Below are 57671 nucleotides of genomic sequence, written 5' to 3' on the forward strand. Positions count from 1 at the left end.
AAATTGGTTAACGCGAGAGCAGGCAAAGGATCTGCTGCGTGTGCCAGATCGCAGCAAGTTGAAAGGGAAGCGGGACTACGCGATCCTTGCTCTGCTGGTCGGTTGTGCTCTACGCCGACGTGAACTTGCTGCTCTTGACATCGCTGACGTGCAGCAGCGAGACGGGCGATGGGTCATTTCGGATCTGCGCGGTAAGGGTAATCGCATCCGAACAGTTGCGGTTCCGCTCTGGGTAAAAGCCGCCATCGATGCCTGGCTGGCAGAAGGCGAACTGCTTGAGGGACGAATCTTTCGTTCTGTAGCGAAGAGCGGCACGATCTCGTTCGCCTGAGCGGTGGTGATTTCGGCATCGAGACTGGCAAGACGGCGCCGGGCTGGCCTTTCATGCTGATGGCTTGCGGACAACACACCGGGGTTCACGGGAGACAAGCCTCATCCCCTGTTCCACTTTTGCGCATGAGCGGCCGAAGCCCGGCCAGCCCGTGCAGGACGGCACCTCCGAAACCTTCTACAGCGCCTTTGAAAATATTGACATCACAGTGGGCAGTGGCAATCCGGCCGCTGCCGGGATCCGCTTCCCTTACCCAGCAACCGGAAGTAGCGTTCCAGCACCGACGCTTCCTTTGCGAAGAAGGCCGGGTGAGTCAACTGCGATGTCTCGTAACTCAGTCCCGTGTAGTCCACGGGGATCCTCGCACCAGCCGCAGAAGCAACCGTGAGCGACACTGCGGCGGCCTCGGGAGCCATCGCGCGCATCATGCGTGAGTCGAGCAGCGTCACACCGCCGAGTGCTGCCATGCCCAGCAATACGCCCCGGCGGCTCACTGTTTCGGTGCTTCCATACTCATAGTCCAGCTGCTGGGGACGTTCCTTCGGCTCGGTCTTCGTGTTCACGTGGTCTCCTGCCCCTGTCTAGGGCGCGAAACCACTCTAGCCATGGAAACTGTCCGGGTCTCCAATCTAACGGCACCATACAGTCCAAGTGGTTTCTTAGCAGTGACTTGCGTGGACGTATCATACTGCCTTGAATCATGGAATTCCTGACGGAACGCAGGACGAAACGAGCGATACTAGTACGTGATGGTTCAGAAGCAGCCAATTCCAGCGGCGCAGATCAGCGAAGAAGATCGCCGTACGATCGACCGGTAATTAGAGAGACTCCTTGCTCACCCGCTGTTCCGGATGAGCAAACGCCTGGCTGCGTTTCTGACCTACGTGGTCCATGAATAGCTGACCCACTCCGACCTCCAGCCACCGAAGGAACGGACGCTCGGCATTGAAGTCTTTGGCCGGAAGCCTGACTGCGATACAAACGCCGATCCGATCGTGCGTGTGACCGCGACAGAACTCCGCAAGAAACTTGCGCAGTATTACTACGCGGACGGGCACGATGACGCCATTCGCATCGAGCTACCGCCCGGCAGCTACCTGCCAAAGTTTCACCGCTCCACCGACGTTCCGCCCATCGCAGAGCCGTCCGCTATTGTGTCCCCAGCATCGTTCCCGGAGAATTCGGACAGGCCATTGGCGGCGTTACCGGTGACAGAGAATTCGCCTCGCGCCGCAGCGACGCAACACGCAGCCACGTCTGCCGGAACGTGGCGACTCTCCGCGGTCGTACTTGCGGGTCTACTGGTCGCCGCTCTGCTCGGTTACCTTCCGCTCCTTGCGAAGCTCCGGCCTACACCGATTGCTCGCTTCTGGACATCCTTTGCCGGCCCCAACTCGCAGGTACGCATCGTGATGCCGGTGATCGGCACGGACTGGGTCTCGAGCGCGAAGCGCCCCAGCGACGTCTCGGTTTCACCGAATCTCTCCCTGGAAGACACGAATATCGCGGCGCGCGTTGCAGGCCAGCTTGAAAAGAGCGGTCTGCGCTATCTGATATCGCCCGCTCCGGAGGTCAACTTCGCCGAACTCCGTACTGGACCTGCGGTCCTGATCGGTGCGCTCGACAATGTCTGGACGTTGCAGCTGAGCAAGGATCTGCCCTTCGTCTTTCAGGAGAGCGCCGGCGGTCGCGTCGGAAGCATCCTCGAAAGCAAACCCGAAGGCAGAGCAAAGCCGCGTATCTGGTCGGTCGACATCACGACGCCCATCAACGAATCGGGCAGGACTACGGCATCGTAGCCCGCTACAGGAGCCCGCTGACAGGACAGCCCGTGATGGTCATCGCCGGTATCTCATCGCAGGGAACTCAAGCCGCAGGCGAAGTGGTCACAGTGGCTTCGTCTTTGGAGGCTGCTCTTCGCAGGGTCACGAACAGCGATAACTTTGAGGTCGTGATTCAAACCACGGCCGTAGAAGGACGAGCGGGCCCTCCCACAGTAATCGCAAGCAAGACATGGTGATCGAGCCAGTCGTCGCATCAGCGCAATGGCCCCTGTAAGTCGATTTTCTTCGCTGCTGAGACGCAAATCGGCTATACAGGAAAATCTATGAGGCGGTTGGCGCCCGCTTCGGATCATTACGCGCCCTAGTTACCAAAAGTGCTTGTTGAAAGAATCGAACAGGGCAATACTTCTCTTGCTGATTTTGTGCTGAGTTGGTCGTTTGCCAAAGTTAAAGTTTGCGGACTTTGGGACATCTATTAATGCTGTATGGCAGCCAATTTGAGGCGAAGGGAGGGGTGGACGGTGCAATCACATCGTGAGAGCCTCGCTGACCACTCTATGTGCCCTATCATCCTTGGATCAAGTGTCCGAGATACCCAGCCGGGCTGATTACCGTCACATCCTGACGAATATCTTCCGGAAAATCCCGCACATTACCAGTCACAAGCCATGCTCCAGAGATGTGGGCCAGGGTAAGGAATTGAATGTCGGCAGGATCCGGGCCTTGCCGCCAGCTGATACGTGGATCGGGAAGCTGAAGACTCTCTTCAATCAGGAACTCCAGCCAGAGCGGAGGGAAGCCATACCGAGCGAACTTGGGGCGTCTCGCAACTTCGCGATATTCCTCGATGATGCTTGGGCATGTAACGGTCTGTACTTGGCCCTCGAAGACCCAATCCATCAGGAGCCGCGCCGGCACGCCGTCAGGCTTGATTCCTGCAGACACGATCACGTTTGTATCGAAGACAGCCAGTCTCATCGGTCTTTATCGCTTACGCGTGGAACGCACCTGGCTGACTTCTTTTTCGATCTCTTCTTCGGGGAGGGGCGGTGCTGCGTTCGCGAGCTTCCAACTGTTTCGAAGACTCGCCTTGGCAATCGCGCGACGCAACTCACGATCTTCCGCGGCGACGTCGCCCATCACTGGTACTAGGAAGAACGTGGGACCGTCCTGACCAGAGAGCAGAATCGTCTCGCCAACGGGAACGGCTTGGAGTGCTTTCGTTCCCCTCGTTCGGAACTCTCGAAGTGAAATTTGACGCATCGGAATCCTCTGGATGTAGTGTAGCCAATACGGCTACGCATCTCAAGCACCGAAGCCGGTTCAACCTTTGACCAACCTGCTGGACTTGCCGTTCGTGCCGCGTGGGTACGAGGTCCAGCGTGGGGCCATTAGTGGGCCAATCTGGGGCCATTAAGGATTGCAGAACGTTGCATAAGCACGGTTACGTTCCAACCGATACCGCCTAAGTCGTTGAAAATGTGTAGCCCCGAAAACTCCTAAGGCGAAGGTCCTAGGTAGGGGTCCTCACACCTCACCTGATGGGAGGAGACTAAGCTCCGGCATCGCAGCTTCCGCAGCGCTCAGATCAGGGCTCATTGCAACTTGCCCTAGAAAGCTTCCCGTACTCGGGATGAGCTTGGGGACAGGTCGCTTCGAGAAAGAGGGACTGATCCGCCACAGTCAGTCCCAACGCCCACGTGAAAGTTGATGCCATTTTGATGCCAATCACCGGCCGGAATGCCGGTTTTTCCCGCCCCATTCGGCTTATAAGTCCTTTAGAATGTGCATCCGGCTACTTCTTGCACACCTTCACACGGTGGAAGTCGTAGGTTCGAATCCTGCTGTGCCCACCAATCCTTCCAACAAGTCAGCGTTGCCCCGGCGGACGGGCTTTGTTGCGTCCCTTGTTGGATCGCGCCGCGATGCTGTCTTGCCGTGGCGGTTTCCTGGCTGCGTGTCTCCGGAGACCTTAGGCCAGACGATTCAGCGTTCAGGGCGAGCTGCGATATCGGGCGCTTACTGTGTGGTCAACAAGCGCGGCAGTTTTTGCGATGTTTCGCGCTGCGATCCCATGGGCAGCGGTGTAGTGACCGCTTCGGGACAGGCGCTGTCCTATTTGGGACAGCATGCAACAACAGTGTTTACGCCATAAAACAAGCGCCATTTTGGCCCATCGGCAGGATTTTCATCAGCATGATGCTGGACTGCGATTGCGGTTTGAGCGCGGGTTGACGATCTGTCAGCAGGGATCGTGATGTTACCTATGGGACAGTTGTTCTGGCAAGGCCTGCAGAAACCTTGAATTTCAGGGGTGCCACTTTGGTAATTCGATTGCCTTGAGTGGAATGCATGAAGGTCCCACTCCAACGAATCACAAGCCTGCTGCAGCCGGATCGTTCCGACCTTTGGATCGTTGCGGCTTACTCCCTTGCCATTGGTCTGCTTACCCTGGCGCTGCCGGTCGCGTCTCAATCATTGATTAACACGGTCGCCTTCGGGACCGTGCTGCAACCGATCATTGTGCTGTCGCTGCTGCTCTTCGCGGCGCTGATGGCTGCGTCCGCTCTCCAGATCCTGCGTCATTGGCTGGTAGAAGTTCTTCAGCGGCGGATCTTTGTTCGTGTAACCGGCGATGCTGGTGACCGGCTGATCCATGCGCGCAGTTCTTTCTTCGACAACGTTCATGGACCGGAGCTGGTCAACCGGTTTCTTGATGTCGCCATTGTCCAGAAGAGTGTTGCTGTCCTGCTGATCGACGGTTTGACGATCCTGATGCAGACGGTTGCGGGGCTTCTGCTGCTGGCCGTGTATCACCCGTTGCTGCTGCTGTTCGACGCGGTGCTGTTTGCGATGATTCTGTTCATCCTGTTCGGCCTTGGACGCGGTGCTATCCGTACCAGCATTGCCGAGTCGCAGGCGAAATATGAAGTGCTCGCGTGGCTCGAAGAGCTTGCGCGTCATCCGAGTACCTTTCGTTCGTCGCAGGGCATGGACTTTGGCTGGACGCGAACAAATGCGCGCGCTGCCTATTACGTAGAGGAGCGCAAGTCTCACTTCCGCGTCGAGATGCGGCAGATCGTTGGATCACTCGCGCTGCAGGCGTTTGCGCTGTCGGCACTGCTGGGTTTTGGCGGCTACCTGGTGACGGTGGGGCAGCTTACGCTGGGCCAGTTGGTCGCGGGTGAGCTGGTGGTCGGCATGGTGGTTTATGGCTTCACGAAGCTGAATAAGTCACTCGAAAGTTTCTATGACCTTTCAGCCGCAGTGGACGAGCTTGGATACCTGGAAGATCTTCCCGTTGAGAGAGAGCTTGGCAGCCACGTGCTTGAGGCGAAGCCTGCAGCATCGGTGCAGCTTTCCGGCGTGGAGTACTGCTATGAGGCCGGCACGAATCTTTTGCGCGGACTCAATCTTTATGTGGGAGCCGGCGAGAAGGTGGCGGTGCAGGGTGCGCTTGGCTCTGGTAAGTCCACGTTGCTGGATTTGATTTCGTCCCTGCGGACACCGACTGCGGGACACATCGAGATCGATGGGCAGGACTATCGCGAGTTGCGGTTGGACAGCTTGCGAACACAGGTTGTCCTTGTTCGCCGGGCGGAGATCTTCGCGGGGACGCTGCTCGAGAACCTAACACTTGGCGCCGCGGTTGATAACAGGCAGATCCGCAACGTGTTGGAGCAGGTGGGTCTGCAGGCGGCGGTAATGGAGCTGCCGGATTCGACAGCGACTCGGCTAACGACCGGCGGTGCACCGCTAACCAGGACGCAGGCATTACGCCTGGTGGTGGCACGCGCGCTGCTGATGAAGCCCTCAGTCTTGCTGGTGGACGGCATTGTGGATGGCATGGAGGGGCTGCAGGCAAACGATCCGCTGGTGGTCACGCTGCTGGCGCCGGAGGCTCCCTGGACGCTGGTCCTGACCTCTGACAGGCCCGAGGTTTTGCAGCGCTGCGGACGAGTGTATCGCCTGTCGGGCGGCTCCCTTTACGAGATGAAACCCCAGCCTGGAAGTCAGGAGAATGCACAGTGACGACAGCGGTTAAAGAAGTATCTACAACGCGTAAGTTGTCGGCGATGGAGGCCTTGCGTACTCCGAATGCACTGCGAATGCTGGCGTTTGCGCTGGGTGGGATATTGCTGCTGGTGATTGCAGCCTTGTTTTCGCCCTGGCAGCAGAACATTGATGGTGCTGGTCGTGTGAGTGCGCTGACGCCGATCGAGCGGCAGCAATCCATCGATGCGACCGTCGATGGCCGCGTCGTGAAGTGGCACGTCATCGAAGGAACACATGTGACGAAGGGCAGCCCCGTGGTGGACATTGCGGATCTTGATCCGACGATGCCGGAGCGCTTGAAGCTTGAGAGGAGTGCTACCGCGGATCGCATCCGTGCCGCGACAGAACGTGATGCACAACTGGGCGGCCGAATCTCTGAGGTGGTCGCGCAGTTGGGGAATGATCTTGCTGCCGGTGATTTCCGCATTCAGCAGGCGTCGGATCGTGTGCAGGGTGCGGAGAGGGCGGTGGACTCCGCGCAGGCGAAGGAGATTGCAGCGAAGAAGAATGTCGATCGTGTGCGCGCGCTGTTTCCAAGCGGCGTGGTTTCGAAGCGCCAGGTCGAGGTTGCGGAAGCGGAATACAACGCAGCAGTTGCGGATCTTTCACGAAGCAGAGCTTCGTTGAATGAGAGCCGGAACAGCCAGCGAACGAGCGAGGCAGAGCGAGCACGTACGGCGAACGCCGGCCGTGCACTGATTCGGGATGCACGTGCGACGCAGCAGTCTGCGCGCGCGGAGATTGCAAGTGCGCAGGCAGCGCTGCAGCCTGTCGAGGTTCGTTTGAATCGGCAGTCGACACAGACGATCAAGGCGCCTGCGGATGGCACGATCTTCCGGCTGATGGCGCAGCCTGACAGCGCCGTGCTCAAGGCTGGCGAAGAGATTGCATCCTTCGTTCCCGACAATACGCTGCCGGTTGTGGAGCTGCTTGTGTCTGGCCGCGACATGCCTCTTATCAGCGTTGGACGGAAGGTACGTCTGCAGTTTGAAGGCTGGCCAGCCATTCAGTTTGCAGGTTGGCCATCGGTTGCTGTCGGTACGTTTGGCGGGCGAGTGCGGCTGGTGGATCCAACGGATAACGGCAGCGGCAAGTTTCGGTTGCTGGTAGAGCCGGATCCAGACGATGCTCCGTGGCCGAGTCTGCGTTACCTGCGGCAGGGCGTGCGAGTGCATGGATGGGTCTTGTTGAACCGTGTCACGCTGGGCTTTGAACTGTGGCGTTTGTTCAATGGTTTCGCGCCAGTCGTTGAGCCGGAGAAGGGCACGAAGGTAGCGGGGAAGAAGGCATGAAGAGTCGAGAAATCAAGTTTTACAAAGCTCTCCTAGTTTGCCTGTTGTTCTTTTCGGTGCATGGGATGGGGGCGCAAGTCTTGCAGCAGACGGATATCGAAGAGTCTGTTCGCAAGTCCTATCCACCGCTGCTGGCGGCTTTCCAGGAGATTAATCAGGCAAACGCAGATGCTCTTGCAGCGAAGGGTAAGTTCGATACGAAGCTGAAGGGGAAGGCCGAGAATAACTCTCTTGGTTATTACGAAAACCGTGTTGCAGACGTTAGCGTTGAGCAGCCGCTGCGGTGGGGAGGCGCCGATCTGTTTGGTGGCTGGCGCATCGGTCAGGGTACGTTCCCGGTGTACGAGGGTAAGTACGAGACTCGATCCGGCGGCGAGTATCGTGTAGGCGCACGCCTTCCACTGTTGCAGGACAGGAGCATTGATTCGCGACGTGCTGACTTGCAGAAGACTGCAATCGGTCAGCAGGCCGCGGGACTGTCGGTAGAACAGCAGAGACTTGCTATTATGAACAGCGCAATTCAGCGCTACTGGCTGTGGGTCGCAGCTGGCAACCGTCTCGCGATTGCGCGGGGCGTACTGCAAACTGCACAGAGCCGCCAGGCTTTGCTGGATCTCGGTGCTGATTCGGGTCAACTGCCTGCCATCGATGCTGTAGATAATCGGCGCGCTGTGCTGCAGCGTCAAGGTCAGGTCGTGGAAGCTACTCGAGCTTTGCAGGGTGCTGCGCTCGACTTGTCTCTTCTTTATCGCGATGCAGCGGGAGATCCGATCGTCCCTACGGAAAGCCAACTTCCTCCGGAGGTGACCCACAATCCAAGCCCCGATCCTATGGATGTGAATTCATCCGTTTCGTTGGCGTGGGAGAAGAGGCCAGATGCTCGTCGCGTCGCGACACAGCGGGCCTCTGCAGAGGTCGACTTAAAGGTGGCACGCAATCAGAAACTGCCTGACCTGGACCTGACTACAAGCTTCACCTCAGAACGAGGGACAAGCTCAACTGTCAGGCGAGGACCCCAGGAGTTTCGGGCTGGTGTTGTCTTTGAATTGCCACTACAGCGTCGCCAGGCAGAAGGGCGCATTCAGGCCGCACAGGCGAGGATTGTGCAATTCACAAAGCGCGAGCAATTTGCGAAGGACACCATCCGCGAAGAGGTGCAGGATGCGATCTCTGCATTGACCACTGCTTCGCAGCGCCTGCGAGTCGCGCAGGAAGAACTGAGTGTCACAAGGCAGCTGGAACAGGCCGAGCGCACAAAGTTCGAACTGGGCGAGGGCACGTTGTTCCTGCTGAACCTGCGGGAACAGGCGACCCTGGAATCGGCCGTGCGCAATGTTACTGCTCTCGCGGATCACCAGCGCGCTGTGGCTGCTTACCGTTACTCGATGGCTGATCTCTGATCGTCGAACGCTGCCAAGTCCACATGTTTAGGATCGCTATCTTCTAACCCATACGAAGAAGGATGAGTCATGAATCGTTTTGATAACAAGGTAATCATCATCACCAATGCGGATACGGGTATCGGTGCCGCTACGGCCAAGCGATTCATCTTAGAAGGTGCAAGTGTCGTGCTGAATGCGTGCCACAAAGAGTCGCTGAGGGAGATGACGAACGGTATCAGTGGGAGGCGCATACTTCTGCACGAAGGGAACGTCTCCGAGAGGGCGTACATCGAGCGGCTCGTTGAAGAGACGGTATCGCAATTTGGGCGGCTGGATGTCCTGATCAATAACATCCAGTCCGCTTCATCAAAACAAAATCACGGTGACACAACCGAGCGACTCCTCAAGATGACGGAGCAGCTGCACAAAGTGACGCCGAGCGATGTGGATTGCGTCTTTCAGGCGGTGCGTTCTGCATTACCTCACCTTTTGCACACCCGAGGAGCGGTGGTGAATGTGCTCTTCCCGCCTGAAGTTGGCATAGAGCAAGGTGGCAGTAGCTACAACAGTGCGAGGGGTGCTGTTAGCAGACTCACGCGCACCGTTGCCGGCGATCTCGCAGGCGAAGGCGTGCGAGTAAACGTTGTTAGCCCCCGGCTCACGTCGATGGTGCTTGCGGGCGACTTCGAGAACAGCGATTCGTTCTATCCGAAGTCAGGCGAGGTGGTATCTATCGGGCGAGGTGCGTCCGCAGAGGAAGTCGCTGGCGTGATTGCTTTTCTCGCGAGTGAAGATGCGTCTTTTGTGAATGGTATTGACCTGCCGGTTGACGGCGGATTTACCGCTGTTCACCGAGCCGCCACGGCGTAGCCGAAGTATCACTTGCATCGCGTTTCATGGCAGGAGCCTACCGTGGAGGTGGCTCCTGCGGTTTTTTGTGGCTGGTGCGCCCGTCAAAATGTGCCACGGCACGCCTTTTTAAAGTTCCTGTACAAGAGTCTTCCTGTGGCCCCTCCATGAGACCGCTCACCTGGAACGATGCTGCCCGAATTTGTAAAGTGCAGTGTTATCAACCAGCTTCCTCTCTGTGTGTAGCGCTCCCTTCTGTGCCGATCTTTTGCGTCTTCTTACTGCAGACACCCTATGTCTTGGGCAAGGCTCCATATTTCTGCCGCCTATGTCGATAGACAACCGATCGCACCGGCCTTTATCCTTCTCTACGCGTTCCCCCACCGGGATGTCCCGGTTTCAATTCCCCCAAACGCGGCATGTTGCTCATACGTCCTTGCGCCACGAAGCGCATGGATACGCGACTCCGCACTGAAGTTAATTCAAGAGGCCCCCCAAGATGATTTTTTCAAGAGCGCGCAGACCTGCGTTGATCTGCGCTCTAAGCACTACATTTCTCGTACCAGCCGCACACACACAGGGCGGTAATGCCGTGCTCAGCGGCACTGTGACTGATTCCACGGGCGCGGCGGTGCCGGGCGCACACGTTACTGCGACCAACATCGACACCAATCTTGTCCTGAAGTCTGATAGCAATGCATCAGGCTTGTATCGCTTTCCCACTTTGCCTCCCGGCAAATACACCATCACCACCGAGATGAAGGGCTTTCAGAAGGTTGAGCAGACCGGAGTCGTTCTTACGGTCTCGCAGCAGGCGACGCTTGACCTGAAGCTGCAGGTGGGAAGCGAAGGCGAAACAGTAAGTGTGAGCGCCGGTGCGGCTCTGCTGAACACGACGAATGCTGAGGTCAGCAACACTGTTGGCGAGCAGGCCATTCGCGAACTGCCATTGAATGGCCGCGACCCATCAAGCCTGGTGCTCCTGTCGCCGGGTGTGATCAATGTTCTGAACACGGGCGCAGGCACACTGCAGGGTGAGACCACGTTCCCGAATGAGTCTGGTGCCTCTGCCGGCGGCGGTCGACAGGGAAGCACGCTCTACCTTCTGGACGGCGTTCCGAACATGGACACGTACATGGCGCTCGCTGCACCCTCGCCGAATGCGGATGCGACGAGTGAGTTCCGAGTGATATCGAATAACTTCGACGCACACTACGGCTTCTCGCCGGGCGCAGTTGTGAGCATCGACACCAAAGGTGGCACCAATGCGCTGCACGGTGGTGCGTTTGGATTCCTGCGTAACAGCGCGCTTAACTCGGCTGATTATTTCTCGAAGCAGGTTGACCCGTTGAAGCGGACGCAGTTTGGTGGATTCCTTGGCGGACCAGTCAAGCGGAATCGCCTGTTCTTCTTCGGCAATTACCAGGGCACCCGGCAGTCGAGCACGTCGACGGCAAACAGCACGAATACGCCGACGGCCGCCATGCTGAACGGCGACTTCTCGGCCTATCCGAAGGCGCTGACAGGCGGCTTCGTCAACAATCGCATCAACCCGGCGCTGTTCAACGCTGCATCCGTGCGTATTGCAAGGACGGCGCTGCCGCTGGGTCAGGACCCTGCGAGCGGACTGGTTTACTACACCACGCCGAAGTCGATTGAGAAATACGACGAAGGCACCGGCCGCATCGACTTCACGCCGACTGACAAGCAGCGCATTACGCTGCGTAGCTTTATCCAGTATTACAACCGCGCAGAGTCATCAACGCCGGGCAATATCCTGGCTATCACACCCGGCAAGCAGGGTAAGTTCTTCAACGAAGTGTTGAATCATACCTGGACGATTACGCCCAGCTTTGTGAATGCATTGTCCCTCTTCTGGAACCAGATGCATGTCTACAACGCCGGCACGCAGCGTGACAGTGCAGGCAATGCATTCTGCCTTTCGAAGTTCATCAATGTCAGCGATCCAACGGGAACCTGCTACTCCGAGGGGCTTAGCGCGGACGGTGGATTTAGCACGCCTTACTCCGAATATACGGGCGAGATGCGTCGTTCGTGGGGTTTCTCGGACTCGATCACGAAGATCGCTGGAAATCACACGCTGTCGGCTGGTGTGGATCTTTGGCATCAGCGTGCGCGTGAAGAGACGTTCTATCCTGCGGCTCCGATCGTGAACTTCAACGGCTACTCGACTGGCCTGGGACTTGCGGACTTCCTGCTGGGTCGCGTGAACACTTACACGCAGGGTGCAGGCGAGATCGCGGATGTTACCGGTAACCTGTTCGGTGTGTTTGCACAGGATCAGTACAAGGTGCGGCCGAACCTTACCTTGACGCTCGGCGTCCGCTGGGATCCGAATCTGGCACCGGCTTCGCGTGACGGCCGCGGCGTTGTTTACTCGCCGGGGCAGAAGAGCACGAAGTTCCCCAATGCTCCGGTTGGTTTGCTCTTCCCGGGCGATGCGAATACGCCGAATAGCCTGGCACAGAATACGTACGGCTACTTCGAACCACGAGTTGCCGTTGCGTATCAGGCGTCACCACGTACGGCCTTCCGCGCAGGCTTCGGCATGTTCACAGCGCCGCTGCCGTATTCCGCTTATAACCATGTGGCAAACGTGACGCCCTTCGCGCCGACGTTTGTGCTCAATGGCAGCGCTACGAACCCGATCGACTTCTCCAATCCCTGGGCAGGTTTCGCCTCTACCGGCGGCGTCAGCCCCTTTCCTCCTTTCTCCTATGGTGCTTCGGCTCCGGCAGCAAATACTGCTTTCCCGGCGCAGACAACTGTTCCTGCAGCTTTCCGTCCTGGCTTCAAGCTCGGCATGACACAGAGCTGGAACGCTTCGGTTGAGCAACAGGTCACGAACGACATCGTCTTCCACCTGGCGTATGTCGGTAGCCAGAGCTATCACCAGACACTGATCATTGATGCGAACCCGGGACAGGTTACCGGTCCAGCTCGCGGCACCCGCGCTCAAAACAACTTTGGTCAGATCCTCACCATCAACAGCAACGGCGTCAGCAGTTACCACTCGCTGCAGGCGCAGTTTGAAAAGCGCTTTTCGCATGGTTTCCAGGTACAGAGCAGCTTCACGTGGTCCAAGAACATCGACATTGCCGCATCGGGTAATGCTTCGTTCACGGGCAACGGCGTCGGCAATCCGTATGACCTGCGCTTTAACCGTGGTCTGTCCGATCTGAACTATCCTCTTGTCTCGGTGACGAACGCGGTTTACACCACTCCCGCTCTGAAGAGCTGGAATGGTTTTGCGCGCAGCATCCTTGGTGAGTGGGAGATCTCAGCCATCTACACGCTGCAGTCGGGACGTCCGTTCAGCATCGTGGGCGGTAACGGCAACAACAACTCTGGAGCGCTGGTCTACGGCGATCGGGCTGACTTCACGGGTGCTGCTGTGCGAGCAGGCCAGGGAAGCAAGCAACAACGTCTGACCCAGTACTTCAACACCGCAGCCTTCCGTACGAATGCGGTTGGTACTTTCGGTAATACGGGTCGCAATCTGTTGCAGGGACCCGCTATCAATTACAGCGATGCGGCGGTCATGAAGAATTGGACCGCAGCGGAGCGCTACAAGCTGCAGTTCCGCTGGGAGCTGTTTAACGCCTTCAACCATACGAACTTCGCAGTGCCGCAGAACAACCCATCAAGCGGCAACTTCGGTGCGATCACCGCGACTGGCCCTGTACGGCCGCGTGTGATGCAGGCTGGTCTGAAGCTGACGTTCTAAGTCACATGTTGGAATGAGACCGCTGCCATCCCTTCGTGGATGGCAGCGTTTCTTTTTGCCGCAGGGGTTCGGCCGCATACGAGAGCCTGAGCCGGGCATGGTCATAGATCGACGCGGGCCAAAACGCTTCCCGGGGAGCGGAGTGTTGCTCAGGCTGCGGTGACGTAGTTCTCCCGGATGGCGTATCGCACGAGATCGGCGATCGTCGCGATGCGCAGCTTGCGATAGATGTTCAGCCTGTGGGTTTCCACGGTGCGCGTACTTATGTCCAGGGTCACGGCCGCTTCTTTGCTGCTGAGGCCTTTTGCGAGCAGGGTCAGGATCTCTCGTTCGCGTTGCGTCAGGGGATCTGCCGTTGGAATCTGTGCAGGACGCAGGTACCCTTTGCGCATCATCTCAAGTGCCGCGGTGTGGAAATAGAGTTGGCCATCCATGACGCTTCGCAGTGCCTGTCCCAGATAGATATCGGCTTCGCCCTTCAGGACATAGCCGTGCGCTCCACATTCGACGATCTGGCGGAGCGTGCCCTCTGAGTCATGCATCGTAAGGATGATGATCCGGGTTGACGGCGCTGTCGTTGCGACGGCCCGCGCAACTTCCGGACCAGTCATGACCGGCATGCTGAGATCGAGGATGGCTACGTCCGGTTGCAATGCGTTGATGTGGTTTACTGCCTCATCACCTTGTGAGGCCTCAGCGAGGATGGTGCAATCCTGATAGCCAGATATCAGATCACGGATACCCCGGCGCATCAGGGCATGGTCGTCTGCCACTACGAGGCGCATCGTGTCTCCTGTGTAAACGGCACAGTCGCTCGTAGCTGCATACCGGCGGCCGTGGTGGTGACGCGCAGCGTACCCCCGAACTCTGCCAGTCTTTCGCGCATGCTGTTGATGCCTACGCCGCTCGACAGTAGAGACGATGCGGAGGTTTGCAACGCTTCCACGTGATTTACAAGGGTTAGCTTGAGCACGCTGCCCTCCATCCGAAGGCCGAGTGCAATCGCCGATCCCCTTGCATGCCGCAGGACATTCGCGAGACCCTCTTGGATCAGGCGATACAGAGCGGACTCTAAGTCGATGGGGAGCCGATGCAGGAACGGCTCTAACTCCAGGCAGACTTTCATGCCGCTGCGCCGTTCGAAGCCTTCTGTCAGCCATAGGATTGCACTGTGAAGGTCCGCCTCGCCGAGCTGTGGCGGGTGCATGAGGAACGATGCAGAGCGGATCTGGCTGATGCACGAATCGGCGATGTCGCTTGTCTCGCCCAGAAGCTTTTCTATCTTGGGATCCAGCATCGTCTGCGCCGATAGCTTGCGGAGATTCCAGGTCAGAAGAGTCAGTTCCTGCGACAGGGAGTCGTGAAGGTCTCGCGCGAAGCGGCGTCGCTCTTCATCCCGAATCGTGTTCAACCGTGTCGTCATCTGCTCCATGGCTGCGGTGAGTTCCATGCGCTCGGTGACATCCTGGTAGAGTCCGTAGACTCCCACTACCTGCTCATCCACGATGAGCGGCACTCCATGGAGATCGACGTCGATGATGAGGCCATCTTTCCTTCGACGCTTCGTCAGAGTGTGTACCTTTTCCCCGGCAAGAACACGCTCTGTCAGCTGCGCAGCCTCCAGCATGAAGTCAGGCCCGGCGATCATGGAATCGATGGCCCAAGTCCTGAGTTCCGCCGCGTCGAACTGGAAGAGTCTTTCGAAGGCTCCGTTGCAGAGCTGGAATTTGTGCCGGCTGTCCAACACGATGATTGCGATGGGATTGTGTTCGATCAATGCGTGGAGATAAGTCGTTGAGACGCGATCGCCCAGGGCCAGAGCTGCGCCCTGTCTACAAAGGGAAGAAGTCATATCGCCTCCACTGGCGTGGTAGTCGTAGTTAGACAACTTAGCTTACTTAAAGGTTGAGGTTTGAGTTTAAGGCCAGACGTAAAAACTCTCAAGCAGAAACGGCAGACACCCTGGTGTCTGCCGCCTATTGGAAGTCCGCACGGGCTACTTGGCTGTGAAGATCTTCTTGGGGCACATGGCATGCACGCCGACATTGCCGTCGACGAGCTGCGTGATGTCCAGGTCCACCGCCACGCTCGAGAGCATGTAGGCATCGTCACGCGTCATGTGCTTGGTTTCGACGAGGAAGTCGATCATGTCACGCAGGGCGTGCTCGGTCGCCTCTTTCAGATCCGGGCTAAAACCCATGGAGATGTAGTAGTCCGGCGTCTCTGCACGCGGCCAGGACAGCGCCTGTTTCTTATGCACGATGAATTTGAACGTGCCGGTCAGGTACGTTTCCAGCGCCGTGATGTCTACCTCGCCGTTGCCTTGTCCGGCGTGTCCGTCTCCTGCTTCAAAGAGTGCGCCCTTCGCAGCTACGGGAATGTAGAGCGTGGTTCCGGCGACGAGTTCTTTGTTGTCCATGTTGCCTGCATGCGCGAATGGTGGCGCTGAATCGATCTTGCCGCCGGCGGGGGCGACTCCCATGCTGCCGAAGAATGGGTGCAACGGGATGTCGATACCTGGCGCGAAATGACCGATCATCTTTGCTCGGTCCAAGGGGACGATGCGGCTGCGGCTGTAGGGAAACTCCATCGGCAAAAAGCCGCGATGCAGGCCGAAACCGTTGCAGGCAAAGTTGGCATCGATATCAATCTTGAGGATCTGGACTTCCAGAACGTCGCCGGGTTCGGCCTCTTCAATCGCGACGGGGCCCGTCAAGATGTGGCCGCCTGGGCCCTTGTCCTTTACCTCGTTGTAGATTGCGTCGGTGTAGGCCGGGATGTCTTCTGGCTTGACGCCGCCTTTGATCATGCGTTCCCGCGGGCCGCAGGTGGACAACGTCTGCATCATGACGGTGTCGCCCGACTTAACGGTCAAGGCCGGCTTGGCCATGCCGGAGTAATACCCCCATGCCACCGTGTTGGGTGTTGCAAGCAAAGTATGTTGCTGCTGAGCGCCGGAGAAGAGGGCGCTGCCGATCATGACACCGGACACGAGAAGTGCGCGAAACATGGGAGTCCTTTCCTGAGCAACGAGGAGGTTGTGGTTGTGTTGCGATTATGCGGTATTCCCCTATCGTTGTGCCGCGCCATTACTACGCAGTCGAGCTACGTAGAACTACGTAGGTAATGGTTTAGAAGACCTGAGGCAGGCGAACCGCTTACACTCGGTGTCTCGGCATTCGGGTCTCGTTTGACCAAGCGTAGCCCCGCCGTGTCTGCGATACGGCACAGGAGATTGCACGTTGAAGACTCTTTTGAAATCTCTCGCAGGCATGTCGCTTGCTCTCGGCTGTCTTACGACTTCCGCGCAGCGGACGCCCGCGCCCGCGGCGGCGAACGCGCGCTATCTTTACGGCCGTAATCAGCCGGTGAAGGTCTTACGGCACGTTCGCATCATGGACGGTACCGGCGGCCCGGTGCTGCAGGATCAGACGATTGTCATCGACAACGGCACGATCCGCAGCATTGGCGCGGATGCCGCGGCGCCCGCTGGTGCTGAGGTGTTTGACCTTGCCGGGTATACCGTCCTGCCGGGATTGGTGGGGATGCACGATCACATCTACTACCTGCAACGGCCGAACAGCGACGCAGAGGGATCGGAGGCGCCAACGCTGCTGCCTCAGATGACCTTCCGGCGCCGCGCATGTACCTGGCGAATGGTGTGACAACGATCCGTACCGCGGGATCAGTAGAACCCTATGCCGACATTCACCTGCGGAATCTGATCGACACCGGAGCGCTTATTGGTCCGCATGTGGAACCTACGGCGCCCTACCTGCAGGGAGTCAGTAGCATCTTCATGCAGATGCACGTGCTCAGCGGGCCGGAGGATGCGAGGAACTTCGTCAACCAATGGGCTGACGCGGGTGCTACGAACTTCAAGGCTTACATGCACATTACCCGCGCGGAACTTGGGTCGGCCATCCAGGCTGCGCACGCAAGACTCCTGAAGGTGACAGGCCATCTGTGTTCGGTGACCTCCCGAGGCAGCGGAACTGGGGATCGATAACCTGGAGCACGGCTTCTTTGTGAACACGCAGTTAGATCCGGAAAAGAAGGTCGACGAGTGTTCGCGGGAGACTGGTGGTGCAACGCTGGCGAAGATGACACCGGACAGCGCGGAAGCTGCCGCGTTGATCAAGCTGCTGGTGGCAAAGCATGTGGCACTGACCAGCACGCTGCCTGTGTTTGAGGCGAGTTTGGCAGGGAAACCGGCGTTGCGTGCGAAAGCGCTGGCCACCATGCTGCCAGAGGCGCGGGAAGCCTATCTTTTCGCTCGCAATCGTCGCAACACGGCCCCGGATTCTGCAGCATTACAGCGCCTGGCGCAGAATTATCGGAATGCTACGGCGCTCGAGAAGAAGTTCGTCGAAGCGGGCGGTTTCCTGATGGCGGGCCTTGACCCGACAGGGAACGGAGCGACGCTGCCGGGCTTTGGTGATCAGCATGAGGTAGAGCTGCTTGTGACCGACGACGGTTTCACGCCGTTGGAGGCTGTGAAGATTGCGACTTTGAATGGCGCAACGTATCTCGGCAAGGCGGATCACACCGGCTCGGTGCAGGTAGGCAAGGACGCGGACCTGATGATTGTGAAGGGCGATCCTTCCACAACCATCACAGATATCGAGAAGGTTGAGATCGTTCTGAAGGACGGTGTGGCGTGGGATTCCAACAAGCTGCTTGAGTCGGTTCGAGGACGATACGGAGAATACTAAGGCGACCTTCGTGTCAGAAACTCCGCCGTCTGCGTAGAAATACGGATGTTTTTGGTTCACGAAACGTTCATAGTGCTGGTAACCCACCCAAGAGGTTCCCACACCATGAAGAGGTCTGCCTCTATCTTTGGCCGCACAGCGATTGGTTCGTCGCTCGCTGTCCTGTCGTTCGTATCTTCTGCCGCTTACGGTCAGACCTCCACCACAGGGGCGATCCGCGGCATCGTTACGGACGAGCAGGGAGCGGTGGTTGCCGGTGCGGTGGTCACGGCGACATCGAAGGCTACGGCCCAGACGCACCAGACGAAGAGCGATAGCGCGGGGCAGTTCACCATTGGCCTGCTTCCTCCAGAGCTCTACACGCTCAACATCACAGCACCCGGCTTCAAGAAAGCCGAGGAGCCTCCGATCACTGTGGTTGTGACAGAGACCTCGCGAGCCGACGCGAAGCTGGTGGTCGGCAGTGAAAGTGAAACGGTCGAGGTCACAGCGGCACCCGCTCAGTTGCAGGTCGAAAATGCAACGCTGGGCACAGTGGTGGCCGGCGACACGATCCGGGAAGTGCCATTGCCCAATCGAAACTTTACGCAGGTGCTCACAATCTCGGCAGGTGTTTCGGGAGATGTAAACAACGCGGCATCGCTCGGGAAGGGAACGCAGGACGTCTATGTGAATGGCGCCAGCAGTATCAGCAATAACTTTCACATGGACGGGGCGGACATCAACAACTTCGGATCAGGCCGGGCGGGTGACTTTGTTCAGCAAGCCGGCATCGCCATTCCGAATCCCGACACACTGCAGGAGTTCAAGATCCAGACGACGAACTACGATGCGGGTTTCGGCCGCGACGCAGGCGCGAACGTCGATGTGGTCACGAAGACGGGCTCCAATGCTCTTCATGGATCGGTATGGGAGTTCTTTCGCAACGATGTCCTGAATGCGAACGACACGTTTCTGAAGCTGGGTGGGCAAAAGCGCGCTGTGATGAAGCAGAACCAGTTTGGTGGAACGATCGGCGGTCCGATTCACAAGGACAAGATCTTCTTCTTCGGTTCGTATCAGGGCACGCGCCAGGTGAACGGACTGTCTTCCAGTTCGCTTGCCAGCAACACTCTGTTTCCACTCACGGATGATCGCAGTGCTGCGGCGATTGGTGCAGCAGGTTGCGCGAGTGCCAAGCCGTTCAATGGTGGCGTGACCGTTGCCTGTAATGGCAGCAACATCAATCCGGTTGCGCTGAATCTGCTGCGGCAGAAGATTCCGAATGGCACCTACCTGATTCCAACGCCACAACGTCTTTCGACCGTAAGTGGGAACCTCGTGGGTCTGTCTACGTTCAGCATTCCGTCGCACTACAGCGAAGACCAATTCCTGATCAATACGGACTATCTTTTCAGCGCAAAGCACACGTTCTCGCAGCGCTACTTCTATTCGCGCCAGCCCCAAGATCAGCCCTTCAGTAGCACCACGAATACGCCGGGAAATGGCGTTACGCCAAACTTTAATAGTCAGGTGGCCGTTCTGAAGCTGACGTCTGCGCTGAGCTCCCGCTTTCTGAATGAGGCGTTGATCGGCTATATCCGCAGCGTAGGTCGTTTGCAGACACAGGCCAACCTTACTTTCGATCAGATCGGTATGACGGCACCAAGCGACCCGAGCTATCCGCTGACGCCGATCATCTCCACCACGGGCTATTTTGCTCTTGGCGGAGTAAACAACGACGTGTCGTTCTCTGCCGTGAACACCTTTGAGATCAGCGACCAGATATCGTTCAACCGCGGAAAGCAGAGCTTTCGCGCCGGCTTTACGGGCGAGAAGAATCAGTTCAACTTTGACGATCCAAACAACAAGCGCGGCAGTGTGGGCTTCCTTACCTTTCAGGACTTCCTGTTAGGTCAGAGTGCCGCACAGAACGGCAGTGGCTTCAGCAATCTAAGTTCGAGTGCAAGTCAGCAGGGCTCTTACTACAAGGGCTATCGCGGCACTACGATGGCGATGTTCCTGCAAGACGATATCAAGCTGAACAACAAACTGACCTTGAATAGTGGTATCCGTTGGGAGTTGAACAGCGGTGTCAGTGCGAATCATGGTCAGCTGAGCAGCTTCTATCCATCCCTGGTCAACCGCTTTGAGCCGGTTCCGGTTGGTGGCACCTTCACGGGGTTCGTCGTACCGAATAACTACCGACTGACATTGCCGGCGGGAGTCACGCGGTTAGGGAGCACGAGCCTGTCGGACAATGACATTCCTCTCCATAACTTTGGCCCACGCGTTGGCTTCGCCTACCAGGCCGCGCAGAATACCGTCATCCGCGGTGGCTACGGGCTGTTCTACACACTGCCCAATGCGAACTCCGTCCTGCAAACGCTGGGAGGTCAGCCGTTCGTCAGCTCCGCCAGTTTGAGTGGGACGGCGAATGCTGCTGCAACCTTCCAGACACCGTTTACGACCGCGCTTACTCCCGGTGTGTGGCGTCCCAGGTCGACGGCCTACACCCTGACCGTGACCGGCGTCGCAAACAACATCGATAGCCCTCAGGTGCAGCAGTACAACCTTGAGGTGCAGCAACAACTCGTCGGCAAGATGGTTCTCGAGGTCGGGTATGTCGGTACGCGCGGCACACGTCTCTCGGAGTCTCGCGCTCTGAATCGTGCCTTCCTCGCCAGCCCATCCAACCCTATCAATGGTGTGACGACCAACACCCTTGCGAGCGCCAATATTCAGGCGCGGGTGCCTTACCAAGGATTCACGCCGGGTGGTGTCACTCGCATTGAGACCTATGGGTTTTCCAACTACAACAGCCTTCAGGCGATTCTGCGGAAGCAGATGTCGCACGGAGTCTATCTGCAGGCTGCTTATACGTGGAGCAAGGGACTCACGACGGTCACGGGCGGCGACGGCACGAACGGTGTCTTCGCTGGAGGCAGCGGCAACAGCAACGATCCGAATGACCGTTACCAGCGCTGGGGGCCTGCCGGCTTTGATCGCACAAACCGCCTGGTTGTGGTGTACACCTACCAGATCCCTGGTGTGAAGAACAGCGGCACCTTTCTGCGCGGTGCTACCAGCGGATGGAAGATCTCCGGCATCTCAACGTTCCAGTCTGGCAAACCCCTTACCTTCACGGACACGCGGAATGGCACAGCATTCGGGACGGCCAGCCGCGCACAGTTTGCTCCCGGCATGTCCAATAAGGACATCAAGAATGTCAACGGCGGATCGACGCTGGACCGCATCCGCAACAACAACTATCTGAACGCCGGGGCGAGCGTGTTTACCGTCGCGCCCTTCGCACCGAATAGCACGACCGTGACTCCGGGCGCTGCGGTCACGGCGACATCCGTACCGACGCTCTACGGTAACAGCGGGATCGGCGCGGTTCGTGGCCCGGGGAATCAGAACTGGGATATGACGCTGGCCAAGACCGCGAAGGTAGGCGGCCTGCGGGAAGATGCGACGATCGACTTTCGCACGGAGCTGTTCAACGTGTGGAATCACGCGCAATACGCTAACCCAGGCACGGGTGTCGGAACGGCAAGCTATGGGTTGATCAATGCGTCGTCTGTCGCTCCCCGGCTGATCCAGTTCGCGCTGAAGTACCAGTTCTAAGGGCGGTTGGGACCGCGCCATAGCACTGAACAGAGGGGAAGGTGGCTGATCCGCCGAGGTCAGCCATCAAAACCCGCCTCGTGAGCAGGTAGTGGATCTCTGTTCCCATAGGCATTGGTTCGAGCGCATCAAAGGCTTCGAAATCTTTCGGATCAACTGACGCGTTTCTGCGTTCCAGGTTTGCAGTGCGCGCCGCGTGGGTAACCCTCTCCGAAACGTTTTTTAGACCCGTGGGCAGTTGGGAACGGCCACCCTTCTGTGATGCCCATGGACAACAGAGTCGGCCGTCCGAGTGGTCAAACCTACCCTCAGCAGCGATTCAGCCCGCCTTGCCATAGCACCCTCAAATCACTGAGAATGTGTACCTTAGACGTTATCGTCTTTGCATGCACACGTTGTACTGCAAGATGCTATTGACAGACGTCCGGTGGTCCCCTTAATTTCTCCGCGATCCAATTGACAAAAACGTTTCGTCACGAAACCGGCTGACACATGCGGATTCGTTTTTGAGGAGCTTATGAAGGCCAACGCAATTACTCCTGGATCCTGGCTTCGTCGCAGGATGCGGACCTACGCATGTGTCGCCGCATTTCCCATCATGCCGCTTGCCGCTGCTGCCGTACTTCTGTCGCCGGCCCTGCTGCATGCGCAGGCTGCCGGTACCGCTAGCGTTCAGGGAACGGTGAAAGACCCTACGGGCGCTGGAATCCCGAATGCGACAGTTGTCTTTGTCAGTACCGAGACGGGTGCGCGGCGTGAAGTTAAGACTGCCGCTTCCGGCGACTATTCCGTGCCCAACGTGCCGGTGGGCGCCTACACGCTGAGTGTCGCAGCTCCTGGCTTCTCCGGTTTCAAGCAGAGCGGCACGCTTGAGGTGGGCAACAATGCCACCGTGGACGCGCCACTTACGATCGGCAGCGAGACCCAGGTCGTCGAAGTGCAGACTGGCGCGGTTGCGCTGGAGACCGAGACCGTTAATTACAAGCAGGTCGTCGACCAGCAACGCATTAATGAGCTGCCTCTAAATGGACGCCAGGCCACTCAGCTGGTGCTGGTCACCGGCGGCGCTGTCACTGCTCCGAGCGGCGATATGGTTGGATCGAAGAACTATGCGTCCTCGACGGTAATTGCGGTCGCCGGCGGGCAGGGTAATTACAACAACTACGTGCTGGACGGCGGATATCACACGGATAACTTCACCAACGTGAACCTGCCGTATCCCTTCCCGGATGCACTGCGCGAGTTCTCGGTTGAATCGAACTCACTGCCTGCACGCAACGGCCTTCACCCCGGCGCTCTGGTCAATGCAGTTACTGTTTCGGGTTCGAACAAGTGGCATGGCTCCGTCTTTGAGTTCATTCGGAACAACGTCATCAATGCGACGAATTTCTTCTCGGTCAACACGACCACGGGTGCACCAATCCGCGACACGCTGAAGCGCAACCAGTTTGGTGGCACCTTTGGCGGACACCTGATCAAGGACAAGCTCTTCTTCTTCGGCGGCTATCAGGGCACGCGGAATAAGCAGGTTGGTAATGCGACGAACTACTGCCTGCCTACGCCCGCGGAGCTTGCCGGCGACTTCAGCCAGATGGGCGGCGCCTGCGCCAAGAACGCAGCGGACGGCTCGAATCTAGTGAATCCTTCCAATGGCGCAAGGATCAACACGACAGCGGGAACAGCGGGTTACCGTAGGGTTGATCCGGCAACTTACTCGGCACAGTCGCTGGCTTTTGTGAAGTATCTGCCGCTTGCGCAGGCAGATCAGTACGGCCTGGCGAGTGTGGCTCTCCCAGCCAACAATAAGGAAGATCAGTATATTGGCCGCGTGGACTGGAATATTTCGCAGCGTCACACCTTTTACACGCGTTACTACATCACGAACTACAACGCGCCGTCCTACTACTCGCCGACGAATATTCTTTTGACGACGACTGCGGGCAATGATGAGCGCGTGCAGACCGCTACGATCGGTGACATCTTCAATATCTCGCCGAACATGGTGAACACGTTCCACGCGACGTGGGCTCGCCGCCGTAACAATCGCGGGCCGACAGCGGGCGGCATCAACGCGACCACGCTGGGCGTGAACGTGTATGCGTATGTGCCGGTAGACTTCCGCCTGTCCGTCACCAACGGCCCGTCCGCCGGTTGCGGTACGTGCTCGCCGGGCTTCTTCAACAGCAACAGTGAGGACTTTGCCGATGACATCGACTATCAGCACGGCAAGCATTCGTTTGCCTTCGGCGCAGAGTATATCCGCGCGGCGGATAACACGAATGCCGGCTACCTGCAGAACGGTCAGTACACCTTCAACGGCCAGCTCTCGGGCGTAAACAACAGGAATGTTGGTGAGGGCATGATCGACTTCCTCACCGGTCGTATGCAGAGCTTTGGTCAGAGCCGGTCGCAACAGACATCGTTCCGCGAGAACATCTTCTCCGGTTACGCGCAGGACACGTGGCACGCTACCAGCATCATGACCATCACTTACGGCCTTCGCTATGAGCCGATGCTGTTCCAGGCGGACCGATTCGGCCGCGGCAGCACCTTCGATCAGGCGGCCTTCAACAGCAACACGCACTCGGTCATCTATCCCAATGCGCCTGCCGGCACGCTGTATCCCGGCGATCCTGGCGTTCCCAAGAACCTGACGAACAACCGCCTGAATAACGTGTCACCGCGTGTGGGTATTGCGATCAATCCTCATCCGACGACAGTCTTCCGCGCAGGTGGAGCCGTGATGTACGACAGCCCGGCCCTGTACCTGAATCAGCGGCAGATCACCAATGCGCCGTTCACCAATGAGATCGGTATCACGGGAAATCTTTCCTTTGCCAATCCTTACAATGGCTATGCTGGTGGCAGTCCCTTCCCAGGTGTCTTTCCGCCGGATAAGACATCGGTTTTCCCCACGCAAAGCGCGTACGTCATCATGAAGCGTGACGCTCGTACCCCGGCCATCTATCAGTGGACGGCGAGCCTGCAGCAGGAACTGGGCAAGGGCTGGACGTTCTCAGCTAACTACCTAGGCAATCGGAATATTCACCAGTACATGGGTGTCTATCCAAACCGGGCCACTTACATTCCTGGCAACTCGACGGGTGCTGCCGGATCGTGCGGAGGACTGACTGGAGCAAACTTGCCTGCTGCTGGCTCGGCCTGCTCTACGACGGCATCAGCCAATGCGAACGCGCGTACGCCGCTATCGCTTGCTAACCCGGCGCAGGGTGTTTACTACACACCCACGTTTACGGTCATCGATGATCACGGGTACTCGAACTACAACGGCGGTATCTTTACCGTGCAGCACCGCCGGGGGAACTTCAACTTCCTGGCGAATTACACGTGGTCCAAGTGCCTGGACCTGGTCGATAATCAGGGCGACATTGCGCAATCGTTTCTGCAGAACACCGCAAACCCACGCGGCGATTATGGTGCATGCGGTTTCGACGTGCGTCATATCGCCAACATCACCTTTGTTACCGAGAGCAAGTTCACCAGCCTGCACGGTATTACCGGCGCCCTCGTAAACGGATGGCAGATTGCTCCGTTAATCCGTATGACCAGCGGTTTGCCGATCAATGTCACCACGGGGTCGGACGTTTCGCTGACTGCCCAGGGTCAGGATCGCCCTAACCTTGTGGTGGGTGTTCCCCTTCGCACAAACGTGAAGGTGACCAGTCTTGCTGCGGGAGGTAACCGTTTCTTCTTCAACAAGGCAGCGTTCACCGCAGCTCCGACCGGTACGTTCGGGAACCTGCCACGTAACTTTCTCCGGACTCCGGGGCAATACAACGTGGACGTCTCCGTCAGTCGTAACTTCAGTGTGTATGAGCAGTTAAAGTTCCAGATCCGTCTGGAGAGCTTCAACGTTCTTAACCACCCAAACTTTACGCAGACTGGCTTCACGACCTCGAATCCCAGCAGTTCCACCTTCGGTTTTGCGAATGCAGCCGGCGACCCACGCATCTTCCAGGCGGCTGGTCGTTTCACCTTCTAACCTCACATGAGACGACGGCGCGGGCCCAGGCCCGCGCCGTCGTTGTCCGCACATAGAAATACTTCGTCCCCGTAATCTAAAAGCCAAGCAGGGATTGACTATCCTCCTGCTGATTGAATCTGGAGCTAGAACATGAGTGAAACAACCCGCCGCGGCTTTATCAAGCAGGCCGGTATCGTTGCTGCCGCCGCCACTGTCTGGGATGCGAAAAGCTACGCCGCGATTGTTGGTGCGAATGACCGTGTGCGTACCGCCGTGATTGGAGCGGGCGATCGCATGCGCTCGGCGCTCATCCCTTCGTTTCTGCAGCACTCGAAAGAGATGAACTTCGAGTTTGTCGCGGTCTCTGACATCTGGAACAAGCGTCGGGATGAAGGCGCTGCGTTCGTCAGCAAAAAGATGGGCGGCGGCAAGGTCGACGCGGTGCGGAACAATGACGAACTCTATGCACGTAAAGATGTCGATGCAGTCCTGATCGCGACTGCCGACTTCCAGCACGCGATGCACGGCGTGGAAGCGGTGAATCATGGCCGCGATGCGTATGTTGAGAAGCCAATGGCGCACACCATGGGCGATGCTCGCGCAATCCGCGACGCCGTTCACAAGTCCGGCAAGATTGTGCAGATCGGTACGCAGCGCCGCTCCACACCGTCTTACCAACGCGCCTTCGATTACATTCGGTCCGGTGAGTTCGGCGACATCGTGAATGTCGAGATGACGTGGAACGTAAATCAGCCTGGCCGCTGGCGCCGCCCGGATGTTGTGCCGCTTCTGAAGGAAGCGGATACGGACTGGAAGCGCTATCTGGGCAACCACCCGTACCAGCCCTTTGACGCTCGCAAGTATCTTGAGTTTCGCCTCTTCTGGCCGTTCTCCTCTGGCATTCCGGATCAGTGGCTCGTCCACCAGATCGACACGGTGCACTGGTTCACCGGATATCCGCGGCCGCGCTCGGTCGTTGCAAACGGCGGCATCTATGCCTGGCATGATGGCCGTAGTAATTGGGATACGCTCACCGCCGTCTTTGACTATGGCCCGCTCGATGACATGAGCAAGGGCTTCCAGGTGATCTATTCGTCGCGGCAGACCAATGAGGCTGGCGGCGTGAAGGAGATCTATCGTTCCGTTGGCGGCTCGCTCGACATGGACAAGCAGATCGTCACGAACGAGGGTGGTCTGACTGCCAAGTACGCTGCCGAGATGAAGATGCAGCCGCGGCAGTTGAAGACGTTTTCACTTGGTGATGTTGAGAAGGTCTCGAACGATGCCAATACTGGCGCCGATCCCCAGACGAGCGCGAACATGCGCAACTGGATGGAGTGCGTCCGTAACCGCAAGACACCGAATGCGAGTGTGGACGCGGGTTATAGCCACTCGGTAGCCCTCTGCATGTGCATTGCTGCGATGCAGACCGGTGCCAAGGTGACGTTCGACGACAAGGCGCAGCAGGTCGTCGCTGGAGGCAAGCTTGTCGGGTAAGCGAATCGCTCTTTCTGCGGTTGCCGTGGGCGCACTGGCGCTCGCGGCACACGCGCAGGTTACGGTGACACCGCATGAGGCAGACCACCGCATCGATGTCACGGTCGATGGTCACCCCTTCACCAGCTACATGTGGCCGACGAGCCTCGATAAGCCAGTGCTCTATCCGCTGGTTGCGCCGGATGGCACCACGGTCACTCGCGGCTTTCCTTTGGAGCCGCGGCCAGGGGAGCGTGTCGACCATCCGCATCACGCGGGCGTCTGGTTCAACTATGGCAACGTGAATGGCTTCGACTTCTGGAATAATTCCAGTGCGATTCCTGCGGCCCAGAAGCCGAAGATGGGCTCTATCCACCACACACGGATCGTCTCAACGAAATCCGGTAAGCAAGAGGGCGAGATCGTAACGGAGTCAATCTGGACCGACGGAACCGGGACGGATCAGCTCAAAGAACTGACCCGCTACGTCTTTCGCGCAGAGAATGGCACGCGGACCATCGATCGTATCGCCACACTGACCGCGCTGAAGCCCGTGACCTTTAAGGATGACAAAGAAGGTCTGCTCGGGATGCGCGTGGCACACTTCCTGGAGTCACCGACGGAGAAGGGCGGCACATTCAATGATGCGTCCGGCCGTCCGACGAAGGTTGAGACTGCAGACACCAGCGGAGCAACGGGCGTCTACCGTACCTCCGCGGGTATCAGCGGCGACAAGGTTTGGAGCACACGCGGTGCTTGGTGTGCGCTCACCGGGACAAGTCCCGAAGGCAAGACAGAGACGGTCGTGATCCTCGATAACCCGGTCAATCCTGGATTTCCGACGTACTGGCATGCCCGCGGCTACGGTTTGTTCGCCGCGAATCCGTTGGGCGACCATGTCTTCGACCCAAAGGCACCCGAGCACAACTTCACCATTGCGCAGGGACAGTCCGCAACGTTTCGCTACCGCATCCTGCTGCATTCCAGCGCGATGACTCCGCAGCAGCTTGATGCGGCGGAAGCAGCGTTCGCGAAGGTAAAGTAAGGGCAAGGATCTTTCACCAGATATCCCCACAGAAGCGATTGTCATGAACAGGCAATCGCTTCGAATCTTTTGCGCAGAGGTTTGAAGCTCAGTATGGGAAACAGGAAGTAGTTCCGCACGTCGTTGCTCAGGGTCGCGGTAGTAGGATGTGTCGCTTCGGTTGCCGGCGCGCAACAGGCTGCACCAGCGATCACCCTGCAGGTGCGCGACTACCTGACACTTCCATCGGCGGAGAAGCTTGATCCTACGACGCAGCAGCAGGGAGAGATCTCTCGCGTGAACTTTCTGCGGGAGGAGCCGGGGCCGGACCGGGGACGCGTGTTCCTGAGCAATCTGAACGGGCCGCTATACATCCTGGACAAGAAGACCAAGGAATTGACGACGTATCTTGACTTCAATGGCCGCGATGGTCGGAAGGGCATCTTCCATCGCCTGAACTTTGCGACCGGCTACCAGAGTGGTTTGATCACGGTTCAGTTCGACCCGGACTACCGGCACAACGGCAAGTTCTACACCATTCACATGGAAGACCCGAAGGTTACTGCGTCTGCCGTGCCGGACAATGCAAGCGTTCCGCGGTTGAACGTCACTGGCTATGAGACGACGGCGCCTGTGCGTACCTCGGGGCCAGCAGAGCGTGAGTGCGTGCTGATTGAGTGGACGGATACCAATACGGCTGACAAGACATTTCAGGGCACGGCGCGCGAGGTTTTGCGCATACCTTATCTCGGCCACATCCACCCGATGGGCGATATCACCTTCGACCCCACGGCGCGCAAGGGCAGTCCAGAGTGGCACGTGATGTACGTGTCGAGCGGTGATGGTGGTTCGGGCGAGACCCTGAAGCCCATTACGCGGAACAACCCGCAGCGGCTGGACACGATGGTGGGCAAGATCCTGCGGATCATCCCGGATTTGTCGGAACATACCAAGACAAGCAAGGTAAGTCCGAATGGGCGGTACCGCATTCCGGATGACAATCCTTTTGTGAATACCGCTGGCGCCTATGGTGAGATCTGGGCATACGGCCTGCGCAATCCGCACCGGTTGACCTGGTATGTCGACCCGCATGGAAAGAAGCCGTACCTGATCGTCAACGTGATCGGTCTGGCTACGTGGGAGACGGTCGACATCATCCACAAGGGCGCAAACTACGGCTACTCCGAGCGTGAGGGAAATGAACACCTGAAGGCGAACAACCGGACGGAGGCTCTGCCCGCGGATGACCGTATCCCGGTGCGCATTGGTGACGAGCCAGGGACGGAGATGGTCAAGCCGACGTATCCTGTGCTGCTTTACCCGCACAAGGACGGTGGCGGCGATGCGATCTCCAGCGGCTTCGTCTATGAGGGTAAGATCGCTGCGCTCAAGGACAAGTTCCTCTTCGGCGACATCACCACCGGGCGCATCTGGTGGGCGGACATCCACGAGATGATCGCGGCGGACGACGGTAATCCTGCCACCATGGCGACGATGCATCCGGTGCAGATCGAATACACTGACCCGCAGGGCAAGACGGAGACCTATCCGAACCTTGCGCCGATCGTGACGGCTGCCTATCACGCGCGCGGTGGCGTCGCGCCATATATGCCCGGCTATGGAACGCCCGTAGGCAAGGGACGAGCGGACATTCGCCTGGTGATGGACAATGCGCAGAACATCTACATCATCAGCAAGAGCGACGGCATGCTGCGCACCGTGACGGGTGTAACGGCGAAGTGAACTATTCCACCGCAGTGGGGCGATAGCTGCTGCCCCATTGCGATGGATGTGCGCCCATGACGAAGCGAAGCGTGCCGCCAGCCTGAATCTGCTCCCATGTAAGGACCGGCTTATCCAGAGGCTTCTCGTTAAGAGAGGCCGACTGGATATACACGTTGGTCTTTGAGTTGTTCTGAGCTGTGACGGTGAAGGTCTTGCCGTTGGCCAGCTTCAGGCTCATGCGCGGATAGATTGGCGAGCCAATCATGTATTCGCCGCTGGCCGGGTTTACGGGATAGAAGCCGAACGACGTGAAGAGCAGCCATGCGGACATCTGCCCACAATCGTCATCGCCATCCAGTCCGCCGGGGCCGCTGCCGTATTCTTTCGCAGCAATCTCACGCACCCGGGCTTGTGTCTTCCATGGTTGTCCTGCGAAGTCGTACAGGTAGCCGTAGTGGTGGCTGGGCTCGTTCTTGTGGACGTTGTGACCTTCAGCGAAGTGCTTGTCCAGTTGTGCTGCGTACTTGTCTGCGCCGCCGATCAGCTGCATCAGGCCTGCCTGGTCGTGGAACATGCTGTAGGTGTAGACCCACGCATCACCCTCTGTCCAGCCGGAGACGGCGCGGTTCTCGTTCGTGTCGTCGGTGCCACCAATGGGAGCCCACTTGCCATCGCTGGTACGGCCGTTCATCAGCGAGAGCTTCGAGTTGAAGAGGTTGCGACCGTTCAGTGAGCGATGCAGGAAGAATTTGTAATCGTCCGTTCTGCCGAGCGCCTGCGCTACCTGCGCCACACACCAGTCGTCGTAGCTGTCCTCCAGCGTGCGGCTGGCAGCTTCATCGGTCTTGTCCGTCGGAATGTATCCGAGGCTCTTGTAGTAGGTGAGGCCGGCGCGCGCCTCGTAGGGCGTGTGCTCCTCACGGTCCAGCCAGCGGCGCGTGGTGTCGCCGTCGGGTGGGGACATCGCGTCTTTGTAGACGGCCTTCCATGCCAGTTCACGGTCGAAGCCATGAAAGCCTTTGCGGATGGCTTCTGCGACGAGCGAATCCGCGTGCGTGCCGATCATGATGTTGGTGTAGCCGGGGTTCGGCCACTTCGGCATCCAGCCGCCTTCTTTAAAGTTCTGAAGTAGAGCGGTGATCATGCCGTCGACGCGTTCGGGGGCCATCAGCGTGATCAGGCTGTTCTCGGCTCGGAAGGTATCCCAGATGGAGTAGGCCGTGTAGCTCTCGCCGGTGTGCATCGTGTCGTCGAAGGCGCTGTAGTAGCGGCCGTACTCCGAGAACTCACGCGGATAAAGCATCGCGTGATAGAGCGCGGTGTAGAGCTTCGCCTTCTCACTGTTGCTCGCGCTTACCTGCAGGCGTTGCAGTTTGTCATTCCACTGAGCGCGGAGTTTACGCTGCGCTGCGGTGAAGTCCCACGTTGGGATTTCGTGCTGCAGGTTCTCGCGCGCCTGATCGATGCTGAGAAACGAGGTACCGACGCGCATCTCGACGTCTGCACCGGGAGTGAACTCGACGTAGGCGCCACGGTAGGCGTTGGCATCGTTCATGCCGTAGGTGTTGCCGGCTCGCGGCAGCTCACGGAACTGCACGACGAAGTATCCCTTGAAGGACGGTAACGCTGCTGCGCCTTTGTCCGGACCCAGGTGCGCATCCATGCGGTGCGGGTTGTAGCCGGTGATCTCACGCCGCTTCAGGTCGACATTGGCAAAGCCGTTGATGCCGGGGCGTGAGGCTTCGACGAGGATGCGTGCATCGCCCGTCTTCGGAAAGCGGTAACGCATGAGTGCTGCGCGGTCGCTGCCCGTCATCTCCGCACGCAGGCCATCGGCGAGCGTTACGGCGTAGTAGTCGGGACGAGCGGTCTCGTCTTCATGGCGGAAGGCGACGGCGCGATCTTCCGGCTTCGTGCGCAGGGCGCCAGACTGCGGGACGATGGTGACATAACCGTAATCGCCCATCCAGATGGCGGGCTGGTGTGTGCCGATGAAGCCGCTGATGATCTTGTCGTCGTAGTTGTACGACGTGATGCTGATCTTGTTCTGGCGCGTCTGCGCAACCCAGCTCGTCATGCCGAAGGGCGCCGTGACGAAGGGCATGGTGCCGCCATACCCGATAGAACTCTTTTGGGTGCCAACGAGAGGGTTCACGTACGAGACGGCATCGCGTGGTGGCGCAGCGGCAGCGACAACGTTACGCGCGCCAAGCGTGAGCAGCATCAGGCAGAACAACCTCTTCATCAACGGAGCGACCTCGTACTTAGAACTGCGCCCTGTTTCGCACCGCGTTCACTATCGTCACGGGGCGAAACAGGGCAGCGGAACTATCTTACGGTTGATGCTGTGCGGATGGCTTGCCAGCGCTCTTCGCGCCGGGCTCCAACAGCTCTTCCTTGCACGTTGGCGGAGCGCTGACAGGGTTGCAGCGGACAGGCATGCCATCAGGGAAGCCGACGGAATAGCCACTCCAGACCGATGGTTCGGAGAGCGGGTAATCCGTGCTGATCATCGTTGCGCCACTGCTCAGTGCTTCATCGCGGCGGGTGGTGTTGTTATCGCGCGCAGCCACGGTGCCTTCGTCTGTGCGTGTGCGGACGATGAATCCCTGCTTGATAACGGAATCGATCTCTGCCTGCGTGCCGCCGTTCATCTCAACGAAGGCTGCGTCGTCTTCGGTCGGAATGGCATGCGTGAACAGTACGCGTCCCTTGAGGTTTGGGTGCCCTACAAGGTAGACGGGGCTCGCGTTGCGCTGATCCATCAGGAAGATCACCTTGCCGCGCGACTCGGCCAGCGTGGGCCAGTTGCCCGCCATCACGGCTTCGCGCAGCGTCTTGTACGAGCCACGAACCTGGTCGGGAAGGATCATCTCCTTGTCGGAGAAGACAGAGCGGATTTCTTTGTCCAGCGCGTCGAACTCGGTTGCCGTCCATGCCGGAACATCCACGCCACCCGGCATGTTGCTCTTGCCGCTCTTGTTTTCAATCAGCAGAAAGAGTGGCACATGGTTCGGGTGCGCCTTCGACCAGTCACGGACCTGCTTCAGGCACTCTTTGAACAACGGGCACGACGAGCGCTGGTTCAGGTCCTGGACGTGGATGACCTTGATACCGGGCTTCTCCATCTCGTGCTTCGGATCGAAATACGGATCTTCGGGAAGGCCCTTATCCTTGGTCAGCTTAATGATGCTGGGGTGTGCGAAGCGACCGCCCTGCGGATCCGGGAATACGTCGATCTCAAGCTGACGCACGCCACCGTCGAGTTGACTGGCAAGCGACTTATGCGCGTACTCGAGAGAGGCGTATGACTTCGGTTTGACCGACTTCAGATACGCGGCTTCGCTGGGCGCAAAGCCCAGGTTGTAGCTGTTGTGCGATCCAATGACCTGAATCTGGTTCAGCTTCAGGGTCTTATCCTGCTTTGCTGCGTCCTGCCTGCTCTGCGCGGGTGACATTGCAGCTACTGCCATGAGTGCAATTGCGAATCGCTTCACGAACTGTCCTTCTATTACAGATTAAAGAGCCTGGAGTAGCCTGAGCCGCTCCTGGCGCTAGTGTGCACGGCCAAGATTAAAAGATGAGTGTGAACGGAAGGAAGCCCTGGCGCCAAAAAAGCCCCGAGGAGTCGGGGCTTTCTGGCGTTGATGGGCTTGTCCAAGTTACCAGGCGAGCTTGGAGGGGAAGAACTCCGCGAAGAGGTCGTCATAGTACGGCTTCAGCTCAGCCAGGTTTGGCTTGGTATTGCCCTTGGAGTAGAGATCGTACGGGTTGAAGCGAAGTACGGAGGGCAGCATGGCGCGATCCTGTTCGTTGCACAGGTGGTCGTACGCTCCATGGCGGTGCCATGCGTAGAACGAGTGGTAGCGCAGCATGTACAGCGCTTCCATCGGCAGGTGATTCTTCATCACTTCGTAGATGTAGCCGTCGTGACCGAAGCTCATCTTGACCTTGTCCAGGCCGCAGTTTGGCTCGTAGATGCCGTACTTGGTCTGGAAGACCGGGTTGTTGAAGTCGGGGTTCGCCTTGAAGTATTCCGGGAAGACGACCTGGTCCGAGTAGGCGCAGCCGGTTGGGAAGGTATCGCCCACAACGCCCCACTGCGGTTCGCCGTACAGGCAAAGGCACTTGCCGAGATCATGCACGAAGCCGGTTGCAACCATCCAGCGCGGCTCGTTGTTGGCGCGCATCGCCTCCGAGGTCTGTAGCAGGTGCTCCATTTGCGTCAGGTCGGTATCAGGATCGCTGTCATCAACGAGGGTGTTCAGGAACTCCGCTGCTTCCCAAATGCTCTTCTCGCCACGCGTCAGCCCGAAGTACTCCTTCTCCTTACCCAGAACGTACTCATGGGTCTGGTGAAGGTGATTCAGGCGATAGAACTCAGCGACGCCGGGATTTGCCTCTGCGTCGTACTGACGGAACTCCGTCTCGGTCTTGCCTTCCTTGTAACGGCCTTCCAGAAACTCATCCCACTCATCCATGTCTCCGAGGGGATTGTGCGACGAGGGTGTTGCGACGGCTGTGCTCATGGGACGACTCCTTGGGGCCACAGGGAGTCGTACCCTCCGAGGGCTTAGTTAGCGGTAACTATACGCACGCCGCAGGACCATGCGCAAGGGGCTTTGCAGAAAGATTTTCGGGGCCGACGGCTAGGGGGAAACGGTGGATTCCCGCTGCACGAGCCGAGGTTCCAGCAGGATGCTGCTCGCCTCCAGTTCGGGGTCTTCCGCCAGCCGAACGGCGAGTTCGCCGGCTATTGCGCCGAGTTGCTCGGTGTCGTGGTCGATGGAGCTGAGCGGGGTCTTCAGGTAGGTGGCGTACCGCATGTTGCCGCAGCCGACAAATGCAATGTCCTGCGGGATGCGCAGGCCAGCCTCCCGCGCGGCTTCCATGGCGCCAATGGCGGTGAGGTCGTTGTAGCAGAAGACGGCGTCCGGCCTGGGCTGGGCGTTCAGGAGCTGCTGCATGGCCGTATGGCCCTGGCTGTCACCGGTCTCTTCAAAGCGTTCCAGCGTCAGGACGATCTCTTCGTCGACGGGCATGCCGTTGCTGGCCAGGGTGTCGCGGTAGCCGCGCATGCGCTCTAAGGATGGGCTCATGTCGCTGCCGCCGATGTGAGCGATGCGGTGTTTGCCGATGTCGACGAGGTGCTGGGTGGCAATGCAGCCGGCCTTGTAGTCGTTCGATCCCACGAAGTGCGCTGCCAGGTAAGGGAAGTTGCGGTCCACCAGCAGGTAGGGCGTCCGTTCATCGCCCAGTTCATAAAAACTCCTGAGTTTGGGCTGGCAGGAGGCGATCAGCAGCACATCAACGCCACGGCTGAGCAGCGTGCGGATCTCCTGTTGCTCGATCTCCGGTCTCTCCTCCGACGATGCGATCAGTAGCGCGCGCTGGCTGGCGCGGAGGACGGCGGAGAGGGACTTGGCAAACTCCGCGAAGAACGGGTGAACCAGATCCGGCACAACCAGGCCCACCGTAAAGGTCTTGCCGCTGGCAAGGCCGCGCGCCAGCATGTTGGGCTGGTACTTCAGCTCAGCCATCCGCTTCAGAACGCGCGCGCGCGTCTTCTCGCTGATATCGGTGTTGCCGCGCAGCACCTTGGACACCGTGACGGTGGAGACGTTCAGATCGCGCGCAATATCTTTAAGCCGGACGGCCAAGTGCTCTCCTGGAACGAGTGCTGTGGCTCCAGTCTAGCGCCCGGCGCGCGCGATTTGAACGTCATTACGTGAAGCGTGCTTGAGTTACGAAAAGCGTGTCTGGCGCTGCAGCCGATATCCGCAATAGGCCAGGCTGCCAATCAGGATAGTCACCAGGATCGCAATCCAGCGGTAGTTCATGGCGAAGGGCGGAAGGACAGCGCGTGATCCAAGGAAGACGAAGAAGCCCGTGGCGACGATGACGATGGCGTAATCCCACCAGCGTTTGCGTTCCGAACGATCGCCGAACTCATCACCGCTCTGTGCCAGCAGGGTCTCGCGGTAGTCCAGGCCGTACCGGGCACACTCCTGTTCCAGCGCGCGGTTGCGCGAGGAATGCTCATTGACCGAAGCCTTTGCGGTGCTGATGAAGAGGGCGCCGATGATCATGATCACGGAGCCGCCGGCTACCAGCAGCTTGTGCTGCATGTCAGCGTGCGCGAGTTCCCCGAAGACGAGTGCGCCCCACGCCAGGCCCCAGAGCTGGTTGGTGTTTGAGAGCGGGATGCCGCGGCCGATGCCGACATACTTCGTCGCAAACTGCTGGAAGAGATCGCCGATAACCCAGACGAAGCCACCCAGGAAGAGCCAGAAGACCATGGAACTGCTGTGTGCCAGTTGGAAGGCAGAGGAGTTCCTGCCGCCATCCAGCGTCCAGGTGAGCGTGAAGACGGTGAGCAGTTCGCCCACCGTGAACGCGGTGACGAACGAGAGCGGGTTCATGCCGCTGAGGTACGCCTTGCGGTAGGGCACGTACATGGTGCCCCACATGAAGCTGGCGCCAATCGCGGCGAGCACTCCGCCGAGCGCGTTGTGGCCGGTGGCCGTCACGCCGCCGTGGAGAGTGCTGAAGCCGAGCATGATGGCCGCAACCACGATGCAGGCGCCACCAACGACGACCTTGGTGATGGTCTTGCCGTCAGCACCTTGCAGCTCACGGAAGAGCAGGCGTCCCCACAGGAGCCCGATGAGTGAATTGGTGTTCCACATGGGAAAGGCGACGGCGAGACCGACGTCACGAATCGCGAAGACCGTCAGCGTGTTGGCGACGGCCCACAGCGCGCCGGCAAGCAGCGCCCACACCAGCAGATGCTTCCGCGCCATCAGGTCACGGAAGACGTAGCTGGTGCCCTTCAGCAGCGTCGGGAAGGTCCAACGTGCGGTGAAGACACCCGCAACCATGCAAAGCGAGATTGCAAAGGGCGAGAAGCCCGCAGTCACCAGCTTGGTCGGCGCTTCCGCCGCACCAAGCCACACACCTGCCGTCAGGCCGCAGAGAACGCCGAGACCATGCAGAGAAGAATTTGATTTCGAAGATGAAGACTTGGTCGCCAGCGTCTTTGCCCGTTCGACTGAGAAGATTAGTGAAGCGCGATGAGCAACGCAATACCGAGACCGAGTACTACGACGGGGATCCAGAACTGTGCGTCCGTCAGGATCGCCTTTGCCATGTTGTTCTTACCCAATCGCTGCTCCCCTACGTTACCGCTTACTTTCACGCCAAACTAGGCTTTGGTGGAAAGGCTTGTCAAGCTGAAGTGTACGGCGCCTGCATCCAAGCGCCTGAGGACCTGAGTTGATCGTAAAGCTTTGTGACGCAAAAGACCTGCCGGCAGCCGGCGAATTGAAGTCCTTTCGAGGCGGGAAAGACTTCGAGATCTGTATCACCCCGTCGCAGGAGGGCGCGGGGAAGCTCCTTGCCTTTGACAACCGCTGCCCACACCAGCACGCACCCCTGTCGGCCGGCCATATGGACGGTTGTCGCGTGGTCTGCCCGTACCATGCGTGGAGCTGGGATGTGACGACGGGAAAGTCTGACAACGCCGCCGATCCGGACCTGCCCCGCTACGAAGTGAGGCAGTACGGCGACGAAGTCTTCATCCAGCTCCCAGGCAGCGCCGGCTGAAATCACATTCGCTTGAGATCCGTGACGCATGACGGAATCGCGACAAAGCCCTTACGGCAGCGGGACAATTGCCACGCACGCGCTTGCTATCGTCTTCTTCGTAATGGGTCGACGGGTCTCAGGAGAGAGCGATGCAGGCAAGATCTCTCGTTGCTGCGGGATGCATGGTGTTGCTTGTAAGCGGCAGTCCTGCCTTGAATCTGCGCTTGCGCGGTAGTGACAATCCGCAGACCGTCCCGATCACTGCGAAACGGTACGAGTTCACGCCGAATGAGCTGACGCTCAAGGTGAATGAACCGGTTGTGCTTGTCTTTAAAAGCGACGATGCGACGCACGGCATGCACTTCGAAGATTTGAACCTGGATGCGGTCATTGCGAAAGGCACTGGCGCCGAAGTGAAGTTCACCCCTGACAAGACCGGCGATTTCGTTGGTCATTGCGCCGTCTTTTGCGGGACGGGCCATGGTGGCATGACGCTTACGATCCATGTGGTTCCGTAGCCGATTCTGTTTTGTCTGGCGTCCGTCCGCGGCCAGCACCGCCCTCTTTCAGGGCGGTGTTTTTTTGCGCGCGACACAATCGCGTCCCGTTCTGGAATCGGTGGAATTCGGTGCAAAGCAGTGACAAAGCGATAACAAGCTCCTTAGGACATTCCCCCATACTCGGGGACATCAGAGCCGATCGGATGGAGTTAGTCCAAGTGAGACGAAATGCTCGCGCCTGTTTGACCTTACGGTGTGTCTCCACGGTCGTCGTCGCCTTGCCGGGTGCGACAGTATCGAGGGCGATGCACGCGCAGACCCCAGGGACCGGCGCCATCACCGGTGCTGTCCTTGATCCGTCGGGCAGAGTGGTCGTTCATGCGGAGGTGGTTGCCATCCATGATGCGACGCATCAAGAGCGGCGCGGTGTGACAGATGACAGTGGGATCTACCGGCTGTCACTGCTATCCCCAGGCCGCTATACGATTACAGTCTCTTCTCCAGGTTTTGCTTCTGTTGGTCTGCCTTTGGTTGCGGTGGATACCGGCGGCGTGAGTTCGATCAACGTCACGCTATCGACGGCCAAGGCCGACACGCGCGTGCAGGTGAATGCGGATGCGTCTCTCGCCAGCTTCGAGTCGGCGACGTTGGGGGGGCTTGTCGATCAGACGGCGGTGCTCGCTTTGCCGCTGCGGAACCGTAATTTCACGCAGATTCTGGGGCTGTCCCCTGGTGTCATTACGGAGGTGCCGAGTGCTGCGGCCATTGGTGCCGGCACGCAGAATGTCTCCTCGAACGGCGCGAAGACGACCGCGAACAACGTGCAATTCAACGGTGTGGATGCGAACAACCTCGCGCAGAACTCTATGACTAACATCGGTCAAGAGGTTGGTGTCGCGATTCCTGCACCCGATGCTATCGATCAGTTCAAAGTGCAGACTGCGAATTTCGATGCCGCCTATGGACGCGGCTCCGGCGCCAATGTGGATGTTGTAAGTAAGACCGGGAGCAATCATTTTCACGGAACCGTGTGGGAGTTCCTGCGAAACGATCTCTTCGATGCGAATGATTTCTTTCTCAAGCAGCAGGGGCAACGCAGGCCGGTACTGAAGCAGAACCTGTTTGGCGGAACGCTGGGCGGTCCCATTCGGCACGACCGCACCTTCTTCTTCCTGGCATATCAGGGCCTGCGGTCCAGCAATGGTCTTGGCGCGAAACGCACGGCCACGCTTCCTTTGCTAACGTCCGATCGTTCCGCCCGCAAGCTTGGCGCACAGTTCTGCCCGGATGAGCACACGGATGGGCAGGGTGCGCCGCTTTCGGGTTATCTGACTCATGCGGGCGGTACGCAGGTGGCGTGCGATGGGTCCAACATCAATCCGGTCGCGCTAGCCATCCTGAATGCGAAGCTGCCTGGGGGAGACTTTGCGATTCCGAGTCCGCAAACAGTATTGGCGGGAACAGATCCATCGGAACTGCCCGTGGGGCAGTCTACGTTTGCGCCGCCCGCTCGCTACAGTGAAGATCAGTTTTCGATTCATCTCGATCATGCCCTGAGTCCGAAGAACACACTGTCAGGACGGTTCTTTTATTCACGCTCGCCCTTCACATTGCCTTTCTCGCAGAATGCGGCAAACGTTCCCGGCTGGGGCACAGAGCAACTGGATCGGAACACGATCTTCCTTCTTGCCGATACCCACGTCTTCAGTGCGAACCTGGTGAATGTAGCGCGCGCCGCTTATATGCGGTTTGACGGAACGGCGCGTGTGCAGCATCCGTTGCTCGCCTCTGCCATTGGTCAGAGCAGTCCCACTGGACTGGTTGGTCAAGCGACGGGTGCTCCTGGCATGTCGATCGATGGACTGTTCACCATCGGGGATGCGGGCACGCCATCGCAATGGCAGGTGACGAATTCCTTCATCTACCAGGACACACTGTCTTGGTTGCGTCGCAGGAACAGTCTTCGTTTTGGCGCAGAGGTGAAGCATCATCAGGTCGATATCGATGCGCCGTTTTCGCAGACTGGGTTGACGGATATCGCTACTTTTGCGGACTTTCTGGTGGGGCAGAGCGCGGCTCAGAACGGTAGCAGCAGCGGTGTCAGTAATGTGACGACTTCCTACGGCGCTTCGGGTATTGCACGCAAAGATGGCGTTTACAACGATTTTGCGGCATTTGTGCAGGACGATATCCGGTTGCTGCCGCGGCTGAGTTTGAATGTTGGCGTGCGGTATGAGATCTTTGGCGCGCCTTATGAGAAGAATGGACGTCTTCCCAACTTCGATCCGACGCTCGCAACGGGGGACGTTTCTGCGGGCGGTTCACTCTCCGGCTTTGTTGTTCCGTCCAATTTCAGCGGCGATATTCCCGCTGGTGTGACGCGTTTGAATCGTCTCAGTCTATGGACCAGTCGTTTCGGAGATGTGTCGCCTCGATTCGGTTTCGCCTGGCAGGTTTCCGGGCAGCCAGCGGTTGTGATCCGGGGCGGTTATGGCATTTATTTTGACCAGCACTCCGGTGGTTACATCGAGGGTCAGATCGGTCAGGCGCCGTTCTCTGTTCAGCAGTTTTTGTCCGGCTCGCCCAACGGTGGGGCGACCCTGCAAAACCCGTTCAGTCCGCAGCTGCCGGCCGCTGACAACTATCCGATCTTCGTTCCGCGAGTGCCGTTTGGATTTCCATTCCTCCAGGGAATCTCACCCGAGCTGAAGGATGCGTACACGCAGGAGTTCAACCTGAACGTGCAGACGGAGCTATCGCACAATGATCTGCTCCAGATCGGGTATGTTGGCAGCCGTTCCATCCATCGGCCTGGATCGATTGAGTTTGATCAGGCGTTGCTGGCCTCGCCCACTCGCCCTGTGAATGGCGAGACGACAAACTCAACCAACAACCTGATCGAGCGATTGCCGATTCAGGGTGTGAGTCCCGGTTCGCTCTTCACGATGTCCATCTTCCAGGCGAACTTCAATAGTCTGCAGGCCAGTATCACGCACCGCATGTCGCATGGCTTTCAACTACAGGGGAGCTACACCTATTCGAAGAGCCTGGATGAGACGAGCGGATCTGGCGGCGGCATCGGTTACGAGGTGTGGCTGGTCACGAATGACCAGACGAATCCGCGCCAGGCCTATGGCACCACAGACTTTGATCGGACGCATCGCGCAGTCCTGAACTTTACGTGGCAGGGGCCTCGCTTTCGGACGTTGCCCCTGTTGGCCCGGGCGTTCCTGGCGGACTGGATGGTCTCCGGTGTGGCCGTGGCGCAGTCTGGAACGCCTATGACCATAACGGACGGAAACGCTGCGTCGGTGTACGGAAACTTCCTGAATCGCGCGCAACGGTCGGGTGGACGTGTGAGTACGCCGGGTTCGGACTTTGACCGCGTGATCGGGCGCTACCTGGACGGGGCGGCGTTCACGCGTGCGCCACAGGCTCCGTTTGCGTCCAGTCCGGCCGATCAGGATTTCGGAAACAGCGGTGTCGGTATTGTTCGAGGACCGGGGCAACGGAACTTCGATCTGACGGTCGAGCGTGCCTTTCCGATACGGGAGGGAAACGCGTTCCGGATACGCGCTGAGTTCCTGAACCTGACGAACACAACCCAGTTCAACAACCCGGGAACGACGTTGAACTTCACGGGCGATCCAGCGGGTTCGATCTCGCAATACAAACCGAGCGCCAGCTTCGGGCGAATTCTTTCCACCAACGGAAACTCCCGCGTGGTGCAGTTAGCGGCGCGCTATTCGTTCTGACGTCGAGGTGACGCATGACCATTCAAGAGATCGAGGCCTTCTGCACCGCAGAGCACAAATTTGATTTCCGCCGGCACCCTCTTGAATCGCCGCAGTTGACGATGAGCGGATGCTTTTACCCACTTGGATTTCCGGTAAATCTCAGGACGAATGCTTCGGAGGTATTGCAGCTCTACGCTGCGAGCTGGGACAGCTTTCGGCCACGGTATGATGCCACGCCAATCAACATTGACGTCCATGTAATTGAGGAGGATGCCGCAGAGTGCCCTCCTGCACCGCACTTTCGTATGCTGCTGCCCTTGATGACATCGATTGCCGACGAACGCAACTACAGCATCTTTGACCTGGCGCGGGCGGAGACAAAGATCGTGCTGTCGCGTGCAGCGCTGCGTCATCCTCTGTATGCAAGTTACTTCTTCCTTGAGTCGGCCGCAGCGTGCCATATCGTTACGCGGTACGCACCACCGATCCATGCCGGTTGCGTTGAGTGGAATGGACGCGGGCTGCTCTTATGTGGGGACAGCGGTGCAGGCAAGTCGACACTCTCCTACGCCTGTGCGCGGGCGGGGTTTGGTTACGTCACGGATGACGCTGCTTATCTCCTCTATAGCGGGAACGACCAGATTGTTACGGGCAATAGCCAGAAGGTACGACTGCGACCTGAGAGCGCGGAGTTCTTTCCGGAGATCCGCGACCTGCCGATGACGCCCCGTGCCGCAGGGAAGCCATCGGTTGAGATCGAGACGAGTGAGGGTATCGTGGCGCTGGAAGAGACGCAGGTGGCGGCGATCATCTTTCTAAATCGCCGCACAGGGCAGCAGGCGTTGCTGCCGTATCGTCGCGAGGTGGCTCGCGAGTTCATGCGGCAGCTTCTGTTCGGAACGACGGAGCAGCTTGCGTGGCAGTACAGCACGGTGGAACGACTGCTGGACGCGCCGGTGTTGGAGCTGCATTACACGGATCTGGAGTGGGCGACGCAGCGGCTGAAGCAGTACGCGCAGGACGGTCGCTGATGGAGGCGGTCCTGAGTGTGGACGAAGTCCTGGAGCAGGTGTCGTTCTGGAGGAGTCCTGCGAGATGGTTTCGTTCGCAACAGCTTGGGAGTGGCTTCTGGACGTTCTTCTGGGCTGCGTTCTTCTTCGATGCGGGCTTTGCGGTCTACTTTTTCCTCTTCAATCTGTATCTGGTTGACCTGGGCATGGGCGAGCGAGCGATTGGACTGATTAACGGCGCCGTCACCTTTGGCTCAGTATGTGGCACGCTGCCCGCGGGACTTTTAGCGCGTCGGTTTGGCGTGCGGCCGGTGATGCTTACCTGCTTTGTTGCCGCACCGATCGCCGGCGTCCTCAGAGTACTGTGGATGCAGTTGCCCGCACAGTTGGCACTTGCGTTCCTGGGTGGCCTTGCGATGTGCCTGTGGGGCATCTGCTTCCTGCCCGTGGTGTCAGGGCTGACGACGGAGGGTAACCGCGCCTCGGCGTTCAGTCTCATCTTTTCGGTGAGCATCGGTACCGGTGCGCTGGGCAGTATGCTTTGCGGCTATCTGCCACGGCTTCTGCATGCGATGGGCATGGCGCAGCAGCCGGCGGAGATCAAGCGCGGCATCCTGATTGCAGCTAGCGTGCTTGCGTTCGCCGGTCTTGCCTTCGCTCTGCGAGTGCCGGCGGCTGCCAACCGTAGCGCGGATGGCGGCATGTCGGGTTGGTGGCGAAGCTTCCGGCGGAATGTCCTGATTCGCAGACTGATCCCGCTCATGGCGTTGTGGTCTGCGGTGATTGCGGCCTTCACGTCCTTCGGCAGCGTCTACCTTGCACGGGGCCTGCATCTCCCGCTGGCTCGGATTGCGATCGTCTTTGCGGCGTCGCAGATCGTGCAGCTGATCGCGGGTCTGATGACCGCTCCGCTATTCCGTGCGGTTGGCTTGCGTAAGGGAGTCGCTGCAACACAGGTTGCGGTTGCGGTGCTGCTTACACTGTTGGCGTCCGTGCGGCAGGCGGATGCGGCGACGCTACTCTTCCTTGGCATCTCCGCGGCGCAGTGGATGAGCTCACCCGGCCTGTACAACCTGCTGATGAGTGGGACGCCGGAAGAGGACCGGGGAGCGGTGGCGGCGCTGGCCATGTTTTGCAATGCGCTGGTGACGACCGTTGCGACGATGCTGGCGGGAGCAGGCTTCGCCAGTCTGGGTTATCCGTTGATGTTTTTCATACTGGCATGCGCGGCAACGCTGGCAGGGAGCGTCATGCTGCGGCTTCGCGCTTCGCAGGCCGAGGGAGTCGCATGAGTCTGTAGAGCAGGATCGTTTCCTGTACTTCTGGAAATGTCATTCCCTTGTCATGGTCCTTCGTTTTCCTGTCGCCGAAGGCGGTTTTAGGAGGAGAATGGGATGCAAATGTACACGTCTGAGAGAACGGCTTCTGATCTGGGCTTGGGAATCCTCCCCATGGCGGCACGCGCCCAGATCCTTGTCATTGAGGACGACGTGCGCATGCAGAAGATCCTGTACCGCCTTTTCACCGAGCAGGGCTACGGCGTTACGATCTGCGGTGATGGACAGGCAGGGTTGGACGCGTTCCGCGCCTCGCGTCCTGCGGCCGTCGTCCTCGACCTGATGCTGCCCGGTATCTTCGGCCGGGACCTCTGCCGGACGATCAAGTCTGAGCGGAGCGACCTGCCCGTCATCATCGTCAGCGCGATCAGCGATGTTGCGGACAAGGTACTGCTGCTGGAGCTTGGGGCCGACGACTATGTGACGAAGCCTTCAGCCCGAGGGAGCTGATGGCACGCGTACAGGCCGCGATTCGGCGAAACCACAAGGCGCCAGCGGTCACCAGCTACAGCTTTGGCGAGTGCGAGATCAACTTCTCAAAGATGAGTGCCAGCCGAGCCGGTGAACCGGTGATGCTGACCGCGCATGAGTTCAAGTTGTTGCGTTATTTCGTCGATCATGCGGAGCGGGTTCTTAGCCGTGAGGAACTGCTGAATGAGGTGTGGGGCTACAACTCCTATCCGACAACCCGAACGGTGGACAATCAGATCCTGAAGTTGCGACAGAAGCTGGAGCCGCATGCCGCCGAACCCCGGTATCTGCGGACGGTGCATGGCGCTGGCTACAAGTTTGTTCCGTAAAGTGATGATGCTTTGACCGATCCAAGCCCTGGCAATGGAATCCGCACACGTGTTCTGTTGCAGGTGTCGGTTGCGCTGATCATCCTGGTGACCATGGCGTGCAGCCTGGTAGTCATCGGCCGCAGTCTGCGGCAGCGTGCCGCGGCGCAGCTTCATGACGACCTTCAGAATTCACTGCAGACGTTTCAGGATTTGCAACTGCGTCGTCGTGCCTCGCTGGAGCGGGAAAACCGCCTGCTGGCGGCCCTGCCCACGTTGCGTGCGCTGATGACGACACACGATGCGCGGACGGTGCAGGAGGGTGCGAAGGACTTCCGGAGCCTGAGCGGCAACGACCTTTTTGCCCTGGTAAATCCCGATGGGACGATCGTCGCGGCAGAGGCCCAGGGCATTCAGAATCAGGAACAGTTGCGTCGCGAACTGGGATCGATCATGACGCATCCTGGGAAGCGTTACCTGGTGGCGAGCGGAAAGCTCTTTGAGTATTCGGTCGAGCCGGTCTACTTCGGCTCGCCGGAGAGCGGCACGCTGTTGGCCTATGTGATCGACGGCTATCTCGTTGACCGGCGTTTGATGCAGGAGGTGGGCCGCGGCGCCGGGGCAGAGGCGCTCTTTCTGGCCGATGACCACGTTGCCGCCAGCACGCTGCCGGAAGATCGGTTGTTGACACAGGATTGGAGCGCGGCCTTCCCATCCCGGTCCTCGGATGGCGTTGTTCTCATTGGCGGCAGACGGTATCTGGGTGCGACGCGCGATCTGCCCGACGGAGCGGGCATGCCGCTGCGGCTGATTGTGCTGAAGTCGTTTGACGAAGCCGAAGAAGTCGAACGGGAGATACGCCGCATCGTGCTGCTGGTGAGTCTGCTGGCGGTCCTTGGCGGATCTGCGCTGATGATTCTGCTGGCCCGGACGGTAACGTCGCCGCTGGAGCGATTGGCTGCTGCGGTACGGGCCTTTGCCGGTGGCGACCGACGCTACCAGTTGCCTGAGGGCGGACCGCAGGAGCTGCGTTACCTGAGCCACGTGCTGGCGGAGATGCGGTACGACATCGAGAAGAAGAACCACGCGCTGCTGGAGTCGGAACGGTTGGCGACCATTGGGCGCATGGCCAGTTCGGTGTCGCACGATCTGCGGCATTACCTTGCAGCGATCTATGCCAACTCCGAGTTCCTTGCTTCTTCGTCCCTGACGACGGAGGAGAGAGCGGAGCTGTTTGAGGAGATCCGGCTTGCCGTGGATGGCACGACCGATATGCTCGATTCGTTGTTGCTGTTTGGCAGTACGGGGACGGCGGTGCGCCGGGCCGATACGTCGATGCAGTCCGTCGTGCACCGGGCGGTGGCGTTAGTCCGCGCGCACCCGGATGGTGAGACTGTGAACGTCCATGTGGAGGAATACGAAGGCGACGCCACCGGAGAGATCGATGCCCGACAGATGGAACGTGCGATCTACAACCTGTTACTGAACGCGTGCCAGGCGGCTGCGGAGGGGGACGCCTCTCCGCAGGTGACGGTCGCCCTTTCCGGGGAACTGTCTTCGATCTCGGTGACGGTTTCCGACTCAGGCCCTGGTGTTCCTGATGCGATCCGTCACTCGCTCTTCGATCCGTTTGTCAGTAAAGGAAAGCAGAAGGGCACGGGGCTGGGGCTTACACTGGCGAGCAGCGTAGCGCACGAGCATGGTGGCTCCGTGGAATTGATCAGCAGCCGGGCTGGAGAGACGGTCTTCCGCATTACAATCGAGCGGCATAACGCCGGCATGGCTTCGAAGCTGCCGGATTCCTCCACCATGGTTTCGCAATGAAGATACCGCGCAGACTCGCAACGCTCGCCTTGTATATCGCCATGGGCGGCTGCCGCGTCACGTCGTCTGCGCAGGATGCCGGTGGGGAGACTCCGCAACAGAAGCTGCAGCGGCTGAGCGCGGCGGTTGCACAGGCACAAGCCCAGATGCAGGCCTACCAGGCGCAGCTGCAGGAGCTGCAAAAGCAGCTTGGCGATCTGCAGTCGCAGCTACAGCCTGCTACCGTCGCTCCTGCGCCGGCTCCGCTCGCTGCGACGACTGCTTCGACGCAGAACGCGATGGATGAGATTCGAGAGCGACAGGCGATCCAGGAGGCGCAGATCGCCACGCACGATCAGGCCAAGGTCGAAACGGAGTCAAAGTACCCGGTGAAGCTGAGCGGTTTGATCCTCTTCAACGCCTTTGTGAATACGCGCCGTGTGGATGATACGGTCGATCCCACGTATGCGCTTCCCGGCAGTGGCACGACGGGCTTTTCCGTCCGGCAAACCATTTTGGGGCTGGAGGCAAATGGGCCGCATCTGTTCGGTGCAACCAGCCATGCTGATGTTCATGTGGACTTCTTCGGCAACGGTTCGCAGGCCACCTATGGATCGACCGGAATCCTTCGTCTAAGAACGGCACACGGGTCTCTGCGCTGGAAGAACACGGAGGCGTTTGTCGCACTGGATCGCAGTCTGCTGGCGCCGAACATGCCGACTTCACTGGTTGCGACGGCGCAGCCTGTCTTCTCATGGAGTGGTGACTTATGGACGTGGAATCCGCAGATCGGTCTGACGCATGAGTTGGCGCTGACGGGATCCAAGCGTCTGCGGCTGCAGGCTGCGTTGATCGATCCGCAGGACCCGTTGCTTCCGAATACGACGTCGACGGCGACTTCGACGCGGTCCGAGAAGGGGCGGTGGCCCGGTATCGAGGAGCGCATTGCGTTCGCCGCCGGCGATCGCTTCAAGGGTCCGGAGTTTGGTGTTGGTGGATACTTCAGTCCGCATCGTACGGGGACCGGACGCCGCTTCGATGCCTGGGCGATCACCGCGGATGCGCGACTGCCCATCGGGAAGCATGTTGAGATTACCTCGAACGTCTACCGCGGCGCTGCTCTTGGCGGACTGGGCGGCGGTGGTTATGTCGACTACTTCTATCTTGATCCGCAGACGGCCGAGAGAGCGTATGCTTTGCGGGCTGCTGGCGGGTGGGCTCAGCTAAAGGTGAAACCTTCCGAGCGGCTCCAGTTCAACGGCGGCTTCGGTATCGACAACCCGTTTGGCTCGGACATTCGTCTTGTCCGTGCGACACCCAGCACCGCGTACAGCGGCTTGACGAAGAATCGCTCCGCGTTCGGCAATGTCATCTTCAGTCCTAGCGCGTACCTGCTCTTCTCGGTTGAATATCGTCGCCTTTGGTCCGATTACCTGGACGGTATACCGCAGCACGCAGACAATATCGGTGTCAGCGCGGGGTACCGTTTTTGATCAACTCTCGCGTGGCGACCACGATCTTCTACTCGCTTCTTTTGTCCGGTCTGGGATGCACCCCGGCGATCGCGGCGAACGTTACGGCGCATCTGGCTGCCACGCGGAACGGGAAAGAGCGTAAGCCTCCTGCGGTGATCTGGCTGAAACCGCTGCAGGCGACGATGCCGGATGCGCCGATTGCCCGGTACTCCATGCTGCAGAAGGATAAGAGCTTCTCGCCTCATCTGCTGGTCGTTCCGGTGGGCAGCACGGTTGTGTTCCCGAATGCCGATCCGTTCTTTCACAATGTCTTTTCGCTCTTCGATGGGCGGCGATTCGATTTGGGTTTGTATGAAGCGGGGTCGGCTCGCTCGATTGTGTTCTCTCGCGAGGGTGTGTCGTATATTTTCTGCAATATCCATCCAGATATGAGCGCTGTCGTCTTGTCGCTTACGACGCCGTTCTTCAGCGTCGCCGATGGGAATGGCATGTTTCGTTTGCATGATGTGCCGGAAGGGAACTACGAACTGCATATCTGGGTGGAAGGGCGCCGTGACGATGCGCTGAATCATCTGACGCGTCGCGTCCATGTCAACGCGGGTCCGTTGGATCTTGGAGAGATTCAGCCTGGTCCGCAGGATTTGCCTGCCGTGCATTTGAATAAGTTCGGCCATCCTTATCCGGAAGATCAGAAGCCTGCGTACTAGGCCGTTGCCCTAGGGGTGCAGGAATTTTCTCAGCGCCTCATGGTCTTGTTCGCTTAGCGAGGCGCGGACGCGCATGTGTCTTGCGACGGTCCCTGCGATGCGCGGAGAGAAGCCGTCTGGCGCCGCATGGCATCGCGAACAGTTCTGCTCGAAGACTCTCTGGCCTTCACTGATACGCTGCCTTGTCGATGTCTTCACTGCTGCTGGCCGTGCCTGGAGTGGTGCAGCCGGGGACTGGGCGACGGCACCAAGCGGCAGCATTAGAAGACACATCACGTGCGCACGAATTCTGGTCATTACTTTTTCCCCTTCCATGCCGGTAGCAGGAAGCGATAGACAATCCCTGTCTCCCAAAGATTGCGATTGCCAGCCGTCGAGAACTGCCGCGAGTAAGCCGTAAGGATGCGCGTGTTGTGCGGAAGGTTATAGTTCAGGCCGAAGTCGGCGCGTTGGGTGTTGACCAAGGGCAGTCCGTCACTCACAACTGTGTCACGCCGCCAGGTCTGCTGGATCCGGAGCACGGGCTCGAAGCGTCCAATCCAACTCTCCAGGCCACCGAAGGCCGTGGTGCGATAGTCGAACTCCATCCAGTAACCCTGCGCATGATGGCCGCGTGAGAACTCTGAGCGGAAGCGGAATGCAGTGCCGGCCGGCTCCCACCACAGGTGTGCGCCGTAGAAGTTTTCACGCGTGCCCTGTAACTGACGGTTGTACGAGAGACCAATCTCTACGCGCTTCTGCGGCAGGTAGAGGCTTGATCTGCCGCCGAAGGATCGCTGTGCCCCGAACTGTTCGTTACCGCTGCGTGCGGAGAAGTAAGCCGCGTAGTCGATGGAGTACTTCGGTCGTGAGATCGCCGATCCGCGAAGCTGCCCACCCAGTCCTGAACCGGTGCCCTGCGCACCGAGATTGGCGATCAACGGGCCGCTCTGGAAGTTACTGATCCAGATCGGCGAGAGGCGCTCGTTGTAAGTACTGAAGGGTATGAGGAAGTCTCCGCCGATGACCGTCAGGTGGGGGTTGAAAAAGTACTCGGCCTGCAGATAGGTAAATGCAGCGAAGTGCGATGTGTCATAGCCGCGGCCTGGAACCGGCGACGCCGTCTCAAGGATCGCTGCGCGAGACTCGATCTGAAGCCGCGGTCCGATGGGCACCACAATCAGCGGCGCAATGATCGGCATGTAGGTTGTGTTGCCGCCGTTGGTGCGGGTGAAGAAGCCGGCGCCGCCAGAGATCAAAGGCGTGTCCTGCGCGTGTGCTGCACCCGCGCAGACAAGAGCGATCGCTAACAGCGCGCGACAGCGTGGGCGGCACCTGTTGCGAAGAGAACTGCTTGCAGAGAAGTCTCGCATGCACAACACGCTATGTGCATTCCGCGGCCGATGTGTCGTTGCTGCGTCTTGTCCTTGTCAGAAGGTTGTCATGTGGTGGGTGACAGGCACGGAGTCATGGGAATGACAAAGTCAACTGCTTCCGACAATCTGCTGACATTCGCCTTACAGCGACATGACAAGCATGTACCCGCCGCTCCATAGAGTCGCTGACAGCATGCAAGCATTGGGCACCTTCGCCGGGGAAGTTATGCGTAGTTGGAAGCGCGAAAAACGATCGAACAGGGCTGCCCAGGACACGCGCGGGATATGCGAAGTGACGCTGGATAAGACGCAGTGGCAACGTCTTACCATCCTGCGCACGATGACCCAGCCCTGGCCGCAGGCGGAGCGTGCCCTGCGTGCGATTCCGGCTGCCGACTGGAATCGGCACTTGCCATGGCTGGATACCAGCGGCACCGCACTGTACTTCGCGGACCGACTCCTTGAGATCGGCTGCATCGATGTGCTTCCGGCGAAAGTCATGCAACGTATGAAGCAAAATCTCTCCGATAATGCCGAGCGGATGAATGACCTTGCGGAAGAGAGTTGTGCCTTGCATCGCGGCTTTCAGGAAAGAGGCACCCGCTACGCCACGCTGAAGGGTTTCTCGCTCTATCCCATCTCCGTGCCTAAGCTCGAACTCCGTTCGCAACTGGATCTGGACTTTCTGGTTGCGGAGAGGGACGCCACAGAAGCAAAGGACGTGCTTGAGAGCAGGGGGTACCATCTCCGCGCTATCAGCGGGCGCAGCATGGAATTCAAGTCGAACGAAGATGCGGCGATGTCCTTGAGGGATCTGTATAAACCACGGACTTATCGGTCGGTAGAGCTACACCTGGAGTACACCGGTTCAAGGGACCCGCTGCTTCCATTCCTACATCTGCAGCCGTTTCGCGACACCATGATGCCGGTCTTGCGCCCCGAGGATCTCTTCCTTGGTCAGGGTGTTCACGTCTTCAAGCATGTCTGCTCTGAGTTCTTCCGTGTGTCGCACCTGCTGGAGTTTCGAACGCACGTCCTACATCGGCATGACGACGCGGCCTTCTGGCAACGGCTTCGTTTGCATGCGAAAGAGGACGTCCGCACCCATCTTGGGATCGGACTGGTCGTGGATGTGATCACGCAGGTGATGGGCGAGTTTGCACCGCGCGATCTTACGGATTGGACGAGCGCCATGTTGCCGGAAGGGGCTACGCGTTGGTCGCGAGAATTCGCACACCAGGTGGTACTCGGATCCTTTCCGGGTAACAAGCTGTACCTGCTCCTGCAGGAGGAGCTTGCCGCGTCAGGAGTGCCGCACCGCCGGACAGTGAAGCAGTCACTGATCCCGGTCCGTATGCCTCCACCTGTGATGAACGCAAAGGAAGGCGAGTCAGTTCGCCAGCGCCTGCGTCGACGGCGGGCACAGGCATCCTTCGTTGCACTGCGCGCACGTTTCCATCTGATTGAAGGCCTGCGTTACGCATGGCATGCGAGACGTTGGAAGCGAATGAAAGAGATTGCGCTTCTTGCTTCGGTGCTTCTTTTCCTTCCAATTGCTCTTCAAGCGGGGCAGTCATCCCTACCTTCTGCCAACAGCGAGACGGCCGGTCGATCGCAGGACGATCGGGCAGTCACACAAAGATCAAGTGCACCCGCTGGCGGCAGTGGCGAAACCGTTGCTGCCGCGCCTCGCATGGCGCCGGGGTCCAGTGCGGCACAGATCCAGACGTTGCTACGCGCCAACCCGGATGCACTGATGGAGGTGAAGCAGTTTGTCAGCGATACAGCTGCAGAGTCCGGCCAGGCTGTCGCATCCGACAACATGACGGACGAAGCGCTGTACAGCCTGATCGCAAGCAATGCTGCGGTGCGTGGAAATGTTGCAGCCTTCCTGCGAACGCGCGGCTACCTTACTGACTCAGAGGTTTCGGCGGAAGATCTACCGCTGCCCGAAGAGGGTTACAGCGCGTCAACGATGCGGCCCTCAGCGAGGGGAGAAGCAAGGCCCACTCCTTTAGATCCTCTCGCTGCGAAGGAGTCGCCGGAGCCGAAGGTACTGCGCAGAGCGACACCCTACAATCTGCTGTCGCTGCACGACCTGTATACGCAGGTGACCGACGACACTGGATCGTTGAAGCGCTTCGGCAGCGACGTTTTTCTGCGTCGCGATACGGCGAGCCGCCGAGCCCTTGCGCCTGCGGCATCGCTTGATGTTCCGGCCGACTCCTCCTACATGCTTGGTCCGGGCGACAGTGTCGTCGTGCAGATATGGGGCGGCGTCTCCCAGACGTTACCACGCACAGTGGATCGCGAAGGCTTCCTCGCGTTGCCGGAGGCTGGTCGTATCCAGGTTGCAGGATTGTCGCTGGAGCGCGCACAAGCCGCAGTGTCCGAGGCGTTGAAGCAGCAGTACCGCAACGCGCAGGTTGCACTTTCGCTGGCACGCTTGCGCACGGTCCACGTGTATGTCGTGGGAGATGTGCAACGACCCGGCTCCTATGAGATCAGCACACTTGCGACGCCGCTCAGTGCGTTGTACTTGGCGGGCGGACCTACCGCTGTCGGCTCACTGCGCCTGCTGCGGCACTACCGCGGCAGCAAGCTCTTAGGCGAAATCGATCTTTACGACTTCCTGCTGAATGGTGTGCAGTCGGAAGATCGTCTGCAGGCAGGCGATACGTTGCTGGTGCCGCCAACCGGTCCACAGGTTTCCGTTTCAGGAGCGGTGAAGCGGCCCGCGATCTATGAATTGAAGGGCCAGACGCGCCTGGCTGCACTGATCGAGATGGCCGGCGGTGCGACGGTGACCGCAGAACTTTCTCACATTGTTATTGACCGCGTTCGCGCCAATCAAGAACGAGAGACGGTTGACCTGGCTCTGCCGGTGTCGAGTGCGCCGGCGCAGGCGCGGGCCGCAATCGAAACGATGACCGTTCAGGATGGTGATCACGTTCGCGTATCTCCGATCATGTCGTACAGCCAACGCGTGGTCTACGCGGATGGGCATGTCTTGCGTCCTGGTCGCATGGCCTATCGCGATGGCATGAGACTCTCTGACGTGCTGCCAAGCTATCGCGAACTATTGCCGGAGCCTGCGGAACGTGGAGAGATTATTCGGCTGGTGCCACCGGACTTTCACGTGGAGACGATCGACTTCAGCGTGCCGGACCTGATGGTTGGCAATAACAACGTGTTGCTGCAGCCCTTCGATACGATCCGGATTCTCGGGAGATATGAAGCGGATGCGCCAAAGGTGACGATCAATGGTGAAGTGCTCCGGCCGGGTACTTACCCGCTCTCGCAGGAGATGACTGCGGCACAACTGGTCCGCATGGCTGGCGGCTTCAAGCGGGACGCGCTCCTCACGTTCGCAGACCTTACGAGTTATTCGATTGTGAATGGCACGCGGATCCAGGGCGAGCGCAGTGCGATCGCAATCGGCAATGCAGTCCGTAATGTTGGCTCTTCGGATGTAGCGCTCAAAGCGGGCGATACCCTTACGGTGCACAAACTGACCGGTTGGGACGATATTGGGTCTTCCATCTCGTTGGAAGGCGAAGTAAGTCACCCAGGGAGTTATGGATTTCAGCAGGGCGAGCGACTTAGCTCCGTGCTGCGGCGGGCTGGAGGCTTTCGCGACACAGCATACCCCGATGGCGCAGTGCTGATACGGACAGAAGTGCAGAGGCTGGAAGAGAAGAGCCGGGATGAACTGATCCGGCAGATTGAGACAAGTTCGTCTGCAGCCCGCATTACACCCACGATTGCCGCGGTCGATCAGGCGACGCAGCTGCAGGTAGTGCAGGCGCAACAGGATCAGATCCTCTCTCATTTGAAAAGCCAACCAGCCGTGGGGCGAATGGTCATCCATGTGGGGGCCGAGATAGCAAGCTGGGAGAACACGCCCGCCGACATTGAAGTGCGCGCGGGTGATACGTTGCGTGTACCCAAGCGGCCGGGATTCGTGCTGGTAAGTGGTCAGGTCTACAACAGCTCTGCCATCACCTTTGCACCGGGTAAGCCTGCGAGCTGGTACCTGCATCGTGCGGGGGGGCCGACAGAGGTTGCGAACACCAGACAGATTTTCGTGATTCGAGCGAACGGCACAGTTGTCGGCCACGAGAACGGCACGGTCTTTCGCCATGACGTGCTGGGTACAAAGCTTGAGCCGGGTGATGTTGTCGTGGTGCCACAAAAGATCATTGGTGCGTCGCTCTTCTGGCGCAACCTGCTCACCGTTGCGCAGATCACTTCGTCCATCGCCATCACCGCGGCCGTTGCAGGTGTTCTATGAGCTCTGTCGCGAAGACCGACCCTTCATCCCCACAGACCATGCGGGTTATGCCGTGGCTGGAACGGCTGTCCGTGCTCTGGATGCACCGTCGCAACCTGATGAGGATTGCAGTCGTGTCTTTCTTCGCGAGTCTGCTGATCTCAGTCGTGATCCCGAAGCAATACAAGGCAAGTGCAAGCATTATGCCGCCGAGCAATGCCGGCGCCAGCAGTGCGATGCTTGCCGCAGTGACCGGCCGCGCACTGGGTGGGATGGGCGGCCTTGGCAGTCTGGCGGGGAGCCTTCTCGGTATAGGGAACTCCACTGCACTGTTTCTCGATCTGTTGCACAGCGGTACGGTGACGGGCCACATCATCGATCGTTTCGATCTGCGCAGGGTGTACCGCAAGCGATACAAGGTCGACGCCGCCAAAGCTCTTGCGAAACATACCAGCATTCAAGACGACAAGAAAAGTGGTGTCATCACCATCACCGTGGAAGATCGAGATCCCCAGCGCGCTCGAGACATGGCGCAGGCTTATCTAGATGAGCTGAACCTGCTGGTCAATCGCACGAACACATCGTCTGCGCACCAGGAGCGCATCTTCGTACAGAAGCGACTGGTCCAGGCAAAGACGGATTTGCAGCGGGCCCAGCAGGATCTGAGTGACTTCTCCAGCAGGACTTCCACCATCGACCTGAAAGAGCAGGCGCGTGCTTTGGTTGGATCCGCTGCGCAGTTGCAGGCGCAGGTGCTGCAGGAAGATTCCAATATCAGTTCGCTGCGTCAGGTGTATGGCGACGGCAATGTTCGGCTGCGTGCCGCGAAGGCTCGTGTCGCCTCTCTTCGATCGGAGTTGTCGAAGATGAATGGCGTGGGGATGCTGGAAGCGGGAGAAGACGAGGAAGCCTCAGTAAGTGGAAGACTTTCTCCGCCACTACGACAACTTCCTCGTCTGGCAGTGCCGTTCGCCAATCGCTATCGCGAAGTCCAGGTGCAGGAGAAGCTGTTTGAGTTACTGACCGAACAGCTTGAGATGGCGCGGATTTCAGAGGCAAAGGACGTTCCTGTCGTCAGTGTGATCGATGCACCGGGCATTGCGGAGAAGAAATCCTATCCGCCCCGCGCGCTGCTGACGCTGGGGTTGTGGCTTGCCACGATGATTGCCGCGTGTACGGCTGTTCTGCTCTGCCATGCGTGGCGGTCGATCGATGCGGACGACCCGCGTCGTGTCTTTGCCTCGGATATCTCCTCGCGACTTCTGAGAAGAGGCGGCGCATGAAACAGATACTCAGAAATGCGTTGTTTGGAGTCTTGGATTACGTCGCTTATCCACTCGGCATGTTACTTGCGGCACCTGTGGTCCTCAAGAATCTTGGCGCCGAAGCTTATGGTGTTTGGTCGCTCTCCACTGCACTTGTCAGCATGGGGAGCATCATCACATCGGGATTTGGCGATGCCAACATTCAGCTTGTCAGCCGCCATCGCGATCAACGCGACGGGCTTGCGGGTGTTGTTGAGACGTTGCTGGGAATCAACTTCCTGCTTGCTGCTGCGATGGCCGCGATCCTGTGTTGCGCTGCACCCGTCCTCGCCATGTATGCCGTGCGCGTGCCAGGGGAACTCCGGAGTGACTGCGTCTTATGTGTTGCGTTGGCAGCCGTTGCGGTGGGGCTGCGTACGGCGGAGAGCGTGTGTGTCAGCACACAGCGCGCTTTTGAACGCTATGGAGCGGCCATGCGGATCAGTGTCGCCGCGCGCTTGCTGTCGCTGTTCTTTGGCGCCTTCCTTACGTTTTTTGTTCACCGCGTCTCCATCATCGTGTTGACCTCCCTGATCTTTGGCGGTCCGGCGCTTCTGCTCCAGCTGAGACATTTGCGCTCGCTCTTAGCAGTCAAGGCGCTGAGACCTCGATTCAGGAAGAATGCGTCGGTGGATTTTCTGAGGCTTGGTTTCTACAGCTGGCTGCTTGCACTCTCAGGCACTGTGGTGGGTCAGGCTGATCGTTTGGTGCTGGGCGTTTCCGTGGGTGCCGCGACGCTGGCTGGTTATGCGTTGTGCGCGCAATTGGCGCAACCTTTGTATGGTCTTCCCGCGGCCGGCCTGCACTTTCTTTTCCCGTATCTCGCGGGCAGGTCCGCTGGACGGGCACCGTCAGATCTGAAGACGCCTATCGCCATTGCTGCCATCAGCAACTTAGCGTTTGTGGGGGTCGCTACTTTCTTGCTGCAGGTCTTTGGTCCGGCGATTCTGCTGCGGCTGGGACAAGGGAAGTTGCAGCCGTCGGCGACGGCTATGCTGCCGGGTGTGTTGTGGAGCACGGCGTTGCTTGGCGTCAGTGTGACACCGACCTATGCGCTGTATGCCTTCGGGCGGTTTCGCACCGTAATGTTTCTTACCACGGGTGGAGCCGTGGCGTGCGGTCTGATCATGCTATGTTTCGCACGCGTGCATGGAGCTTCGGCAGTCATTGGAGCAAGGTTCGTGTATGCCATCGTCTCTCTCCTGCTTTTTGTGCCACTGCTTCGAATCCTTCACCCGTCAGCGCATCGTGACGCTGAGATGTTGGTCCCACTCTGTGAGGAAGCATGAACTCGCTGTGGGTTGGCAATGGTCAATACGGAGTGATGGACGCCGCTGCATCGGGCGAGCGAACGGCTCCTTTGAGCTCTGTTACAGGCTGCTACTTCGCGCTTCGCCTCTTCTATGTTTTGATCGCCGTTCGCATCTTCGGCTCCACGGCCCAGGCAGGTGTCACGGCGAGTCTTGCGTGCAACTATGCGCTGCTTGGCCTCGCGCTCTTTGCGCTGCCAACGCATCGTGCACAGCCTCACCTTGGCGCAACGCGGTTGTCCCGCATCGTCTGCGCCTATCTGCTGCTGACCGGCGTCAGCCTGCTGTGGAGTGTTACCGCATCGCTGGCGGCAGCGACGGCGTTCTGGGGTGCGATGGTGGCCGACGTCGCAATCGTCGCACTGCAGTTGAGGGGCAACACGCCAGACGTCGTTGCCCGGTCGCTCATGGGATGGTTTGTGCGCGGCGCCAGTGTGATTGCGGTGTTCGCATGGCTGATGCCTGCTCAGTCGGATCTGCGTCTGGGCGATGAAGAACTGCTTGGGCCGAACCAGATT

At 58.9% G+C, this 57671-nt stretch carries 42 protein-coding genes (2 of these 42 running past the window's edge); 29 read left to right on the forward strand and 13 right to left on the reverse strand.

Annotated features, from left to right (window positions below; translation table 11 throughout):
• A protein-coding gene (locus tag TERRO_RS05685) for a tyrosine-type recombinase/integrase (protein WP_245536221.1) crosses the window boundary here: on the forward strand, positions 1-331 show its end. 362 nt of this gene lie to the left of the window's left edge; the window shows 331 of its 693 coding nt (coding positions 363-693); the start codon falls outside the window, past its left edge; the stop codon is at positions 329-331.
• Between the two features lie 203 nt (positions 332-534).
• Here TERRO_RS05685 and TERRO_RS05690 read toward each other — a convergent pair whose 3' ends face one another.
• Positions 535-894, reverse strand: a complete 360-nt coding sequence (locus TERRO_RS05690; RefSeq protein ID WP_041592468.1) for a hypothetical protein — start codon at positions 892-894, stop codon at positions 535-537.
• A gap of 438 nt (positions 895-1332) precedes the next feature.
• Here TERRO_RS05690 and TERRO_RS05695 point away from each other — a divergent pair, with 438 nt between their 5' ends.
• Positions 1333-2130: a hypothetical protein gene (locus tag TERRO_RS05695; RefSeq protein ID WP_157178263.1), complete on the forward strand. Its 798-nt coding sequence runs from the start codon at positions 1333-1335 to the stop codon at positions 2128-2130.
• A 552-nt stretch (positions 2131-2682) separates the two neighbouring features.
• Here TERRO_RS05695 and TERRO_RS05700 read toward each other — a convergent pair.
• Together TERRO_RS05700 and TERRO_RS05705 are read right to left on the reverse strand one after the other, a co-directional pair.
• Positions 2683-3093, reverse strand: a complete 411-nt coding sequence (locus tag TERRO_RS05700) for a putative toxin-antitoxin system toxin component, PIN family (protein WP_014785044.1) — start codon at positions 3091-3093, stop codon at positions 2683-2685.
• 6 nt (positions 3094-3099) lie between these two features.
• The gene (locus TERRO_RS05705) at positions 3100-3378 is read right to left on the reverse strand and encodes a hypothetical protein (protein WP_014785045.1); all 279 of its coding nucleotides are present in this window, start codon (positions 3376-3378) and stop codon (positions 3100-3102) included.
• A 1089-nt stretch (positions 3379-4467) separates the two neighbouring features.
• On the opposite strand from TERRO_RS05705, the gene TERRO_RS05710 reads away from it, so the two are divergent.
• The 5 genes from TERRO_RS05710 to TERRO_RS05730 all read left to right on the forward strand — a co-directional run bounded on the left by TERRO_RS05710 (position 4468) and on the right by TERRO_RS05730 (position 13442).
• The gene (locus TERRO_RS05710) at positions 4468-6147 is read left to right on the forward strand and encodes a peptidase domain-containing ABC transporter (protein WP_014785046.1); all 1680 of its coding nucleotides are present in this window, start codon (positions 4468-4470) and stop codon (positions 6145-6147) included.
• A gap of 53 nt (positions 6148-6200) precedes the next feature.
• Positions 6201-7463 carry an HlyD family secretion protein gene (locus TERRO_RS05715; RefSeq protein WP_157178264.1) on the forward strand — a complete coding sequence of 421 codons (1263 nt, stop codon included), beginning with the start codon at positions 6201-6203 and terminating at the stop codon, positions 7461-7463.
• Between the two features lie 65 nt (positions 7464-7528).
• On the forward strand, positions 7529-8863 hold the full coding sequence (locus tag TERRO_RS05720) for a TolC family protein (protein WP_169315281.1): 1335 nt from the start codon (positions 7529-7531) through the stop codon (positions 8861-8863).
• Between the two features lie 69 nt (positions 8864-8932).
• On the forward strand, positions 8933-9715 hold the full coding sequence (locus TERRO_RS05725) for an SDR family NAD(P)-dependent oxidoreductase (protein WP_014785049.1): 783 nt from the start codon (positions 8933-8935) through the stop codon (positions 9713-9715).
• Positions 9716-10193: 478 nt separating this feature from the next.
• Positions 10194-13442: a TonB-dependent receptor gene (locus TERRO_RS05730; RefSeq protein WP_014785050.1), complete on the forward strand. Its 3249-nt coding sequence runs from the start codon at positions 10194-10196 to the stop codon at positions 13440-13442.
• Positions 13443-13591: 149 nt separating this feature from the next.
• On the opposite strand, the gene TERRO_RS23390 is transcribed toward TERRO_RS05730, so the two are convergent.
• The 3 genes from TERRO_RS23390 to TERRO_RS05745 all read right to left on the reverse strand — a co-directional run bounded on the left by TERRO_RS23390 (position 13592) and on the right by TERRO_RS05745 (position 16452).
• On the reverse strand, positions 13592-14227 hold the full coding sequence (locus TERRO_RS23390) for a response regulator (RefSeq protein ID WP_014785051.1): 636 nt from the start codon (positions 14225-14227) through the stop codon (positions 13592-13594).
• Positions 14215-15294, reverse strand: coding sequence for a PAS domain-containing sensor histidine kinase (locus TERRO_RS05740; protein ID WP_014785052.1), 1080 nt, complete (start codon positions 15292-15294; stop codon positions 14215-14217). The genes TERRO_RS23390 and TERRO_RS05740 overlap by 13 nt, the downstream gene beginning before the upstream one ends.
• Before the next feature lie 144 nt (positions 15295-15438).
• Entirely contained in the window at positions 15439-16452 is a 1014-nt protein-coding gene (locus TERRO_RS05745) for an acetamidase/formamidase family protein (protein ID WP_014785053.1), read from the reverse strand.
• Between the two features lie 232 nt (positions 16453-16684).
• On the opposite strand from TERRO_RS05745, the gene TERRO_RS23580 reads away from it, so the two are divergent.
• The 8 genes from TERRO_RS23580 (at position 16685) to TERRO_RS05775 (ending at position 29994) form a co-directional block, all read left to right on the forward strand.
• Positions 16685-17107: a hypothetical protein gene (locus TERRO_RS23580; protein ID WP_245536222.1), complete on the forward strand. Its 423-nt coding sequence runs from the start codon at positions 16685-16687 to the stop codon at positions 17105-17107.
• Positions 17104-17451 carry an amidohydrolase family protein gene (locus TERRO_RS23585; RefSeq protein WP_245536223.1) on the forward strand — a complete coding sequence of 116 codons (348 nt, stop codon included), beginning with the start codon at positions 17104-17106 and terminating at the stop codon, positions 17449-17451. The genes TERRO_RS23580 and TERRO_RS23585 overlap by 4 nt, the downstream gene beginning before the upstream one ends.
• A 19-nt stretch (positions 17452-17470) precedes the next feature.
• On the forward strand, positions 17471-18157 hold the full coding sequence (locus TERRO_RS23590) for an amidohydrolase family protein (RefSeq protein ID WP_245536224.1): 687 nt from the start codon (positions 17471-17473) through the stop codon (positions 18155-18157).
• A gap of 105 nt (positions 18158-18262) precedes the next feature.
• Positions 18263-21766, forward strand: coding sequence for a carboxypeptidase-like regulatory domain-containing protein (locus TERRO_RS05755; protein ID WP_014785054.1), 3504 nt, complete (start codon positions 18263-18265; stop codon positions 21764-21766).
• Between the two features lie 517 nt (positions 21767-22283).
• Complete coding sequence (locus TERRO_RS05760; protein WP_014785055.1) at positions 22284-25769, forward strand: carboxypeptidase-like regulatory domain-containing protein; 3486 nt, start codon at positions 22284-22286, stop codon at positions 25767-25769.
• 132 nt (positions 25770-25901) lie between these two features.
• Positions 25902-27248, forward strand: a complete 1347-nt coding sequence (locus tag TERRO_RS05765; RefSeq protein WP_014785056.1) for a Gfo/Idh/MocA family protein — start codon at positions 25902-25904, stop codon at positions 27246-27248.
• Entirely contained in the window at positions 27238-28272 is a 1035-nt protein-coding gene (locus tag TERRO_RS05770; RefSeq protein ID WP_014785057.1) for a DUF6807 domain-containing protein, read from the forward strand. The genes TERRO_RS05765 and TERRO_RS05770 overlap by 11 nt, the downstream gene beginning before the upstream one ends.
• A 123-nt stretch (positions 28273-28395) precedes the next feature.
• Positions 28396-29994, forward strand: a complete 1599-nt coding sequence (locus TERRO_RS05775; RefSeq protein ID WP_014785058.1) for a PQQ-dependent sugar dehydrogenase — start codon at positions 28396-28398, stop codon at positions 29992-29994.
• 1 nt (position 29995) lies between these two features.
• Here the strand turns inward: TERRO_RS05775 and TERRO_RS05780 are convergent, their stop codons facing one another.
• The 6 genes from TERRO_RS05780 to TERRO_RS05805 form a co-directional block, all read right to left on the reverse strand.
• Positions 29996-32221 carry a GH92 family glycosyl hydrolase gene (locus tag TERRO_RS05780; protein WP_014785059.1) on the reverse strand — a complete coding sequence of 742 codons (2226 nt, stop codon included), beginning with the start codon at positions 32219-32221 and terminating at the stop codon, positions 29996-29998.
• An 88-nt stretch (positions 32222-32309) separates the two neighbouring features.
• A complete protein-coding gene (locus TERRO_RS05785; RefSeq protein WP_014785060.1) occupies positions 32310-33473 on the reverse strand; it encodes a phosphatidylinositol-specific phospholipase C1-like protein in 1164 nt (387 codons plus the stop codon).
• Between the two features lie 165 nt (positions 33474-33638).
• Entirely contained in the window at positions 33639-34505 is an 867-nt protein-coding gene (locus TERRO_RS05790) for an inositol oxygenase family protein (RefSeq protein WP_014785061.1), read from the reverse strand.
• Positions 34506-34625: 120 nt separating this feature from the next.
• Positions 34626-35636 (reverse strand): LacI family DNA-binding transcriptional regulator, encoded by a 1011-nt coding sequence (locus tag TERRO_RS05795; RefSeq protein WP_014785062.1) that lies wholly within the window; start codon positions 35634-35636, stop codon positions 34626-34628.
• 84 nt (positions 35637-35720) lie between these two features.
• Entirely contained in the window at positions 35721-36932 is a 1212-nt protein-coding gene (locus tag TERRO_RS05800) for a GRP family sugar transporter (protein ID WP_014785063.1), read from the reverse strand.
• Between the two features lie 104 nt (positions 36933-37036).
• A complete protein-coding gene (locus TERRO_RS05805) occupies positions 37037-37174 on the reverse strand; it encodes a translocated intimin receptor Tir (RefSeq protein WP_245536225.1) in 138 nt (45 codons plus the stop codon).
• Between the two features lie 77 nt (positions 37175-37251).
• Between TERRO_RS05805 and TERRO_RS05810 the strand changes: the two genes are divergently transcribed.
• From TERRO_RS05810 to TERRO_RS05850, 10 genes are all read left to right on the forward strand, one after another.
• The gene (locus TERRO_RS05810) at positions 37252-37581 is read left to right on the forward strand and encodes a Rieske (2Fe-2S) protein (RefSeq protein WP_014785064.1); all 330 of its coding nucleotides are present in this window, start codon (positions 37252-37254) and stop codon (positions 37579-37581) included.
• Between the two features lie 131 nt (positions 37582-37712).
• Entirely contained in the window at positions 37713-38081 is a 369-nt protein-coding gene (locus tag TERRO_RS05815) for a cupredoxin domain-containing protein (RefSeq protein ID WP_014785065.1), read from the forward strand.
• A gap of 287 nt (positions 38082-38368) precedes the next feature.
• On the forward strand, positions 38369-41818 hold the full coding sequence (locus TERRO_RS05820; RefSeq protein ID WP_041592471.1) for a TonB-dependent receptor: 3450 nt from the start codon (positions 38369-38371) through the stop codon (positions 41816-41818).
• Between the two features lie 14 nt (positions 41819-41832).
• Complete coding sequence (locus tag TERRO_RS05825) at positions 41833-42831, forward strand: HPr kinase/phosphorylase (protein WP_014785067.1); 999 nt, start codon at positions 41833-41835, stop codon at positions 42829-42831.
• Positions 42717-44102, forward strand: coding sequence for an MFS transporter (locus TERRO_RS05830; protein WP_157178266.1), 1386 nt, complete (start codon positions 42717-42719; stop codon positions 44100-44102). The genes TERRO_RS05825 and TERRO_RS05830 overlap by 115 nt, the downstream gene beginning before the upstream one ends.
• Positions 44103-44261: 159 nt before the next feature.
• Positions 44262-44597 carry a response regulator gene (locus TERRO_RS23595; protein WP_245536226.1) on the forward strand — a complete coding sequence of 112 codons (336 nt, stop codon included), beginning with the start codon at positions 44262-44264 and terminating at the stop codon, positions 44595-44597.
• Positions 44597-44947 (forward strand): winged helix-turn-helix domain-containing protein, encoded by a 351-nt coding sequence (locus TERRO_RS23600; protein ID WP_245536227.1) that lies wholly within the window; start codon positions 44597-44599, stop codon positions 44945-44947. Before TERRO_RS23595 ends, TERRO_RS23600 begins: the two co-directional genes overlap by 1 nt.
• 12 nt (positions 44948-44959) lie before the next feature.
• The gene (locus tag TERRO_RS05840) at positions 44960-46750 is read left to right on the forward strand and encodes an ATP-binding protein (RefSeq protein WP_014785069.1); all 1791 of its coding nucleotides are present in this window, start codon (positions 44960-44962) and stop codon (positions 46748-46750) included.
• Positions 46747-48222, forward strand: a complete 1476-nt coding sequence (locus TERRO_RS05845; RefSeq protein ID WP_014785070.1) for a hypothetical protein — start codon at positions 46747-46749, stop codon at positions 48220-48222. The genes TERRO_RS05840 and TERRO_RS05845 overlap by 4 nt, the downstream gene beginning before the upstream one ends.
• 11 nt (positions 48223-48233) lie before the next feature.
• Positions 48234-48911, forward strand: coding sequence for a hypothetical protein (locus tag TERRO_RS05850; protein ID WP_174277923.1), 678 nt, complete (start codon positions 48234-48236; stop codon positions 48909-48911).
• 296 nt (positions 48912-49207) lie between these two features.
• On the opposite strand, the gene TERRO_RS05855 is transcribed toward TERRO_RS05850, so the two are convergent.
• Positions 49208-50149: a hypothetical protein gene (locus TERRO_RS05855; protein ID WP_014785073.1), complete on the reverse strand. Its 942-nt coding sequence runs from the start codon at positions 50147-50149 to the stop codon at positions 49208-49210.
• A 310-nt stretch (positions 50150-50459) separates the two neighbouring features.
• Between TERRO_RS05855 and TERRO_RS05860 the strand changes: the two genes are divergently transcribed.
• The 4 genes in view from TERRO_RS05860 to TERRO_RS05875 are tightly spaced (each overlapping or abutting the next) and all read left to right on the forward strand, a layout consistent with a single transcriptional unit that may run on beyond the window.
• Positions 50460-54560: an SLBB domain-containing protein gene (locus TERRO_RS05860; RefSeq protein ID WP_169315282.1), complete on the forward strand. Its 4101-nt coding sequence runs from the start codon at positions 50460-50462 to the stop codon at positions 54558-54560.
• On the forward strand, positions 54557-55822 hold the full coding sequence (locus TERRO_RS05865; RefSeq protein WP_014785075.1) for a GumC family protein: 1266 nt from the start codon (positions 54557-54559) through the stop codon (positions 55820-55822). The genes TERRO_RS05860 and TERRO_RS05865 overlap by 4 nt, the downstream gene beginning before the upstream one ends.
• The gene (locus TERRO_RS05870) at positions 55819-57132 is read left to right on the forward strand and encodes a lipopolysaccharide biosynthesis protein (protein WP_014785076.1); all 1314 of its coding nucleotides are present in this window, start codon (positions 55819-55821) and stop codon (positions 57130-57132) included. The genes TERRO_RS05865 and TERRO_RS05870 overlap by 4 nt, the downstream gene beginning before the upstream one ends.
• Positions 57129-57671: the 5' end (the start) of an O-antigen ligase family protein gene (locus TERRO_RS05875; RefSeq protein WP_014785077.1), read on the forward strand. 699 nt of this gene lie beyond the right edge of the window; the window shows 543 of its 1242 coding nt (coding positions 1-543); the start codon lies at positions 57129-57131; its stop codon lies off the right edge, out of view. The genes TERRO_RS05870 and TERRO_RS05875 overlap by 4 nt, the downstream gene beginning before the upstream one ends.

The sequence above is a fragment of the Terriglobus roseus DSM 18391 genome (genome assembly GCF_000265425.1).
Taxonomy (GTDB): domain Bacteria; phylum Acidobacteriota; class Terriglobia; order Terriglobales; family Acidobacteriaceae; genus Terriglobus; species Terriglobus roseus.

Excerpts from the sequence above, each read along its gene's own strand:
- TERRO_RS05815 (WP_014785065.1), top strand. The coding sequence starts at position 37,713 with ATGCAGGCAAGATCTCTCGTTGCTGCGGGATGCATGGTGTTGCTTGTA.
- TERRO_RS05820 (WP_041592471.1), top strand. The coding sequence starts at position 38,369 with ATGCACGCGCAGACCCCAGGGACCGGCGCCATCACCGGTGCTGTCCTT.
- TERRO_RS05705 (WP_014785045.1), bottom strand. The coding sequence starts at position 3,378 with ATGCGTCAAATTTCACTTCGAGAGTTCCGAACGAGGGGAACGAAAGCA.
- TERRO_RS05760 (WP_014785055.1), top strand. The coding sequence starts at position 22,284 with ATGAAGGCCAACGCAATTACTCCTGGATCCTGGCTTCGTCGCAGGATG.
- TERRO_RS05700 (WP_014785044.1), bottom strand. The coding sequence starts at position 3,093 with ATGAGACTGGCTGTCTTCGATACAAACGTGATCGTGTCTGCAGGAATC.
- TERRO_RS23595 (WP_245536226.1), top strand. The coding sequence starts at position 44,262 with ATGGCGGCACGCGCCCAGATCCTTGTCATTGAGGACGACGTGCGCATG.
- TERRO_RS05825 (WP_014785067.1), top strand. The coding sequence starts at position 41,833 with ATGACCATTCAAGAGATCGAGGCCTTCTGCACCGCAGAGCACAAATTT.
- TERRO_RS05720 (WP_169315281.1), top strand. The coding sequence starts at position 7,529 with ATGGGGGCGCAAGTCTTGCAGCAGACGGATATCGAAGAGTCTGTTCGC.
- TERRO_RS05845 (WP_014785070.1), top strand. The coding sequence starts at position 46,747 with ATGAAGATACCGCGCAGACTCGCAACGCTCGCCTTGTATATCGCCATG.
- TERRO_RS05740 (WP_014785052.1), bottom strand. The coding sequence starts at position 15,294 with ATGACTTCTTCCCTTTGTAGACAGGGCGCAGCTCTGGCCCTGGGCGAT.
- TERRO_RS05780 (WP_014785059.1), bottom strand. The coding sequence starts at position 32,221 with ATGAAGAGGTTGTTCTGCCTGATGCTGCTCACGCTTGGCGCGCGTAAC.
- TERRO_RS05765 (WP_014785056.1), top strand. The coding sequence starts at position 25,902 with ATGAGTGAAACAACCCGCCGCGGCTTTATCAAGCAGGCCGGTATCGTT.
- TERRO_RS05725 (WP_014785049.1), top strand. The coding sequence starts at position 8,933 with ATGAATCGTTTTGATAACAAGGTAATCATCATCACCAATGCGGATACG.
- TERRO_RS23390 (WP_014785051.1), bottom strand. The coding sequence starts at position 14,227 with ATGCGCCTCGTAGTGGCAGACGACCATGCCCTGATGCGCCGGGGTATC.
- TERRO_RS05745 (WP_014785053.1), bottom strand. The coding sequence starts at position 16,452 with ATGTTTCGCGCACTTCTCGTGTCCGGTGTCATGATCGGCAGCGCCCTC.
- TERRO_RS05860 (WP_169315282.1), top strand. The coding sequence starts at position 50,460 with ATGCAAGCATTGGGCACCTTCGCCGGGGAAGTTATGCGTAGTTGGAAG.
- TERRO_RS05790 (WP_014785061.1), bottom strand. The coding sequence starts at position 34,505 with ATGAGCACAGCCGTCGCAACACCCTCGTCGCACAATCCCCTCGGAGAC.
- TERRO_RS05730 (WP_014785050.1), top strand. The coding sequence starts at position 10,194 with ATGATTTTTTCAAGAGCGCGCAGACCTGCGTTGATCTGCGCTCTAAGC.
- TERRO_RS05710 (WP_014785046.1), top strand. The coding sequence starts at position 4,468 with ATGAAGGTCCCACTCCAACGAATCACAAGCCTGCTGCAGCCGGATCGT.
- TERRO_RS23600 (WP_245536227.1), top strand. The coding sequence starts at position 44,597 with ATGGCACGCGTACAGGCCGCGATTCGGCGAAACCACAAGGCGCCAGCG.
- TERRO_RS05870 (WP_014785076.1), top strand. The coding sequence starts at position 55,819 with ATGAAACAGATACTCAGAAATGCGTTGTTTGGAGTCTTGGATTACGTC.
- TERRO_RS05755 (WP_014785054.1), top strand. The coding sequence starts at position 18,263 with ATGAAGAGGTCTGCCTCTATCTTTGGCCGCACAGCGATTGGTTCGTCG.
- TERRO_RS05865 (WP_014785075.1), top strand. The coding sequence starts at position 54,557 with ATGAGCTCTGTCGCGAAGACCGACCCTTCATCCCCACAGACCATGCGG.